Raw genomic sequence first — 57,332 nt, 5'->3', positions numbered from 1 at the left:
GGTTCGTACTGGTCTCGGACGCCGAGCGGCGCTACGACGAGGGGTCGGCGGAGATCCCCCCGATGCTGCGGTACCGCACGCCGATGGTGCAGGCGCGACGGCGCACCGCGCGGGCGCTGCGCACCCTGCGGGACACCCTCGACGAGGGCCCGCTGATCGACGGCCTGGTGGACGTGGGGCGGTGGCTGGAGGAGTTCCACCCGCGATCGCTGGTCGAGCTGGACTACGGCGGGCTCGTCCATGTCCTGGCGCCCGCCGCGCTGGACGGGGACCACTCGGCCGCCGACGTCGCCGAGGGCATCGAGGCCCTGCGGCACGGGGACGGGGCCACGGCCGGGGAGGCGTACGGGCGGCTGATGGAGCGCTGGCGGGCCGTGCGGGACCGTCGCTCGGCGAACTGAGGGCGGCCCGCCACCGGGAGGGCGGCCTCCGGGGCCAGGGCGGCGCCCACAGTGGGCCCTTCGGGAACCAGTGCACGAATTGTGACCTGCAGGACATGGTGAAGTCAGAACCTTTGGCCCATGGTTGACCTACCGCAGCTCCCCTTGGGGGACGTATGGCTCGATCCGGGCTTATGCCGTCAAGCGTGACGGACAGCACTTACAAGGACCTTGCGTCTTACGTCCCTCCTCATGCCAAAATAGGACAAGGAGCCCGGGGGAGGCTCCATCTGTCCACGTGAACCTACTTTTGGGCGGAACCTCACCTTCGCTCCCTTTGGGGGGTTTGGTGCCTCCTGATCGCCACTGTGACTGATCGTCACAGTGGCGTGACTGTCCGCTATGGCATGGTCCATCGGCTTCCGTCGCTGATGAACACCTGGGAGGGCAATTCCATCGGTTTGGCCGACGCGGCTGGACAGATGGTGTAGTTGTAGTGCCGAGGACAAGCCGTTCGTCCTATAACCGACTCGACTCGCGTCCGCCATTTCGGGCAACGCGGGTCAAGGTGCAGAATTTAGAGGAAAGAACCGAGAAGGTTCGGTTCTCCCGAGGAGGCCGCTCATGACCGCTCGCACCCCTGATGCCGAGCCGCTGCTGACCCCGGCTGAGGTCGCCACGATGTTCCGCGTCGACCCCAAGACGGTCACGCGGTGGGCGAAGGCCGGCAAGCTCACGTCGATCCGCACGCTCGGCGGGCACCGCCGCTACCGCGAAGCCGAGGTCCGCGCCCTGCTCGCGGGCATCCCGCAGCAGCGCAGCGAAGCCTGAACAATTGCATAACCGGACATGCCGGTAGGTCCCCCAACTTGCCGCGACGTCCGAACCACAGCTCCAAGCGACGCGGGTACTGCCCCAACAGGACCCACGCCCAAGCTCAGTAGAGGCACGCCAAGGGTGCGTCGTCGATCGCGCTGGACTCCGCCGGGTCCAGCGCGATCTTTTTTGTGTCCTCTGCGGGGTGTGCGGGCCGGTGTGTGAGCGGCCTTGTCGGAGTCTGGGGAGGGGTGTCGGATCTGCTGTGCGAGACCTCAGGAGACAGTACAATTGCACATATTAAATTGACCCATTGTAGGAGGCGCGTAAGATCCCCGGTCTGCGAAACTTATGCGGTGACACCCGTCACACGTCATGAGGCTTGTTGTGCTCATGGTGTTCTTGCTAGAGGAACACCACTGTGTGCAGGGGGCGTTGGGTGGGCCGTACGTCCAGGAGTGCCCAGGCGGGCGCCCCGCCAACCTCCCCCGATCCGGGTCGGGAGGGCCGGGGACGGTTCACGCGGTCGGGGCGTGCTCTTCCCCGGACGCCGTCTCGGCGTCCTCCTCGTCGCGCTGGGCGGGGTCCATGGCCAGGCGCAGCAGGTGGTGGCAGATCGCGCAGTGCCGGGTCAGATGGCGGTACCCGGAAGCGGCGGACAGATGGGCACGGAGCAGGGCACGGGTCTCGTGCCGAGTGGATGTCGCCATACGCCACCTCCCCAGAGGCCCGAGGGGGCGGGGCCCTGGGTTCTGGGGTACCGGCGGACGGTGACGCCGTCAAGACGGCCCGGGGCGCACGGACGGCCCCCGGCGGGCGCGTGGCGACCGGAGTGACCTCCCCGGGCCTCTCCGGGCGCCGAACTCCGCCGCCCACGCCGCCGGGAGACGTGCACAGGGCCCGCGCAGGGGACGGCTGCGGACTTGTCGTCGCGGTCCCGGGCAGTCGGGGATACGGCCGTGCCGTCGGCGGCGCGGTCCCCGCCCGGCGGCAGTGGACTTCCTTCCGGGCGGCAGCGGTCCTCTCCACGCGGTGGGAGCAGGCGCGTTGGCGGCGGGACCGGCGCATCGGCGAGACACGAAGAAGCCCCGCATCCGGTACGGATACGGGGCTTTACTGCGGTCCTGACGGGATTTGAACCCGCGGCCTCCACCTTGACAGGGTGGCGAGCACTCCAAACTGCTCCACAGGACCTGGGAGCCCGCTCGAAGATCCGGATCCCCGGCGCTTCGTGCGGTGCGCTGCGAGAAGAGACTGTACAGGAGGGTGAGCCCCGGGTCGAACTCACCGTCCGTACGCGACCCGTTACTGCGCCGCCGCGTCGATCGCCTTCACGATCCGCTTGTCCGAGACCGGGTACGCCGTGCCCAGCGCGTGCGCGAAGTAGCTGACACGCAGCTCCTCGATCATCCAGCGGATGTCCAGGACCGGCTGCGGGACCGGCCGGCCCTGCGGCAGCTGTTCGAGCAGCCATGCGTACTCGTCGCGCATCTCCTGGACCTTCGCCATACGCGTCGTGTCCCGCTGGACGTTCGTCGGCATCTGCTGCAGCCGGCGGTCCGCGGCGACCAGATAGCGCATCAGGTCGGGCAGGCGCCGGATGCCCGTCTCCGTGACGAAGCCGGGCTTCACGAGGGCGTCCAGCTGGGCCCGTACGTCCGCCAGGTTCGGCAGCAGCGCCGGGCTCCGTACGGCCTTCAGACGGCGCTCACAGGCCTGCCACGCGGCCAGCACCTGCTGCACCTGTCCGACCGTACGGACCGTCGTGTCGACGATCTCCGCCCGCACCCTGTCGTACAGCTTCCGGTACGACTCCTCGTCCCACGCGGGCCCGCCGAAGTCCCCGATCAGCTTGTCCGCGGCGGCCGTCGCGCAGTCGTCGAACAGGGCCTGGATCGAGCCGTGCGGGTTCGCGGACAGGCCGAGCTTCTGCTGGTTCGTCAGCTTCTCGGAGGCGAACTTCGCCGGGTTGACGGGGATGTTGCGCAGGATCAGCCGACGGGTGCCCTTCCACATCGCCTGCGCCTGCTCCTCCTCGGTGTCGAAGAGGCGCACGGAGACCGTGTCCCCGTCGTCGACCAGCGCCGGGTACGCCTTCACCGGCTGACCGGCCCGCCGGGTCTCGAAGACACGGGTGAGGGAGCCGATCGTCCAGTCCGTCAGGCCCGTGCGCTCCAGGGACTCCCCGCCCTGCCGCTCGGCCGTGGCCGCCGCGGCCTGGGAGAGGGCCTGGCGCGCCTTCGGCCTCAGCCGGAGCTTCAGCGCCTCGAGGTCCTTGTCCTCGGCCAGCTTGCGGCGCCGCTCATCGACGATCCGAAAGGTGATCTTCAGATGGTCGGGCACCCTGGACCAGTCGAAGTCGTCGGCCTCGAAGGGCACGCCGACCATCCGCTTCAGCTCGCGCGTCATCGTCGTGGCCAGCGGCTCCCCGGCGGACGGTGCCGAGGCGCCCCCCTGCTGGGGCGAGACCTTCTCCAGGAACGCCTTCGCGTAGTTCGGCGCAGGGACGTAGTTGCGCCGGATGGGCTTGGGCAGGGAGCGGATCAGCTCGGTGACCAGTTCCTCCCGCAGTCCCGGGATCTGCCAGTCGAAGCCCTCGTCCGTGACCTGGTTGAGGACCTGAAGCGGGATGTGGACGGTCACACCGTCCGCGTCCGCGCCCGGCTCGAACTGGTACGTGACCCGGAACTTCAGCCGGCCCTGGCGCCAGGAGTCCGGATAGTCGTCCTTGGTGACCGCGCCCGCCTTCTCGGTGATGAGCATCTCGCGCTCGAAGTCGAGGAAGTCGGGCTGTTCGTGCCGCTTGTGCTTCCACCAGGAGTCGAAGTGGGCGCCGGACACGACGTGGTCGGGCACTCGCTGGTCGTAGAAGTCGAACAGCGTCTCGTCGTCGACCAGGATGCCCCGGCGCCGGGCGCGGTGCTCCAGCTCCTCGACCTCGGTCAGAAGCCTGCGGTTGTCGGCGAAGAACTTGTGGTGCGTGCGCCAGTCGCCCTCGACCAGGGCGTTGCGGATGAACAGCTCGCGGCTCGCCTCGGGGTCGATCCGCCCGTAGTTCACCTTCCGCTGGGCGACGATCGGGACGCCGTACAGCGTGACCTTCTCGTACGCCATCACGGCCGCCTGGTCCTTCTCCCAGTGCGGTTCGCTGTACGTCCGTTTGAGCAGATGGCCGGCCAGCGGCTCGACCCACTCCGGCTCGATCTTCGCGTTGACCCGGGCCCACAGCCGGGAGGTCTCGACCAGCTCGGCCGACATCACGAAGCGCGGCGGCTTCTTGAACAGGGACGAGCCGGGGAAGATCGCGAACTTGGCGTTGCGGGCGCCGATGTACTCGTTGCGCCCGCCGTCCCTGCGGGTGCCGGGGGCGGAGTCCTTGGACTCCTTCACGTCCTTCAGCCCGATGTGCGAGAGCAGACCGGCCAGCAGCGAGATGTGGACGCGGTCGGCGGGGGCGTCCTGCTCGTTCAGATGGATGCCCATCTGCTTGGCGACCGTGCGCAGCTGGGTGTAGATGTCCTGCCATTCGCGGATGCGCAGGAAGTTCAGGTACTCCTGCTTGCACATCCGGCGGAACGACGACGAGCCGCGCTCCTTCTGCTGCTCGCGGATGTAGTGCCAGAGGTTGAGATAGGCGAGGAAGTCGCTCGTCTCGTCCTTGAACCGGGCGTGCTGCTGGTCGGCCTGGGCCTGCTTGTCGGCGGGGCGCTCCCGCGGGTCCTGGATGGACAGCGCCGCGGCGATGACCATGACCTCGCGGACACAGCCGTTCCGGTCCGCCTCCAGGACCATGCGCGCGAGGCGCGGGTCGACCGGCAGCTGGGCGAGCTTGCGGCCGGTGTCGGTGAGGCGCTTGCGCGGGTCCTTCTGTTCCGCGTCCAGCGCGCCCAGTTCCTGGAGGAGCTGGACGCCGTCGCGGATGTTGCGGTGGTCCGGCGGGTCGATGAAGGGGAACTTCTCGATGTCGCCGAGACCGGCCGCGGTCATCTGCAGGATGACGGAGGCCAGGTTCGTCCGGAGGATCTCGGCGTCCGTGAACTCGGGCCGGGTCTCGAAGTCCTCCTCGCTGTAGAGGCGGATGCAGATGCCGTCCGACGTACGGCCGCAGCGGCCCTTGCGCTGGTTGGCGCTGGCCTGGGAGACCGGCTCGATGGGCAGGCGCTGGACCTTGGTGCGGTGGCTGTAGCGCGAGATACGGGCGAAGCCGGGGTCGATGACGTACTTGATGCCCGGGACGGTCAGGGAGGTCTCGGCGACGTTCGTGGCCAGAACGATCCTGCGGCCCGTGTGCGGCTGGAAGACCCGGTGCTGCTCCGCGTGGGAGAGCCGGGCGTACAGCGGCAGGATCTCCGTGCTCTGCCAATCAGCGCCTCCGGCGCGGGGGTACTGCTTCTTGGTGAGGGCGTCCGCGGTGTCGCGGATCTCGCGCTCTCCGGAGAGGAAGACCAGGATGTCGCCCCGGCCCTCGCCCATCAGCTCCTCGACGGCGTCCGTGATCGCGGTGATCTGGTCGCGGTCGGCGTCGTCGGAGTCCTCTTCGAGGAGAGGGCGGTAGCGCACCTCCACGGGGTACGTACGACCGCTGACCTCGACGATCGGCGCGTCGCCGAAGTGCCGGGAGAAACGCTCGGGATCGATCGTGGCCGAGGTGATGACGACCTTGAGGTCCGGGCGCCGGGGCAGGAGCTGGGCGAGGTAGCCGAGCAGGAAGTCGATGTTGAGGGACCGCTCGTGGGCCTCGTCGATGATGATCGTGTCGTAGGCGCGCAGCTCGCGATCCGTCTGGATCTCGGCGAGCAGGATGCCGTCCGTCATGAGCTTGACGAAGGTGGCGTCCGGGTTCACCTGGTCGGTGAAGCGGACCTTCCAGCCGACCGCGTCACCGAGGGGCGTGTCCAGTTCCTCGGCCACCCGCTCGGCGACCGTCCGGGCGGCGATACGGCGGGGCTGGGTGTGGCCGATCATGCCACGGACGCCCCGGCCGAGTTCGAGACAGATCTTGGGGATCTGGGTGGTCTTTCCGGAGCCGGTCTCGCCGGCGACGATCACGACCTGGTGGTCGCGTATGGCCGCGGCGATCTCGTCCTTCTTCTGGCTGACCGGCAGCTGCTCGGGGTAGGTGACGGCGGGGACACGGGCGGCGCGCCCGGCCATCCGGTCCTCGGCCTTGGCGACCTCCGCCTCGATCTCGGTGAGCACGGCGGCCCGGGCCTCCGGCTTACGGATCTTGCGCGCGCCCTCGAGCCTGCGCCCGAGACGGTGCGCGTCGCGCAGGGACAGCTGGGCCAGACGGGGGGCGAGGGCGCCGAGGGCGGGGGCGGGATGCGTAGACATACGCCGTCCAGGATCTCACCTTGGCGAAATTCATGGCTAACGATTTGCGTCCGGCGATTCGCCGGGGGATGAGGACGCTCAGTCGGACGCTGCGGGGGAGGCCGGTGCGGTCGGTGCGGGGACGGCGGGGGTGTGCGGCGCGCTCGGTGCCGCCGGGGCGGCCGGGGGGTGGGCCGTTCGCTCCTGGGCCATGGACCTGGCAGTGTTGGAGACAGCCTTGATGCCCAGATACGCGGTGGTCATGCTGCTGACGGCGGTGAAGGCCGCGGTCAGGACGCCGACGATCACGGACTTGTCGCCGTCCAGGCGCCACACCCCGAAGATCGCGACTCCGGCGATCGCGAGATTGCTGATGATGACCGCGAGCAGACCGTAGCGAGCCCGGTCCTTCTCCAGCTCGACTTCCCCCATGGCCTTGGCCTGGCCAGCGCCCATGATCTCCCCCACCCGCACGGCTGCGTCGACGGCCAGAACGTAGCGCCTGAGCGGGAACATGCCAAGCATCGCCACGCCTCTTCGGCGTCGTCCCGCATCCGTCGCGGCCGACCGCACCGGAGGTCACACTGGTGTGACGGCTCACCACCCTCGGTGACCGATGACAGCGACGGGACGGTGTCGGATGCGCGGAGTGGCCTGGCTGCGGGGCGTGCTCGCAGCCCTGGTCGTACTGACCGCGTTCCCCGGCACCGTCCATGCGGGCACCGGCCGCGCGGCCCCGCCGGGCAGGACACCGGTCGTGCTGTTCCCCGCGTTCCAAAAGTTGGTACGCGCTGCGGCCGCGAGGGTGTCCCACTCGACGAGGGCCACGTCGCGGTCACTGAGGACGCGGACGTTGTCAGGGGTGTCGAGGGCGATGCCCGCCAGGAGGTCCGGGGCGAACGATTGCAGATGGGTGCAGATCCAATCAGGGTTCCAAGGTCCACGAGCAGGCCGTTTCTTCAGCGCAGCAGGCCAGCGACGTGGGACGGCCCCTCAAAGGATCTGCACCCATTGCAGATAGCTGAACTGCCCTCGTGCTTCCTCGGGTATCGATTCCTCGGCGACCAGCCGCAGGTACACGCTGCGCAGGGCGTCCGGGGCACTGCTGTGGTCGGTCCGGGCTGACAGGTCGCTCATACGCGATTCCTTGGGGTGTGCGGCCGCGCGGGGTGCCGGGCACATCTGGGGGGTGGTCCGTCGGCCGGCTCACAGATGGAGCAGCTCACCGATCAGATCACGCAGCCCCGCGCCGCCGCACCGTAATGCAGCGACGAGCAGGTGCGGGCGCCGGTGCGGCCGGGGCACCCTCTCCTGAAACCCGTTGGCGTACCGGTTGGCGTACCCGACATGAAAACACCCCATCCGGAAGACCCGGAGGGGGTGTTTGCCCAGATAGGGCGGTTGTGGCTGGGGCCGGGGTCGAACCGGCGACCTTCCGCTTTTCAGGCGGACGCTCGTACCAACTGAGCTACCCAGCCACGAGGTTTCACGTGAAACCTCAGCGGTCCTGACGGGATTTGAACCCGCGGCCTCCACCTTGACAGGGTGGCGAGCACTCCAAACTGCTCCACAGGACCAAGCTTTGTGTACGACAGTGTCGCACACGGTGTTGCGTGCCCCCAACGGGATTCGAACCCGTGCTACCGCCTTGAAAGGGCGGCGTCCTAGGCCGCTAGACGATGAGGGCTATCGGCCCGCCTGGGCGCTTCTCAGCGCGTCGGGGACGTGAGAAGCATATGGGATCGGGCGAGGGTTCGCCAAAACGGTTTAGGGGGCGCTCGGCGACAGTCGCGCGCCGGAGCGGTTCGGGCCCGCGGAGGAGCGGCTCGGGGCGGTGCCGGAGCGGCTGGGAGCGGGGCTGGAGCGGTCTGCGGGTGAGGTTTCCGGGGTGGCCGTGCCGGGGGACGGGGCGGCGCCCGGCGCGTTCTCCTTGGCCAGGTGGCGGGTCACCTCCGCCGTCGTCTCCCCCAGGCCGCCGAGCCTGATCTCGTCCCACGCCTGGAGGTGGCGGGTGTCGCGGTCCAGATAGAGGATCGAGGCCTCGATGGGCGCCGGGTACTGATGCTCGACCGCGCGCAGCCCGCTGCCGCCCGTGGAGCCCTCGATACGCAGCCGGGTGCCGTACCGCATGATCTCCATCCCCTCGTGGTGCAGATGGCCGGCCAGGACCATGGGCACCTCGCTGTCCGTCTGCCGGGCGGCCGTGGGCTCATGGGTGATCGCCACGTCGACCGGCGTCCCTGCGGCCTTCTGGTCGCGCAGGGCGGAGGCCAGGCGCGCGCCCGCCAGCTCCTCGGCGCGGTCACCGCCCGGCTCCACGGACCGGTCGGGGGTGAACTGCGGGTCGCCGATCCCCGCGAAGCGCACGCCCGCGACCGAGATCGCCCTGCCGTCGTCCAGGACGTGCACGTTCTTCATGTGCTCCAGGTAGTGCTGGGTGGTGCGCGAGTCGTGGTTGCCCCGGACCCAGACGTACGGGGCGCCCAGATCCGCGATCGGGTCCAGGAAGCCGTTCTCCGCCGCCGAGCCGTGGTCCATGGTGTCGCCCGAGTCGACGATCACGTTCACGTCGTACTGCCGCACCAGGGACGCGATGATCTTCCAGCTCGCCGGGTTGAGGTGGATGTCGGAGACGTGCAGGACCCGGATGGTCGTCGGGTCGGGCTCGTACGCCGGGAGGGTCGAGGTGACGTCGTACAGCTTGGTCACGTTCGTCACCAGGCGGGCCAACTCCTTCTGGTAGACGTCGAATTCCGTGACGATGCTCCGGGCGTTGCCGACCAGGGAGGGCGCCGAGGAGAGCAGACCGGAGAACTTCGGTTCGAGCACCGACTTGGGGTTCCAGGTGGCGTACGCCGTCGCGCCCGAGGCGGCGAGCAGCGTGAGCGCCAGACCGCCGGCCGCCAGGGCCCGGCGGGGGCGGCGGTAGACGACCAGGCCCAGCGCGCCGGCGCCGGCGACCACCGCCACACAGGAGCGGACGGCCAGGTCCAGCGTCCCGTGCTCGACATCCTGGGTGATCTCCTGCTGGAGCCCCGAGATCCGCTCCGGGTGGTCGACGAGGGCCTGCGCGCGGACCGGGTCGAGCTGGTCGACGTTGACGTCGAGACGGACGGGGGCCTCGTGGCTGTCCAGCCGCAGCGCGCCGAGCGGAGAGATATTGATCTTCGTGCCGCCGACCAGCGAGGGACGCAGGGTCATGGTGGTGTTCACGGGCCCGACCGGTACCCGTACGTCGCCCACGACCAGCAGGCCGAGCCAGGTGCCGAGGAGGACGACGGCGACCATGCCCAGCGCCCGGAGCCAGGGGTGCGGCTGGGGGACGAGTTCGGCGGCGGGGTGGGGGCGGAGCGAGCGGTAGTACCTGGCGAGGGTGCCGGGTGCCCTTCGTATGCGGTTCCGGACGGTGGCGGGCACACGGGGGACGAGACGGACTCGGACCATTGGTGCCGTATGCCCAGATCGCCGGGTCGATATGCGGGGCGTTCGACGCCTCACCTCCGAGGGTGTCGTACCGGACAATGGCCCTGTGCTGGAGATGACGCGCGAGGAGTTCGAGGAGCTGGTCGCCGAGGCGCTCGACCGTATCCCGCCCGAGCTGACGCGGCTGATGGACAACGTGGCGGTGTTCGTCGAGGACGAGCCGCCGGCCGACGATCCCGAGCTGCTCGGGCTGTACGAGGGCACTCCGCTGACCGACCGCGGGGAGTGGTACGCGGGCGTGCTGCCGGACCGGATCACGATCTACCGCGGACCGACCCTGCGGATGTGCGAGACGCGGGAGGACGTGGTCGCGGAGACCGAGGTGACGGTGGTGCACGAGATCGCGCACCACTTCGGGATCGGCGACGCCCGGTTGCATGCGCTGGGGTACGGCTGAGCCGGGGGCGCGCCCGAGGGGTGCGGCTGAGGCAGGGGGTACGCCCGCGTGAGTGCGGGGCGCGGGTCGCGGTGGAATGCCCGGATGCGGCCGGTATGCGGTCCCGTTCGTGCCTCTCTCGCCTCGCTTCGCTGTGACGTGTGACGCTCTCCGCGCGCGGCGCGTGTCCTCTTGCGGGTGACGGGAGTTGGGCAGGGGGACTTCTCTCTCCGCCCGGAGGTGGCTGCCCGTGCGCGCCTGTTACGTATCCGTCCGTCTGGCCGCCACGGCGATCGCCATCACCGCGGCCGCCGGCTGTGTGAGCGTGGGCGACGACGCGGGGAGCCCTACGCCGTCGCACTCGGCGGGCCGCCACGGCGCGGGCGCCCCGGACGGGGGGTCGGCGTGGGGCAAGGGCCGCGGCGGGGATCTGGGCGGCGCGGCGACCAAGGGCGGTGCGTCGAAGTCGGAGAAGTCCGGCAAGGACGCCTCCGGCTCGCCCTCCGCATCGGCGTCGGGGCGCGGCGTCGGGGCCAAGGATCCCAAGCCGAGCGGCGGGCAGTCGACGGGCCCCGGCGGCGGGGGCGCGGCGCCGTCCGGCCCGCCGGGCGGAGTGCCCACCCCCACCCTCAGTGTGGAGCCGTCGCCGACCAGCGAGCCCAATCCGCCGTCACCGACTCCGTCGACCGTGGATCCCTCCTCCTCGGCGCAGCAGTCCGCCCAGCTGCTGGTCCGTGAACGGGCCCTCGATGCCGGGGCGGCGCGGGTCTGACCGGGGCTCGCGTCCGCCCGGACGGCCGATGTGGTGAGGGTCACCCGGGGTGGGAGGGATTTGGTTTGCACTCGGTGGGTGCGGGTGCGTATGGTGGTAGATCGTTTGATCCCATTTGCCCGGCGCCTTAAAAGACGCGCCGCGTGTGGCGCGTACTCTCCCCTGCCGTGGCCGGACCGCATCGAGGCGGTCGAATGCGACTTCACGGATGTTTGGGCGCGTGCCGTGAACTCCGGAAGGTTCGCATTTCGCATGTCTGTTTCCACCACTGAGCACGTCGTCCTGTCCGAGGAGACCGAGGACAAGGACACCACTCCCGAGATCACCTTCGCGGATCTCGGTCTCCCCGAGGGCGTCGTCCGCAAGCTCGCGCAGAACGGCGTCACCGTCCCCTTCCCGATCCAGGCCGCGACCATCCCGGACGCCCTGGTCGGCAAGGACATCCTCGGCCGTGGCCGCACGGGCTCCGGCAAGACGCTGTCCTTCGGTCTGCCGACGCTCGCCACCCTGGCCGGGGGGCACACCGAGAAGAAGAAGCCGCGGGCGGTCATCCTCACCCCGACGCGTGAGCTGGCCATGCAGGTGGCCGACGCGCTCCAGCCCTACGGCGACGTCCTCGGCCTGAAGATGAAGGTCGTCTGCGGCGGCACCTCCATGGGCAACCAGATCTACGCCCTGGAGCGGGGCGTAGACATCCTGGTCGCCACCCCGGGCCGGCTGCGCGACATCATCAACCGCGGTGCCTGCTCCCTCGAGGACGTGCAGATCACCGTGCTCGACGAGGCCGACCAGATGTCCGACCTGGGCTTCCTGCCCGAGGTCACCGAGCTGCTCGACCAGGTGCCGGCCGGCGGCCAGCGCATGCTCTTCTCCGCCACCATGGAGAACGAGATCCAGACGCTCGTCGACCGCTACCTCGCCGACCCGGTGAGCCACGAGGTCGACGCCGCCCAGGGCGCCGTGACGACGATGTCGCACCACATCCTGATCGTGAAGCCCAAGGACAAGGCCCCGGTCACCGCCGCGATCGCCTCCCGCAAGGGCCGGACCATCATCTTCGTGCGCACGCAGCTCGGCGCCGACCGCGTGGCCGAGCAGCTGCGCGACGCCGGTGCGAAGGCGGACGCGCTGCACGGCGGCATGACCCAGGGCGCGCGCACCCGGACGCTGGCCGACTTCAAGGACGGGTACGTCAACGTGCTCGTCGCCACGGACGTCGCGGCCCGCGGCATCCACGTCGACGGCATCGACCTCGTGCTCAACGTGGACCCGGCCGGGGACCACAAGGACTACCTGCACCGCGCCGGCCGTACGGCGCGTGCCGGACGCACCGGCACGGTGGTCTCCCTCTCCCTGCCGCACCAGCGGCGCCAGATCTTCCGGCTGATGGAGGACGCGGGCGTCGACGCCTCGCGCCACATCATCCAGGGCGGGGACGCGTTCGACCCCGAGGTCGCCGAGATCACCGGCGCCCGCTCGATGACCGAGGTCCAGGCCGAGTCGGCCGGGAACGCGGCGCAGCAGGCCGAGCATGAAGTCACCCACCTCACCAAGCAGCTGGAACGTGCCACGCGGCGCGCGGCCGAGCTGCGCGAGGAGGCCGACCGACTGGTCGCCCGGGCCGCCCGTGAGCGCGGCGAGGACCCGGCGGCGGCGGTGGCCGCCGCCGCGGCGGACCGGCAGGACACCGTCTCCGCCGAGGCGTCGGAGGCCGTCGAGGCGCAGACCGCCGAGGTCTCCGTGCCGGAGCAGCCGACCGCCCAGGACGTCGAGCGGGTCCAGCAGGGCGAGCGCACGGAGCGTCCGGCGGGCTCGTCGTACGAGCGCCGTGACCGTCGTGACGAGCGGGGCGGCTTCGACCGTGACCGCCGTGACGACCGTGGCGGCTTCAACCGCGACCGCGACCGGGACCGTGGTTTCGACCGTCGTGACGGTGACCGTGGCGGCCGTTCCTTCGAGCGCCGTGACGACCGCGGTGGCTTCCGTCGGGACGGCGACCGTGACCGTCGCCCCTTCGACCGTGACCGCCGTGACGACCGTGGCGGCTTCAACCGCGACCGCGACCGGGACCGTGGTTTCGACCGTCGTGACGGTGACCGTGGCGGCCGTTCCTTCGAGCGCCGTGACGACCGCGGTGGCTTCCGTCGGGACGGCGACCGTGACCGTCGCCCCTTCGACCGTGACCGCCGTGACGACCGTGGCGGCCGTGACGACCGGGGTGGCCGTGACGACCGTGGCGGCCGTTCCTTCGAGCGCCGTGACGACCGTGGCGGTTTCCGCCGGGACGGTGGCGAGCGCCGTTCGTTCGACCGTCGCGACGAGCGCGGTGGACACCGTGGCAGCGACCGCCCGTTCAACCGTGACCGCCAGGGCGACCGCCCCGGCTTCCGCTCCGGCGGCCACGACCGCCCGTTCGGCCGTCGTGACGACCACCGCGGCACGGGCAGCTTCGGCCGTCGTGACGACAAGCCGCGCTGGAAGCGCAACGGCTGACGCCGACACAGGCAACCTGAGCGCCGTGCCCCCGCCCCGATCCGGGCGGGGGCACGGCGCTTCCCGCGTTCCGCGTCCACGATCCCCGGGCCGTTCCCGTACGTCCCGACGGCGATTCTTGGCCACAGCACCGAGCCTGTGGCGCATGTCATGCCCTCGTCCGGGGAAACGCTGGGTGCATGACAAATGACGTACGACCGACAGGGCCGTCCGACGAAGAGCGGCTGGCCCAGCTCGGTTACACCCAGGTGCTCGCCCGGCGGATGTCGGCGTTCTCCAACTACGCGGTCTCCTTCACGATCATCTCCGTCCTCTCCGGCTGTCTGACGCTCTATCTCTTCGGCATGAACACCGGCGGCCCCGCCGTGATCACCTGGGGATGGGTGGCCGTAGGACTGATGACCCTGTTCGTCGGCCTGTCGATGGCCGAGATCTGCTCGGCCTACCCGACCTCCGCGGGCCTGTACTTCTGGGCCCACCGGCTCGCGCCGCGCCGCTCGGCCGCCGCCTGGGCCTGGTTCACGGGCTGGTTCAACGTGCTGGGCCAGGTGGCGGTGACGGCGGGCATCGACTTCGGTGCCGCGTCCTTCCTCGGCGCCTACCTCAATCTCCAGTTCGCCTTCGAGGTCACGCCCGGCCGTACGGTCCTGCTCTTCGCGGCGATCCTGGTTCTGCACGGCCTGCTGAACACCTTCGGCGTGCGTATCGTCGCCCTGCTCAACAGCGTCAGCGTGTGGTGGCACGTGCTGGGGGTCGCAGTGATCGTCGGCGCGCTGGCGTTCGTGCCGGACCGCCACCAGTCGGCGTCCTTCGTGTTCACGCGGTTCGTGAACAACACGGGCTGGAGCAGCAGCGGCTACGTCGTCCTGCTGGGCCTGCTGATGGCCCAGTACACCTTCACCGGCTACGACGCCTCCGCCCATATGACGGAGGAGACGCACAACGCCTCCACGGCCGGCCCGAAGGGCATCGTCCGCTCCATCTGGACGTCCTGGGTGGCCGGCTTCGTCCTGCTGCTGGGCTTCACCTTCGCCATCCAGTCCTACGACAAGGAGCGCATGTCCCCGACCGGCGCGCCGCCTGCCCAGATCCTGCTGGACGCCCTCGGCGCGACCACCGGCAAGCTGCTGCTGCTCGTGGTGATCGGCGCGCAGCTGTTCTGCGGGATGGCCTCGGTGACGGCCAACAGCCGTATGATCTACGCCTTTTCGCGCGACGGCGCGCTGCCCCTCTCGCGGGTGTGGCACACGGTCAGCCCGCGCACCCGCACCCCGGTGGCGGCGGTGTGGCTGGCGGCGCTCGGGGCGCTGGTCCTGGGGCTGCCGTACCTGATCAACGTCGCGGCGTACGCGGCGGTCACCTCGATCGCAGTGATCGGCCTCTACATCGCCTACGTCATCCCGACCCTGCTGCGGGTGCGCAGGGGTGACTCCTTCGAGCGCGGGCCCTGGCATCTGGGCCGCTGGTCGCAGGCGATCGGGGTGGTGTCGGTGGTGTGGGTCGGGATCATCACGGTGCTCTTCATGCTCCCGCAGGTCTCCCCGGTCACCTGGGAGACGTTCAACTACGCGCCGGTCGCCGTCCTCGTCGTCCTCGGCTTCGCCGCGACCTGGTGGCTGGCCTCGGCCCGGCACTGGTTCCTCAACCCCCAGCACGAGCGCACCCTCGCCCGCGAGGCCGCCCGCGCCGGCTCCCCCGAACCGGTCGATCCGTAGCCCTTCCGGCACCCGCACGGCCCACTTCCGGCCCGCCTCCCCGATACCCGATCTACGAGACGGCCTCGTCCGGCTATGCTCGGGGAGGCAACACCGCCCGGGCCCTTAGCTCAATTGGCAGAGCAGTGGACTTTTAATCCATTGGTTGTGGGTTCGAGTCCCACAGGGCCTACGGCTGGTAGGCGGGGGATATGGCCTCCGACCTGCTACGCAGCGCCTGAGTCGGCTTCGGTCGGCTCGGGCGCTGCTTCGTTTTCAGGCCCGTGCGTGAGCGACGCGTGAGCGGATGTGCCCGTGGCCTGCGGAACGTGCTTGGGCCCGGCGGCGGTGGATACCCCGTAGGTATGGGGTCCAGCAGAGTGCCCCACGAGTGGGCCGTCTGCCGCGGATGTCTCCATGGGCCCGTTCGGCAGGCGGTGTGCTCGGCTCGGATGAGTCTGTCCGGCGCCACATTTCCGGTTGCCGGCGACGTACGGTGAAAGTACCGAGGGCGTCACGCACTCCGACTCTCCTGTCGGGTCGTCCTCGGCGAGAGACGAAAACCCGGGCCGCCCGAGCGGACGGTGCGGAGACGGGTCGGCATCATGGCCACCGCGATCACAGCAACTCCGCGACCCTTCCTGGTTATCGCGTTTCCCTGCCGAGGGGCGGCGTGACGGTCGTGCAGCGGCTGGACATCCACCGGCGTGACCGGGGAGAGCGGGCCCTCGTCACGCTCGTCGGCGCGATCGGACCCGCCACGGCTCCCCTGTTGCGGGCCGCGCTGGAGCAGTGCCTGCGCGACGGCGTGACCGGCATCGACGTCGATCTCGCCACCGTCGGCTTCTGTGACTCCCAGGGCCTGGACGTCTTCCTGACGGCGTCGCAACACGCAGACCGGGCTCATGCTTTCGTGCGGCTGCACCATCCGTGCGCGCAGATCACCCGACTTCTCGCCGTCACCGGCTCCGCCTCCCTGCTCAGTGAGGTGCCGGGTGCGTCTCCGTCGGCCGACGAGCAGCAGGGCGGCGGCGGCCTGGTCAGTGCACCTGTAGTGAAGGACGGGATCCGTCTCCGCCGCCTGAACCGCTGGCAGGCGGAGGACCTGAGCGAGGACATCGCCGACCTGGCCGTGGAACCCCTCGCGGGCTTGTCAGCGAGCGCGGACCGGGAGCGGGGCGACTTCTTGGGGCGGCTTGCCGTCAGCGCCCGACGGCCCGGCTTTGCGTTGCTGGTTGCCGAAACGACGGTGCTGGTGGGGTGCGCCTTCGGATTCCCGGTGGGTCCCGGTGCCCGCTCGGAGCGGGGGTTGCAGGAGAGCGTCCAGCGGCTCACCGGCTGTGCCCGGTTCCTGCTCCTCACCCAGGTCGTTGCGCATCATCACGCCCAGCGCCGAGACATCGGCCGCCGTCTGCAACAGCGTCTGCTGGCCGACCGGCACACCGCGCTCGGAGTCGCCCTGATCCGTCCGGCAGACCAGGCCGGCCAGGCCGCCTTCGAGTCCTGGGGCTGGCGAAATTGCGGAGAGATGGTGGGGCTGCCCGGTCTGGGCGCACCCTGCGTGCTGGTCCTCTTCCCGGAGAACGCGCCTGTACCGGCGCCTCCGGCCTTGGGCCCGGGCCGGGCGTAGCCTGGGAGACACCGAGAGCATATCGGGCGCACGATCTGGCGGCGCCGTTCCCGGCGAGTGACGAACGAGGGCAGCGCCTTCACTGCCCGGGACGGGATCGCACGATGGACTCCCTCACATCGCCCGCCGAAGGTTTGCCACCGGATGACGAGCACACGTACCGGATGCCGCTGGCGCGGTTGAGCCTCACCCCGGAATCCAGCCACGGCCCGCTCGACGGAGCATGGTGGCCGCGCTGTGACGTCCTGGAGCTGGAGTTGCCCGCCCTCGTGGGCTCGTTGGACCCCGGCCACGGTACGGTCACCCGCGTCACGGCGGGGACTGCCGCGTGGCCCGACGCCCCGGGAACGGTGTCGGCGCCCGACCACGTGATCGAGGTCCTCCTGAGCGAGGCCGCCGACGAAGCGCATGCCATCACCCTGGAGTGCGGCACCGTGGGGCGCTGGGAGCTGCTGGTCATCCCGCCCGACGAGCCGACGGGAACGGCCGGTCGGCTCCTGACGGCCGCCGCCGATCCCTGGAACACGCAGTCGGCTCAGCGCATCCTCGCCCGTGTCGAGGACGGCCTCGGCCAGGAGAGCGGCAGGCAGCGGAACGGCCCATGATGGACTGATGGGACCGGCAGCTCTTTCGTCGGCCACCGCCGCCGCCCGTGTCCGCGTGGATCACGTCGGGTGAGCGGATGACGGCCGAACCGCGCGCGGACCGCTCCGAGAGCTTCGGGGAAGCGCTCCTCGGGACGGTTCTCGATCGCGCACACGAGCTTCCGCCCCACCTCGTCGGCCCACTGGTCGCCGACATGATGGAGCGGCTGGGGGGCCGCCGTCCGCAGATCCTGCTGCAGGACTACGGCCAGCTGCTGCTCGTACCCCTGCCCGGTGAGGGCCTCGCGGGCGGGGACCCCCAGGTGATCGACGATTCCGCCGCGGGCCGCTGCTTTCTCGGTGCGCTGCCCGTCGAACTGCCCGAGGGCGACGGCGTACGTGTCCACCTGCCGCTGCTCGACGGCGGCGACCAGGTGGGCGTCATGGCCGTGACGCTGGACCGGGTCGACGACGACGACCGCCGCATGCTGCGCCGGCTCTCCGCTCTGGTGGCCGACCTGCTGGTGACCAAGCACGGATATTCCGACCTATTCTTCCGTACCCGACGCCGTGAACCGATGAGCGTGGCCGCCGAGATCCAGTGGGCGCTGCTGCCGCCCCTGGCCATGATCATGCCGCGCGTCGCCCTGGCCGGAGTCCTGGAGCCCGCGTACGACGTGGCGGGGGACAGCTTCGACTACGCGCTCAACGGTGACGTCCTCCACCTGGCCATGATCGACGCGATGGGTCACGGACTCGGCGCGGCCACGATGGCCACCGTGGCCATCGGCGCGTACCGCTACGCCCGCCGCCTGAGCACCGGCCTGACGGAGATCTACGCCTTCATGGACGACGCCGTGGCGAAGCAGTTCGGCGCCGACCACTTCGTCACCGCGCAGATGATGCGGCTGGACACGACGACGGGCCACCTGCAGTGGGTCAACGCCGGACACCCCGCACCGATACTCGTCCGCGACCACCGTGTCACGCGCCGACTGGTCGGCCCGACGACTCTCCCCGTGGGCCTTGGCGGTGCGGAGCCGGAGGTAAGTGCGCTGGGGTTGGAACGGGGAGACCGCGTCCTGTGCTTCACCGACGGGCTGATCGAGGAGCACGCGGCGGGCGAGGAGCAGTTCGGGGAGGAGCAGTTGATCGACTGGGTGAACGGGCTGGAGAGAACCGGCCGCGGGGTCCGGGCGGTGGCGCGTGCCCTGTCGCACACACTCAAGCGGGCGCGGGGCGGCCAGACCACGGACGATGCGACGCTGCTCCTGGTGGAGTGGCGCGGCTGACCCGACCGCAGGGTCTGTCCCGGTGCGGGGCGACTCATCAGCCCGACGCTGTCTGTCCGCCTCCCGTATCGATGAGGATCTGCTCCGCAGAGCTGACATTGCTGGCCAGGACGGCCTGAGCCATCGCCGCGTGAGCGGCCTCGGGTGTCGCCTCCGGTGGGATGACCAGCAGTGAGAAGTGATCCCTGTCGCCCCGGGTGATCAAGACGGTGTCATCACCCACTGGGAAGGAGTCCACGTGCACCACCCGGTCATCGATGACGATCCGCGTCGGGAGCCCCTCCCAGGCCGTGGCGTCCAGCCCGACCCGGCTCAGAGGGCCCAAGTGCTCGGCGAGGGCGCTCAGCAGCGCGGGCAACTCGGCTCCGATGTCCCGCGACCGTGGCCACCACGCACCGTCGAGGACGCCTTCGCGTGATGCCGTCGTCTCCAGCCGGAGCAATGCGCTCCCCGGTCGCACGGCATGGTGTACACCACTTGGCAGATGCCGGGAAGCATGGGATATGTCGGAGTCGGCCATGAGCGGACCACCCGTTCGGGATGCGTTGCGAACACGGGAATCGCCTCGCGCTCACCACGCTACTCCAGGTACCGCCCGGCGCCGGTACTTGTGAGATCGCCGTGGTGGAGAGACCTGCTTTGACACCAAGCGTGAGCGGGCGGGCAGAGGCTTCGCTCAGGCGACGGTCTCGTCGCCTGCCGGACGGGACCGGGGAATCAGCTTCGCCGCCTTCTCGGCGATCTCACGGTCCAGCTCGGGGAGCAGGCTCGTGTACGTGTCCGAGGTCAGCGTGATGGTGGAGTGCCGGAGCGTCTCCTTAACGGTGTGGATGTCGCCACCGCCTCCGTGCGTGAGCGTCGCGGCCACGTGGCGCAGGTCCCGCAGGGTGATGGGCGGCAGGTCGGTCGTGGCGAGGATGCGGCGGAAGGTCTCCGAGACCGTCTCCGGGTGGAGCCAGGAGCCGTCCTCCTTCGTGAAGACCTTGCCCGTGTCCTGCCAAGCTGCGCCCCACTTGGCCCGCTCCTTGTCCTGGCGGGCCTTGTGGTCGCGCAGGACGGCGATGTTCATGCTGTCGAGCGCGATCGTGTTCGCGCTGCCGTCCGTCTTCGGCTCGGACTCGTAGGGGTCCCAGCCGTCCACCACGATCTCCTTGGCAGGGGTGATGAGGGCGGCGTCGAGATCGATCTCGTGCCAGTCCTGGCCGACCGCCTCACCGCGCCGGAGGCCACGGGTGCCCATCAGGTGGAAGGCCGCGTACAGACGGTCGCCCTCTGCGGCGTCGAGGAAGGTGCCGAACTGCTGCGGGGTCCACACCATGACCGGGCCGGGGATCTCGCCCGTCTCGCGCCAGCGCCGGACGCGCTCCGCGGTCCAGAGGAGGGGCTTGGGGCGCCTACCGGACTCCAGCTCGACGTGGGAGGCCGGGTTGAAGGTGATGAGCTGCTGGGCGATCGCGGAGTTCAGCGCCGCGCGCAGGGTGCGGCGGATCGCCTGCCGGGTGGCCGGGCCGGTGATCTTCCGGAACGGCTTCATCTCGGCCAGCTTGGCCCGTTCGACCGCGAGGAGCTTCCGCTCGGCTCCCACGGGACGTCCGGGCTTGCTCGGCTTGCAGCGGGCGATCTGCTCGCGGCGGGCCTCGTTCTCGGCCGCGATCACCTCGTTCTCATCGGCGATCGTGTCGAACATCTCCACGAGGTGGCCGACGTTGAGCCGGTCGAGGCGTACATGGCCGATGTGCGGCTTCAGGTGAACGCGGATGTGGGAGGCGTAGCCGTTGAGCGTGGTCTTGCGGCGCTTCTTCGCGGCGAACCACTGGTCGAGCCACTCGCCGACGGTGAGGCTGCCACGGAGGGCCAGGCCCGCACGCAGACGGCGTTGGGTCTCCTCGATGGCCGGCAGTGGGGCCTTCTCGGCCGCGACCTCCGCCAGCATGGCGGCGAGGCGCTGGAGGCTGTCGGGGTCGTCCTTGTCCGCGAGGGCCAGCAGGGAGCGGACGTGGTCGAGTTCCGACTGGGCGTCCTTGAGGGACTCGTAGCCGGCGCGGCTGAAGGAGCGACGGGTGCCGTCCTCGCGGGGCGGCAGTTCCTGGCGTATGGAGTAGTAACCGTGCTTGCGGCCCTTGCGCTTGGGGCACGAGGCGCCGAGTTCCTTGCCGGTCTTCGGGTCGCGGCAGGAGCAACGGCGGTAGGTGGAGCCCTTCAAAGGCGTTCCTCCGGGGTGGTTTCGGTATCGGGTTCGGGCGGGTCGACATCGCCCAGTGCGGGTGGCAGATCAGGTGGGGTGGCCCCCTCCTCGCGGAGGTCGCGGCGGAGGTAGCGGAGCCTGTACTTGGCCGAGACGGCCTGATCGGCGTACTTGGCCTGCTGGCGCTCGGCTTCTTCCTTCTCGGCGCGGCTGGTGGCCGTCTTGGCCGCGAACCGGGCCTGTTCTTCCTCTTCGAGCGCGGCGAGAGCGGTGCGGACGAGACTGGCGTGAAGCTCGAAGTCGGGGACCAGGCCCGCGTCGTAGCCGGGTACGTCCTCTTCCCCGGTGAAGCGCCGTAGGGCGTCCCAGGTGGGCACGAGGTGCTGGAAGGGGAGTTCCTGGGTCTTTTCGACGTAGCCGACCGGGAAGATCAGGCAGACCGGGTACGTCTCCAGGGCGGCGGCCAGGACCATGACGTCCGCGAGGGGGAGGTTGGCCCGGCGGCCGGACTCCATGTTGGCGATCACGTTGCGCGGGATGGGATGTCCGAGCTGTTCGCACCGGTCCGCCAGGTCCTGTGCGCTCCACCCCATCTCCTTCCTTCTGCGCCGGACTTCGCCGGCGACGTTGGCCTTGATCCGGTCCGCCCACTCGGGGACGTCGTCCTCGTCACTTCCATCATCGAAGCCGCGTTGTGTCATAAAGACACATTAGCTTGGCCATCCTGGTTGGTAGACGCCTGGAGCCGGACGTGATGACTGCGTTCGCCGAGGGCTGCATGGAAAGGGGCGCACTGCATGCGCGACGACGCGATGGCCGGAGACTCGAAGGGCTCGAAGGGGATGAGTCGGGAGGAGGTACTCGCCCTCCCGGTGGCGGTTGACCTGGACACGAGCAATCGAGCGCTGGGGCTCGGCCGGAGCAAGGGCTATGAGCTGGCGAAGCGAGGCGCCTACCCGTGCAAGGTGCTGCGCCTGGGCAACGCCTACCGGGTGGTGACCGCGGACTTGTGGGAACTGCTGGGTCTGGCGGCGTGAAGGGGCGGCAGCGTAGCAGACGGTTCTGCGCTGAGCTGACACAGAATCGCTGGACTGTTGCCGGGGGTGGACGTACTGTCCGTGTTCCCTCGGGGCACCGAGCGAGTGTCCCGACTCGGGACACAGAGCGTGTTCAGTCTCTGAACGCAGCGAGCCTCCGGCGCGGCAACGCCGGAGGCTCGGGAATCCCCGTCGCCCGTCTCCAACGAACGATCCGCGCCGCTGGGCCTGCATGCCCGGCGGCGCAGAAGAGGAGCCACCTGGTGCAACCTGAGAACCCTGCGCCCTATTCCACCCCCGTATCCCCTGCCACCGCATGGCCGTCGGTCGCGGTGCCGGGCAAGCCCGACCAGGGCGAACCCGAGCACGCTGCGTCGGTCGCGGCGGCCAAGACCCGGGCGCCGGATCCGGAGCCGACCGTCGGCTCGGCGCTGCTGGACGAACTGCGTGAGCAGATAGCGAAGTTCGTGATCCTGCCCTCGCCGGAGGCGCTGGATGCGGTGACGCTGTGGGTGGCGGCGACGCATCTGCAGCCGGCCTGGCAGCACGCGCCGCGTCTGGCGGTGGTGGGGCCGGCGAAGCGGTGCGGCAAGTCGCGGCTGCTGGACGTACTGACCGAGACGGTCCACGAGCCGATGCTCACCATCAACACCACACCGGCTGCGGTGTTCCGGTCGATCACCGAGGAGCCGCCCACGCTCCTGGTGGACGAGGCGGACACCATCTTCGGCACGCCGAAGATGGCGGAGAAGAACGAGGAGATGCGCGGCCTGCTCAACGCCGGCCACCAACGCAACCGCTACGTCACGCGGGTGGTCGGCAACGACCACACCCCGCACCGGTTCGCCACCTTTGCCATGGCGGCCCTCGCGGGGATCGGTGACCTGCCCGACACGATCATGGACCGGGCTGTGGTGATCCGTATGCGCCGCCGGGCGGAGGGCGAGCGCGTCAAGCCCTTCCGCTCCCGACGCGACATCCCCGCTCTGCACGACCTGCGCGACCGGATCGCTGCATGGGCAAGGCCGCTGCTGGATGAGGCAGCGGACCTGGAGCCGGACATGCCGGTGGAGGACCGGGCCGCCGACACCTGGGAGTCGCTGGTCATCATCGCGGACCTGGCCGCCGGATCCTGGCCCCGTCGCGCCCGAGAAGCGTGCGCACGGATGGTCGCCGCAGAGGTCGAGGCAGAGGAGGACCGGCCCGGGGGAGCCCGAATCCTCGCCGACATCCGCAGGGTGTTCGTAGCCCAGCGCGAGCCCGACAGCCTTACCACGGACGAACTACTCCACCAGCTCCGGCAGGATGCCGAGAGCCCCTGGGCGGAGTGGGGACGCAATGGGCTGAACGCCAAGGACCTGGCAGCGATGCTCCGGGAGTTCGATATCAGGCCCGGCAACGTTCGCCTCCCCGATGGAACCCAGCGCAAGGGCTACATGCGCAACAAGTTCCTCGACCCCTGGCGGCGCTACTGCCCCACTGCCCACCCAGTGGACACCAAGCCTGCCACCCCCAGCGCAGACTGACCCCCGCATCCCCCGGTGGGCGTCCCTGCCGTACCTGCCGTGATCCCGCAGGTCAAAAGGCTGCAGGCAAGACGGCAACCGGCGACAAGACGGCAACACGATCATGGTGAACCGCTGCCGCCGGGAGGACGCAGCCCGGATCCGTCTTGCGCCGTCCCACGCGTCCTCGCCGTATCACCGCAGGTCACAGCCTCGCCGAGCGGGACGGCACAACGTGGCAGTGCCGTCCCGCCCGGCCGGGGACACGACGAGACGCCGCCGGCAGGCCGCCCGCCGTCAGGTCGCGCCGCACACGCGGAAGAGCCCAACGGCCGCCGGTACGGCACATCCACGCCCCTGCCGTACCGGCCCTGACCTGCGCTTGCAACGGCCAAGACGGCAAGACGGATCACACCGCCAAACCCCAGGAGCCCCCGCTTGACCCTTCCCACCCTCACAACGACACCCACTCGTCGGGGGCACCGCCCCGACGGAGGACGGCTGTCGATGACCAAGAAGGACATCGAGCGGTACACGCTCGGTGCGGCCGGAGTCGTCATCGTCGCCCTCACCATCAGCGGATTCTGGCTGTCGTACGCACACCTCGCCGAGGTCGCTGGTCAGCACGGGCTGCGCAGCTCCACCACCCGACGCTGGGCCTGGCCGGCGACCCTGGACGCCTTCATCGTCGCGGGCGAACTGCTCATGCTCCGCGCGGGCCTGCGCAGGGTGACCGACAGGTGGGCGATCGCCCTGACGGCCACCGGATCGGTCGGCTCCATCGCGCTCAACGTTGCCGGAGTCAACGGAACCGGCAGCGCAGGCACCGTTCCGCTGCTCGACTACGTGGTCGCCGCGGTCCCCCCGACCGCAGCCCTGCTGGCCTTCGGTGTCCTGATTCGGCAGATCCACCAGCTCGTCGACCAGCCTGCGGGCCATCCGGAACCCGCACCGGCTCCGGTGCCAGAACCACCGGCCACCGCCCCCGCCACGCTCGCCGAGCCACCGGCCGAGCCCGCCCAGCCGACCGTGCCACCGACCGCCGTTGCCGAGAACAGGCCGCGCGGTGGCCGTCCGCCCAGCGCCACGCTCGAGGAACTCGTGGAGATCGGCCGGATGGCCCTCGCCGAGCACGGCACGCTCACCCGGTCACTGCTCCGGAATGCCGTCAAGGCCAAGGGCCTGACGATCAGCAGCGAGCGGCAGACCGACGTGATGACCACCCTCCGGTCCGAAATCGAAGCCGCCGCCGAGACCGGTCCGGACAGCGGCTGACCGGAATCTCACGGGGTGACCGGAACCCTTCCGGTCACCCCGGCCAGTCGGCCACCGGTCTCACTCGCCACCCGCTTATCCACATCTGTGGACGAGGCGGCGACTGCCTCCCTCTGCCGCCCCCTCCTGCGGAATTGCCCGCCTTCCCCGCCCATCCCGGAGCACCGCCCGTGACGCACGATCCGCACCACCCCAAAGACACCCCCGACGAGCCGATACCGCTGACGAAGTCCCCTACGCTGATGAACCGTCTGCGGCGTGCGTTCGGACGGGGTGCCCCCGGCGGAGCCAGTAGTACCCCGAGTCCGACTCCAGGCCGGACTTCGGGGATCTCCGCCCCGGGGGTGGCGGAGACGGCCCAGCGCCAGGGGGCGCAGGACCAGGAGGCCGTGGCCGAGGGCGGCCCCGACCCGGACACACTCCATGCCGTCCAGCGCGAGATCCTCCGCCCCGTACGTCAAGACGCTGCCACCGCCGGCGAGCCCTCCGTGAAGAGTGTCCAGCCGACGATCCGCCGCTTCACCGGCGAAAAGCGTGATGCACGCGTCGGTCCCTTGCGTTTCCTCGATGCGGAGCGTGCCCGCCTCCAGGACGTAGCCGCCGAGCACGGCTACAAGGGCGACTCCGGGTTCGCCGCCGACGTGGTCATGGCCTTCATCACCGGACGGTTCACCGCCAACCTGCCCTTGTCCGAGGACCGCCGCCGCACCCACCACTTTCGCGCCCAGGTCCTGCGCCAGCTCAACCGGATCGGCGTCAACGTCAACCAGATCGCACGCGCCCTCAACAGCGACCACACCCCACCCAACCTCCGCCAGCACCTGACCGAACTCCAGCAACTGCTGGAGCTGATCGCCGAAGCCCTGCGCCAGCCCGCCGAGCCGGCCGAGCCGGAAAAAGAGGAACTGCCCGCGTGATCGCCGCCATCAAACCGGCCGGGTCCAGCACCCGCGGCCTGCTCGCCTACCTCTACGGGCCCGGCCGCCACGACGAACACCTCGACCCGCACATCGTGGCGGGGTTCGCCATGCTCGGCATGCCCGACCCCGGCCGCGATGAGAGTGCCACCCTCACCGAACTGGCCCGCTACCTCGACGAACCCGTGCGGCTGCGCAACAACGAGTTCGGAAAGAAGGTCACCGACCACGTCTGGCACTGCCCCGTCCGCGCCGCCCCCGAGGACCGCTACCTCTCCGACGCCGAGTGGGGTGACATCGCCCAGCGCATCATCGAGGCCGCCGGCATCGCCCAAGTCGGCGACGACCTGGCCTGCCGTTGGATCGCTGTACGCCACGCCGACGACCACATCCACATCCTCGCCACCACCGTCCGCGAGGACGGCCGCCGCCCCAAACTCCACGACAGCGGCCTGCGCGTCGGCGACACCTGCCGCGAGATCGAGAAGGACTACGGGCTCCGCCAGCTGAAGAAGGGTGACCGCACCGGCGCCCGCCGGCCCGCCCAGGGCGAGATGCACAAGGCCGAACGCCTCGGCTGGGAACAGACCAGCCCCGAGTGGCTCCAGGACCGCATCCGCGCCGCCATCCCCCACGTGACCAACGCCGAGGAACTCATCGCCTACCTTGAAGCTGGCGGCATCGAGGTCAAGGCCCGGCGCGGCCCGTCAGGAGACCTCCTCGGCTGCGCCGCCGGCCGCCCCGGCGACGTCAACGAGGCCGGCGAGCAGATCTACCACCCCGGAAGCAAAATCTCCCCCGACCTCTCCCTGCCCAAGATCAAGGCCCGCCTCGAATCCGGCCGGCCCGAAGAACACCCCACCGCCCGCCGCAACCACCCCAGCACCCCCTGGCAGCAGGCCACCGACGCCCTCGACACCCTCCACACCGGCCTCGCCGACGACACTCACGCCCAGGCCCACATCGCAGCCCTCGGCGAGCTGCTCGAAGCCACCGCCCAGAAGGCCCCCGACAACCTGCGCGGCGAACTCCAGGCCGCCTCCAAGGCGTTCGCCCGAGCCCAGCGCTCCCAGATCCGCGCCGAAGACCGCGCCGCCCACGCCCTGCGCAGCGCGGCACGCGACATCGTCCACACCGCCACCGGCCCCGACGGCAGCGCGCTGGCCGCCCTGCTCGCGGCTCTCGTCTGGGCCACCATCGTCGCCCGGCGCTGGCACGAAGCGAAGAACCACGCCCACCAGGCCGACGCTGCCCGCCAGGCCGTCCAGCACCTCCAGATAGCCGCAGATCGCGCCGTCGCCCCGATGCTCACCGATCTCGCAGCCCGACCGCCCAGGGAGGAAGCCCGCCATGTTCTTGTGAACGACGTACGGGCAGCCATCCCCCACCACGCCGAACGAATCCTCGCCGACCCGGCCTGGCCCGCGCTCGCCACCGTCCTCGCCGACGCCGAAGCCCGTGGTCACCAACCCCACCAGCTCCTCAAGCAGGCCGCCGCCCAACGCGAGCTGACCTCCGCCCGCCAGCCCGCCCGCGTCCTGATCACCCGCATCCAGCACACCGGCCGAAACCCGGCTCCCAACCGCCGTGCCGAAGCCGCCCGTCGGCGCTCGACCATCGCAGCTTCGACGCCCACTCAGCAGAATGGGAGCCCCCAGCTCTCGGTGGTGGTGGTGACCCTCGCCGAACAGCAGCATCGAAAGCGCCGGTAGGCGGCGTGCGGTTTCGCCGTGCGACCCGCGCCTCTGCGACTGAGAGTTGGTGCGTTCAAGCCAACGTCACACCGAACCGACCCCGGGCCCTTGACGACCCTCGCCCCCTTCGGAAGCGTCGCACGCAAGAACGCGCAACCGACTTGATCTGGGAGGGCATCGTGGACCTACAGTTCATCGGGATCGACCCCAACACCGGGGGCGAGGGGTCGCCGACGGTGTGGGTGGAAGAGGAGACGGCTGACCTGGTCCTCCAGGGCGTCAAGGCCGAGGAAGCGCTGGAGGCACTGGTCAGCGGTACGGAGTGGGTCGCCGGTCACGCGGTGGGGATCCCCGCCCACGAGACGGTGATCCGCATTCCGGCCCGCATGGTGCCGATTCTGAGGGAGGCGTGCGATGTCGCAGAGCGGCGTGCCGAGCTTCACTGAGCTGCTGGCCGGTACCCGCCGCAGCGCGGTGCATCTGGAGATGCGCGACGCGTACGGCGTCGGTGACGAGGCACAGGAGTTCGAGGAGTTCAAGCGCACCGGCCACGTCGATCTCGATCCGACGGCGCGGTGGTGGCCTGGCTGGCTGGGCATGGTGCGGGAGGCCGTCGGCCGTGGCGTGGTGATGCGTCGAGCCAGGATCGTCTCCGAGCCCGTGACGGACTACATCCGCTGGGAACACGCCGCCACCCCGCTGAACGTCGAGGCGGGTGAACTGGTGCGCTGGCTGCCCCGCCGTCGGGCCGTGGACATCGCCCTGCCGGGAGCCGACTTCTGGCTGTTCGACGACCGCCTGGTGCAGTTCAACATCTTCACCGGGGACGGCGATTGGGCCGATCCACCCAAGGAATTCAGCGAGGACCCCGCCGTGGTCAAGCTGTGCTCCGACGCTTTCGAGGCCGTGTGGGAGCGTGCCGTCGACCACGAGAAGTACGCCGTCTGACCCCCGCTCCGGCCCATGCCCGCCTCTCCCTCGTCCAGCGCTCAGGCCGCCCGTGAAGCGCTCGCCGTGCGCCTGACGCACCTTCGCAAGGACGCCGGCCTCACCGGGAAGGAACTCTCCGCCCGGTGCGGCTGGCACCCCGCGAAAACCACCCGCATCCAAAAAGCCGAGGTACAGCCCACCGACGTGGACATCCGCGCCTGGTGCGCTGCCTGTGGCGCCGCTGACCAGGCCGACGACCTGATCGCCACGGCCCGCGCCGTCGACTCGATGTACGTGGAGTGGCGCAGGAGCCACCGGATGGGCATGCGCAAGACCCAGGAGCACTTCTACGGCCTCTACGCGCAGACCGGCGTCACACGCGCGTACGTCTCCAACGTCGTACCCGGCTTCTTCCAGACCCCCGCGTACGCCACAGCCCTGATGGAAGCCATCACCGACTTCCAGGGAACCCCCAACGACGTCTCGGAGGCCGTCGCGGCCCGCGTCGCCCGGAGCCGGTTCCTGTACGAGGGCGGACACCGGTTCATCGTGCTCATGGAGGAGTGCGTCCTGCGCTACCGCGTGGGCGACGCCGAGACGATGGCCGGACAGCTGAGGCATCTCCTGGCCGTGATGCCGCTCCCTTCCGTCTCCCTGGGCGTCATCCCCTTCACCGTGCAGAGGACCATGTGGCCGCTGGAGGCGTTCTACCTCCATGACGGCACACGCAGCGTCGTGGAAACCCTCACGGCCGAGGTCAACGTGGTGCAACCGCGCGAACTTGCCGACTATCGCAAGGCGTTCGGTGAGCTGACGAAGATGGCTGTCCACGGCAACGCCGCCCGCGCTCTGATCAACGCGGCGATCGACTCCCTCGGATGACATTGCGCAATTCCCCGCAATTTCGTTGAGGCAAAACTCCGGCTCTCCGTACGGTCGTTGACGTCGCCGGGCAGGCCAGGCTCCCCTCGGCGGCAGTGGAGGAGAGTCCCGCTCGCACCCCCTGTTGCGGGTGGGACGTCCAGCCCCGAGGAGACGACCCCGTGAGCGTCATGACCAGACCCACCACAGTCGGACCGGCCGGTTACACCGAAACCCTCCCCTGCGCGCCCGAGATGGCCCGCCGTGCCCGGCGGCTCGTCTCGGCCGCGCTGAACACCTGGGGCATAGGCGAGATGGCCGATGCGGGCACACTGATCGTCTCCGAGCTGGTGGGCAACGCAGTCCGCCACACCCCGTGCCGTCTGATTCGGGTGTCCGTCCGACGCGTCACGAACGATCTCGTGCGGATCGGCGTCACCGACAAATCCCACGCCCTGCCGAAAATGGGTCCGGCCGCCGGCGGCGATGAAACCGGGCGTGGCCTCGTACTGATCGACGCGCTGTCACACCGCTGGGGCTATGACCGAAAGCGCTGGGGCAAAACCGTCTGGGCGGAGCTGGCGGTCCCGCCATGCTGACCTTGCGACTGCTGCCAGAAGACGAGCTGGCGGGCGTCGCCGATCCGGAGCGATGCGTGGAGCTGGCTCTACCCCGGCGCACGCAGGGCGGGATCACCGTCCGCACCCTGCGCCTGACACCCGCCGACCTCGTGCGGCTGCGCACGGAAGCCGATCTGGCGCTGGCAGATATCCGTACCGAAGTCATGCGCGCCGAGGCCGCGTGGCACGAACGACTCGCGCAGTGGCACGCCGACGGGCGAGCCGCCGTCGAGGCCACCCGGCCGGACACGGCGCTGCTCTCGCTCGTCCTGGAGGGCCTGCGGGCCTCTCTGTAGCACCCACAGACTCCGCCCGGTGTACCGAAGGACAGCCCCGGGCGGTACGGCGTCCCCTCGTCTCCCCCAGGTGGGCGGGCGCCGCTCCAGATCCGCTGGCTGCAACCGACACGGCGGATCTGCTCAAGACCTCTCGCTCTGACTGAGCGGGAGGAAGCCGAGAGAAACAGGAGTGCACGATGCCCGAGAACGTCGTCATGGAGCCCGCCGAGGACGGGCTGATCGTCTCCCGGAAGTCCATCGCCGCCGCCCGCTCCCGTGCGGAGCAGCCGTCCGACGGCGGCTCGACCGGCGTCTCCGACACCAACGACTGAGCGGAGCCGACAGAAGTGCCCGCCTTCTCGAAGGTGGTCGAACGCCTCGGTGGGGACTTCCCCACCGGGGCCTTCGGCCGCACCTACCGCATCTGGCGCAGCGTCGCCGACTTCTCCTCCGTCCTGACATGGGGCGACCTCAACACCGTCATCGGCCGGGGCCGCCTTGAACCGCCTCGCCTCCGCCTTCACCGCGACGGGGAACTCATCCCGTGGCAGCGCTACGCCACCGCCGTCACCACCCGCAGGAACGTGGTGTGGCAGCGCATCCAGCCCTCGCGGCTGCACGGCCAGCTCCTCGACGGTGCCTCACTGGTCCTGGACGCCGTGGATGAACTCCACCAGCCCGCCGAATGCCTGGCACAGGCCCTCGAAGCGGTCTTCCGGGGCCGCGTTCAGATCAACGTGTACGCCTCCTGGACCGCGACGGAGGGCTTCGGAACCCACTGGGACGATCACGACGTCATCGTGGTCCAACTCGAAGGAGCCAAGCGGTGGCGCCTGTACGGGCTGACCCGGACCAACCCCCTCCACCGTGACATCGAAGCCCCACAGCCTCCGGCAGACGAGCCCATCGAGGAGATCATCCTGCGCGCCGGCGACATGCTCTACCTGCCCCGGGGCTGGTGGCACGCGGTGGCGGCCACCGAGGGCCGATCCCTGCACCTGACGTGCGGACTCCAGACCACGACCGGCGCAGATCTGCTGGGCTGGCTCTCGGACCGGCTGCGGACCTCGGAAACCGTACGCGCGCACCTGCCCGTCTTCGCCCCGCCGCAGGAACAGGCCGCCTACCTCGAACTCCTCCGCAAGGAAGTCACGGACGCCCTCCACGACGGTGCGATCGCAGACTTCCTCACCGCCAGGGACGGCATAGAACCGGGCCGCCCCATGCCGTCACTGCCCTTCCTCGACGCCGTACCGGCGCGCGACGACCTGCATGTCCGGCTCACCACAGCCCGAGCCCAGCTCACCGACAACCATCAGGACCAGGTCGTGCTCCTCGCCGGCGGCGAAGAGTGGACGTTCGCCCCGCCCGTACGCGCTGTGCTGTCCCCGCTCCTCGACGGCGCCTCGGCGCCGCTGGGACACCTCGCGGAAACGAGCGGCCTCACGGTCGGACAAGTCGCCGGGCTCGTGACGGAACTGGTCCACGCAAACGTCGCGGTGGTGAGCGAGCCGTGAGCCCCGACCTCGCACTGGGAACGTACCGGTGCCGGGACATCCCGCAGGCGGCCGTCGCCGCGGTCGCCTGCGGGGCATCCTGGATCGACACCGCCCCCAACTACCACCACGGCCGTGCCCAGGCCGAGCTTCAGCCGGTGCTCGCCGGGAACCGGGACCTGCGTGTGTCGACGAAGGTCGGATTCTTCACCCCCGACATTGCGGCAGCCGCCAGCGACGCGGGCGTCGTCACACCGGCCGAAGCCGCTTCCGGCCACTGCCTCACACACCGCTACGTCGCCTGGCAGAGCCACCACAACCGCGCCGAGCTGGGCCGCGTGCCGGACATCGTCTTCGTCCACAACCCCGAACAAGCCGACCGCCCTCACGACGCCATCACCAGCGCCTTCACCGCCCTCGAAGCCGAGGCCCGCGCCGGACGGATCGGAGGCTACGGCGTCGCCACCTGGACCCGCTTCGACGGCGCGTTCAGCGTCGCCGACCTCCTCAAAATCGCCACCCACTGCGGAGGCCGCGGCCATCATCTGTCCGCCATCCAGCTCCCCGTCTCACTGGTCATGCTCAAACCGGTCGCCCAGGCCCTGGAGGGCACCGGCCCCCTGGCTGAGGCAACCGCAGCCGGCCTGGACACGTTCATTTCCGCCCCCCTGCATGGCGGAGAACTCCCCACCATGGTCACGGACGAACTCGCCCAACTCATCGACCCAGGCACCACCCCGGCCGAGGCCGCCCTGCGTGTCACCGCGTACACCCCAGGGGTGAATCACGTCCTCCTGGGGTCCGGGAACGCGCAACACTGGGAGGCCGCCCAGCGCGTCCTTGCTTTACCTCCGCTCCCGGACAAGACCCTGCACGAGGTGATCGATGTTCTCGGCGCCTGACGACGCCACCGCCCAGCGCATGCGTAACGCCAGGATCTCTGCGTGCACCGCTCTCGCCTTGACCGACCTCGCCGAGGAACCCATCTGGGGCTACGCCGGCCGGACCCTCTCCGGCGCCGTGACCAGCGCGCAAGGCACCGGCTGGCTCCGCGTCGTCGCGGAGCACCCCGACAAGGCGCACGGGAAACTCTGGGACGGCCCGAAGACCGCCCAGGAACTGCTTCCTCCCGCGATCCCCCGCCCTGTCCTCCACGACGTCCACGACTGGCAGGCCGCCGGCTGGGCGTACCGAGCCGAGCTGTATCAGCACACGGACGCCACCGTCATCTCCCGCTCACCGGTCCTCGAACACGACCCGGCCCTCCCCAAGACATGGTGGACGAAGCTGCGGACCGCACTCGACTGCCTTGCCGAAGTCCCCACCGAACGCATCGCCGTACGCGAGGAGTACATCCGCCGGGCCATCCCCGAATACACAGGCTGCGATATCGGTCAGATCGAGTGGTCCACAGCCCATGGCGATTTCCACTGGTCAAACCTCGCCGGTCCCGACCTCACCATCCTGGACTGGGAAGGCTGGGGACAAGCCCCGGTCGGCTTCGACGCCGCCCAGTTCTACCTCTACTCCCTCCACACCCCCGCCACGGCCGCCCGTGTCCGCCAGACCCTCGGCCACATCCTCGACACCCCAGCCGCACGCGTGGCAGAACTGACCATCTGCGCCCGGGTTCTCCAGGCTGCCGACCGCACGCCGTTCTACAAGGAACTTGCGGGCCCGGTGAAGGAGTACGTGGACGCGACATACGAGAGGACGAGGTGAGAGCGGTCGAATCCATGACCCTCCTCGTTGCCGCAGTCATCGTCCACGACAAGGCCACCAACCGCGTCGTCCTCCTCCAACGCAGCCAGAACGCCAAGTTCGCACAGGGCATGTGGGACCTCCCCGTCGGCAAAAGCGAACCCGGCGAGCCCATCACAGAGACCGCCGTACGCGAGCTGTACGAGGAAACCGGCCTAACCGTGAAGCCGCACTCCCTGAAGGTCGCCCACATCATCCACGGTGCCTGGGGTGTCGAAGCCCCCAATGGCTTCCTCACCGTCGTCTTCGCCGCCCACGAATGGACGGGCGAGCCCGAGAACCGAGAACCGAGCAAGCACACCCAGGTCTGCTGGGTCAGCGCTGAGGCTATCCCGGAGGCGTTCGTAGAAACCACGGCGAGCGCCCTCCGCCGATATCTCACGGGTGGTCCGGAGATCTCCCTTGACGGCTGGCGGTAGCTGCCCTGATCGGTCGTAAATCAGGGCAGATGCTGGCGCAGGTCGGCTCTCGACTGTGGCCACGTGCAGGCCGAAGGCTCCGTCCATCGATGCGACGGACGGGGCTTTGGCTTCGAGGCACGGTTCCGGTAGCCGATCGAGAGGGGCTTCACCTGGTGGCCGTGGTCGCCGCTGCAGCAGCGCTCACATCGGTACTGAACGTACTGGTCAGCGGGCCCTTTTGCGTGAGCGATGCGTGAGCGGACGGTGCGGCACGAGCCGACATGGGACAGACTGGCGATCATTCCGGATGTGCCCTGACCAGGTGTTACCGGACGTCGAAGCAGCGTCCGGGAACACCTGGCAAGCCTTGGCCAGGACTTTTAATCCATTGGTTGTGGGTTCGAGTCCCACAGGGCCTACAACTGCGGGAGAGGGGTCTACCCCCTCTGACCTGCTACGCGGCGCCCGGGTCGGCTTCGGTCGGCCCGGGCGCCGCGTCGTTCCCGGGCCTCGTGCCCGGCGGCTGCTACCGGGCCACGAGGCCGGCCAGCAGCAGTGCCAGCAGTGCCACGAGCGCTCCGGCGGCGATGAATCCGTAGTCCAGCAGGCGCCGTTCCCGGTTGTGGACGACGACGGTGGCCGGGTCGGCCGGGTCGTAGGTGATCAGCAAGGTGCCGCCGTCGCGCAACGGGCGCCGTCGCGTCGCCGGTACGGGGCTGACGATCTCCACCACGCGGCCGTCCTCCGTGGTGAACTGGAGCAGCGGGCGCGGCGGTGAGGGCTCGTCGTCACGAGCCCCCGGGCTGCGCTTCACCAGTGCCCAGGCCTTGGTGCCGGTCCGTTCGATCCTGCGGCTCTGGCGCAGACCGGCGATGCCGGCGAGCGCCAGAACGCCGCCGCCGCACGCGGCGAACACCGCCACGACGACCATGTCTCCCGTGCTCACCGGGCCGTGCCTCCACCGGGTTCGAAGCGGTAGCCCATGCGGGGCTCGGTGATGAGGTGGCGGGGGTGCGCCGGGTCGGGTTCGAGTTTGCGGCGCAGGGACGCGATATAGATCCGCAGGTGGTTCAGGTTCTCGTCGTGGCCCGGTCCCCAGATGTCATGCAGCAGTTGACGACGACGGGAGGGGACCGCCCGGCCGCTGCGTGCCGCTGCGGGGCACGGGGGCCGGGGGCGGTGTCGGCGGAAACCGGCTCATCCAGCAAAGCGCCGCGCGCCGGGGTCGGCGAGTCCCGTTAGCGGGGCCCTGACGCTCTCCCGCGTCACCTTGACGAAGCCTTGACGCACTGGGTTCCGGACATCGACACAAGTGTCCGGAACCGCCCGGCCGGGACGGCTGCCCCGAAGGCCGCGGACCCTGTCCGGGGCGTGTGGGTCAGCCCGCCGTCAGTTCCGTGAGGGGCAGGGTGTGCTGGGTGTGGATGACCTTCGCGCGCAGGTAGCGGACGTTCTGCGCGGTGGTGAAGACGCCCGTGGGGACGTGGTGGGTGACAGTCAGGCCCAGGCCGCGCAGCTGGGCGGCCTTGTCGGGGTTGTTGGACAGCAGGTCCAGGGTGTCGACGCCGAGGGCGCGCAGCATCTGCGCGGCGGTCGTGTAGTCGCGGGCGTCCTCCGGCAGGCCGAGCGCGGCGTTCGCCTCGTAGGTGTCCAGGCCCTGGTCCTGGAGGGCGTAGGCGTCGAGCTTGTTGTAGAGGCCGATGCCACGGCCTTCCTGACGGAGGTACAGCAGGACGCCGCCCCGGTCGGCGATGCGCTCCACCGCCTCGCGCAGCTGGGGTCCGCAGTCGCAGCGGGCCGAGCCGAAGACGTCGCCGGTCAGGCACTCGGAGTGCAGCCGCACCAGCGGCGCGCGGTCGGCGGCGGGCTCGCCCAGGACCACGGCGACATGCTCCTGGCCGTCGACGAGGCCGTGGAAGGTGACCAGGTCGGCGGTGACCGTGTAGCCGTCGCCGAAGCGGAGCGGGACCGTCACACGGGTGCGGACCGTGGCCGCGGGGACATCGGCGGTCGTGGGGAGATCGGCGGGGAGACGGGTCGGTTCGCTGCTGTCACTGGATGCGGTGGCGTCGTCGTGCGAGTCGCGCATGGCTGTCGTCCTTCTCCGGGCCGGCGGTTGCGGGTACGGAGGATGCGCCCCATGCTTCAGATTTGAAGCACAACCTCGGTCGGAGACTCTAACGCGCGCTCGCTTTAAACTTCAAGCAATTTTGGGGGGCATGTTCCGGTCGCCCGGATCACTCCGCCGCGCCGGACGAGCGCCGGCGCCACGGCAGTCCGTCGCACGCGGGCCGCTCCTCGCCGCCCTGGAGCGCCTCCGTGATCCGGGTGGAGATCGCTTCCAGCTGGGCCACCTGCTCGGGCGTGAGGTGGTCGAAGACGGCGGCGCGGACCGTCTCGACATGGCCCGGAGCCGAGCGCTCCAGGAGCGCCGTGCCCGCGTCCGTGAGGACCGCGATACTGCCGCGCCGGTCGGTGGGACAGCCCTCCCGGCGGACCGTGCCGTCCTTCTCCAGACGGGTGACGACGTAGGTCAGCCGACTCCGCGTGATCTTCAACGTCTCCGCGAGATCGGTCATCCGCATCTGGTGGCCCGGCGCGTCGGAGAGGTTGGCGAGGACGGAGTAGTACAGATGCGGCATGCCGGCGTCCTGCTGGAGCCGCCGGTCGATCACGTCCTCCAGGAGCCATGACGCGGCGAGGTACGCGCGCCAGGCGCGCAGTTCCTCGGGGGTGAGCCAGCGGGTCGTCATGGCTCCAGTGTAGTTATTGTTCAAAAGTTGAAACAAGATCCAGAGTTCCAGGCGGATCTGGACCTCCGGCCCCGCCCCGGCGCATCCTGGCCACGCGGCCGGGGCCTGACCCGGACCTCCCTGGCCCCCCGGCTCCTGCTCCGCCCTCGTCCGTCGCCCTTCGACCCCTGGAGTGCACCCCCATGGCCCAGCCCTACGTCCTGTTGTCCGCCGCCGTCTCCCTCGACGGCTTCCTGGACGACACCGGCCCCGAGCGGCTCCTGCTGTCCGGACCGGAGGACTTCGACCGGGTCGACGAGGTGCGGGCGGGCAGCGATGCGATCCTCGTCGGCGCGGGCACGCTGCGCACCGACAACCCGCGGCTGCTGGTCTACTCCGAGGAGCGGCGCGCGGCCCGGGTCCGCGCCGGGCGGCCGGAGTACCCGCTGAAGGTCGCGGTCAGCGCGTCCGGTGATCTCGACCCGGACGCCCTCTTCTGGCACACGGGGGGCGCGAAGGCGCTCTACACCACGGACAAGGGCGCGGAGCGGCTGAGCGGGCTGCTGCCGGCGGACGTGGACGTGGTCGCGCTCGGCCCCGACGTGGAGTGGCGCGCCGTGCTCGCTCACCTCGGTGACGTCAAGGGCGTGGGCCGGCTGATGGTCGAGGGCGGCGGGCAGGTGCACACCCAGCTGCTGCGGCAGGGCCTCGCGGACGAGCTGCAACTCGTCCTCGCGCCCCTGGTCGTGGGGCAGCCCGACGCGCCGCGGATGTTCGGGCCGGGGGCGTACCCGCCCGGACGGATGCGGCTGCTGGAGACGCGGCCGGTCGGGGACGTCGTGCTGATGCGCTACGCGCCCACCGCGCCCGGCACCGGCAGGTCGGCCTCCGCCGCCGACCGGCGCTGGCTGGAGACCGCGTGCGAGCTGGCGGCGCAGTGCCCGCCCTCCCGGACGGCCTTCAGCGTGGGTGCGGTGATCGTCGCGGCCGACGGCACGGAGCTGGCCCGGGGGCACTCCCGGGAGGGCGGGGACCCGGTGGTGCACGCGGAGGAGGCGGCCCTGGCGAAGCTGGACCCGGCGGATCCGCGACTGGCCACCGCGACGGTCTACAGCAGCCTGGAGCCGTGCGCCCGCCGCGCCTCCCGGCCCGCGCCGTGCGCCCGGCTGATCCTCGACGCCGGGGTGCGGCGGGTGGTCACGTCCTGGCGTGAACCGGACACGTTCGTGGCGGCGGCGGACGGCAACGGGCTGCTGACGTCGCAGGGGGTGGATGTGGTGGTACTGCCCGAGTACGAGGAGCGGGCCAAGGCCCCGAACGCCCATCTGCTGTCCCCGGACGAAGGCCGCTGACGGCCGGAGAACGGTGGTGAAGCCCCGCGGACGTAAACCTGTGTGCTTCGTGTCCTGCGCATGGCGTACACTGGAATCACCGACGCGGGGTGGAGCAGCTCGGTAGCTCGCTGGGCTCATAACCCAGAGGTCGCAGGTTCAAATCCTGTCCCCGCTACTGAAGGCCGAGGGCCGGAATCCGAAAGGGTTCCGGCCCTCGGTTTTTTCTGTTCTCTTCACCCACTTCTCCCCCTTCCCGGCCGGGGTCTCTCCTATCCCCGTCCACAGGGTGTGTACGCCGGTCGGCCCACAGCGGTCGCCCCTCGCCCGTCCTGCGTGAAGCCTGGACGGGTGGTTCAGCAAGGAGGCGCGTGGCGGATCGATGCGCCGTGCGACGAGCAGGGCAGCGGGTCAGGACCCGGAACTCCGTACGAGGGGAGCGGCATCCCTTACGACCGCACCAGCAGCGGCCCGGCCGTGCATCCTTCCCCGAAGGACAGCGAACCGCCCGACGATCGGGCCGACGGGCGATCCCACGACCGGCGCGACGACCGGCGCGACGGCCGACCCGACGCCCGATCCGAGGGCCGACCCGACGGCCGACCCCACGATCAGTCCGACAGCCGACTCCACGTCCGGTCCGAGGACGCCCGCTCGCCGGGCACCGGGCCCGACGACGCGGGGACGACGGAATCCCGCCCGCCGGGCACCGGCCCCGGGCACGTCCGTCCCCCGGAGCCCGGCCCGGCGGAGAGCCGGCGGAGTTCGTACGCGCGGGCGTTCCTGCGGGCCCTGCCCGCGCTGCTCATCGGCCTCGGCGTCTGCTGCGGCCGGCTGACCCCGTCCGTCTTCCCGTCCGTCCCCCTCTTCACCGCCGCGCCGCTCGTCGCCGCGCCCCTGCACTCGCTGCGCGGCACCGTCGTCACCGGTACCGCGGCCCTCGCCGCCGTGCTGGCCGTGCATCTCGGGCTCGGGGCGTCCGGCGCGGCCACCGAGGCGGTCACCACCGCCGCGGCCGCCGTGCCCGCCGTGCTGATCAATGTGCTCGTACGCCGCAACGACGCCCGCCTCGCCTCCGCCCGCCGGATCGCCGAGGCCGCCCAGCGCGCCGTGCTGCCCGAACCCCCCGCGCGGATCGGGGGGCTACGGATCGCCGCCCGGTACGAGGCGGCGCAGGCCGACGCCTACATCGGCGGCGACCTGTACGCCGTCCAGGACTCACCGCACGGTGTACGGCTCGTGGTCGGGGACGTGCGGGGCAAGGGGACGGGTGCCGTGGCCGCGGTCGCCGTGGTGATCGGCGCCTTCCGGGAGGCGGCCGAGCAGGAGGCCACGCTGGAGGCCGTCGCCCAGCGCCTGGAGCGGGCGCTGTCGCGCGAGGGCATCCGCCGGGACGGCCCGGACGCCGACGAGGAGTTCACCACCGCGGTCCTCGCGGAGATCCCGCACGGGGAGGAGGGCGTCGTCCGGATCGTCGACCGGGGGCACCCCGCCCCCCTGCTTCTGCTCCCGGACGGCACCCTGCGCGAACTGGAGGCCCGCGAGCCGGCGCTGCCGCTCGGCATGGGCGATCTGGCCCCTGGGTCCGACGGCGCGGAGAAGTGGGACTTCCCGCCCGGTTCGACGCTGCTCTTCTTCACGGACGGCGTCTCGGAGGCACGGGACGCGCGCGGCGAGTTCTACGACCCGGCCGACCGCCTCGCCGGGCGGGTCCTGCCCACCCCCGGCGCCGTGCTCGCCGCCGTGACGGAGGACGTCGCCCGCCACACCGGCGGCCAGGCGACGGACGACATGGCGCTGCTCGCCGTGCGCCGGTCCGAGCGCCGCTGAACCCGTCGAGGGCCAAACGCCGCTGCACGTCCGGGCGTTGTCACGGTGCGTGAGTGGGTGGTCCTCTTCCGATAACAACTGACGCACCGTCAGAACAGTTGGTGCGGGTGAGGTGCGGTCAACTCGCCCGTTTTACGCTGATCGTGTCGTTAAAGTCCTGGCCAGGAGCGTTAATGATCTGTCCGAACAGCTTGGAATCCAGGCCCGACGTCTATTAACGTTCGATAACGCAGCGCGGTCGTCCCAGCCGTCACCAGAGGCGGCTCCGTGCGCGTGTGCCGAATCCCGCAAGGGAGCCGGGGAACCACCACCTTGGGGTGAATCGAGCGGGTATCGCCGTGTCAAAACGGCTGGTATACGCGCGTAGGAGACCTTCCCCTCCGAACCCGTCAGCTAACCCGGTAGGCGAAACGGAAGGAAAGGAGTGCGCCCACGTGGCGTCCAACCGGCCTGCCGAGAGCACCTCGTTCGCCCCTGGCGGCACGCAGACCATCGGGTTTGCGCCCCGCCCCGACGAGGGCCCCTGGGAGGAGTGGAATCCCACTGAGGATTCCGTCCGCCCCGTTCGCGGTCGGCACCGCGTCACCAGGCAGCGCGGCGGCGGACTCGCCCGCAGCTCCACCGTTCTCGGCGTCGGCGTGATGGCCGCGGTCGGCGCGGGTGGCATGGCCACCGCGCAGACCGGCAAGCCGCCGGTGTCCATATCCCTCCCCGACCTCTCCTCGGTCACCCACTCGGCCAAGGAGCTCATCGGCGAGGACACCAGCGCCCCCGAGGGCTCCGCCACCGCCCTGAGCGACGCCGGCGTGAGCACCACCGACGCCGCCGCGGGCACCAAGGACGCGGGCGAGGCGCTGCGCAGCCGGATCATGCAGCAGGCCGAGTCCCAGCAGGACCGGATCGCCGCGGCGGCCACACAGGCCGCCCAGGACGCCGCCACGAAGAAGGCCGCCGCAGCGGCGGCCAAGGCCCAGGACACCGCCGAGAAGGCGGTGGCCGCGGAGGTCAAGAAGAAGGCCGAGGCCGCCCGACTGGCGGAACTGGCCAAGCAGTTCACGCTGCCGACCTCCTCGTACACCCTGACCTCGCGCTTCGGTGACGCCGGCGCCATGTGGTCCTCCGGCTACCACACCGGCCTCGACTTCGCCGCCCCCACGGGCACGCTCATCAAGGCCATCCACAGCGGCACCGTCACCCAGGCGGGCTGGGCGGGCTCGTACGGCTACCGCACGGTCCTCACCCTCGACGACGGCACCGAGCTGTGGTTCTGCCACCAGTCGTCGATCAGTGTCAGCGTCGGCCAGAAGGTCTCCACGGGCGACGTCATCGGCCGCGTGGGTGCGACCGGCAACGTCACCGGGCCGCATCTGCACCTGGAGGTCCACCCGGGCGGCGGCAGCGCGATCGACCCGATGGCGTGGCTGCAGAGCAAGGGCCTCAACCCCTGACATCCGGGCCCGCGCCCCTGTCCCCGGCGCGTGCCACCTCCTGAAATCCGGCGGTCCTGGCGACATCCCCCCGACGTCAGGGCTGCCGGTCAGGCATGTGTGCGCCCTTCCCGGCCCGGATTCAGCAGGCCGGAATTCACCCGTGTGGAACAGCTCCGACCGGAATAAGATCTTCCGGATCGAGCGCTGAAGTAGAGCATGACTTCCCTTCGCAAGCTCGGCTCCTCGGACCTCGAGGTCTTCCCCCTCTCCCTCGGCGGCAACGTCTTCGGCTGGACCGCCGACGAGGCGCAGTCCTTCGCCGTGCTCGACACCTACACGGCGGCCGGCGGCAACTTCGTCGACACGGCCGACGTCTACTCGGCGTGGGCACCCGGCAACAAGGGCGGCGAGTCCGAGACCGTCATCGGCAAGTGGATCGCGGCGCGCGGCAACCGCTCCGACGTGATCATCGCGACCAAGGTCAGCCAGCACCCCGAGTACAAGGGGCTGGGCGCCGCCAACATCAAGGCCGCGGCCGACGCGTCCCTGCGCCGCCTGGGCACCGACTACATCGACCTCTACTACACGCACTTCGACCAGCCCGAGGTGCCGGTTGAGGAGATCATCGGCGCGCTCGACGACCTGGTGAAGGCGGGCAAGGTGCGCGCCGTCGCCGCCTCCAACATCTCCGCCGAGCGCCTGCAGGCGTCCCTCGACTTCTCCGAGCGCGAGAACCTGGCCCGCTATGTGGCGCTCCAGCCGCACTACAACCTTGTCTCGCGGGACACCTACGAGGGCCCGCTGCAGGACGTCGCGGCCCGCGCGGGCCTGGCGGCCGTCCCGTACTACGCCCTCGCCTCCGGCTTCCTGACCGGCAAGTACCGGCCGGGCACGACCGTGGACTCGGCGCGCGCGCAGGGCGCGGGCAAGCACCTGGAGACCGAGCGCGGCCGACGGGTGCTCGCGGCGCTCGACGAGGTCGCGCAGGAGCGGGACGCGCAGATCCCGACGGTGGCCCTGGCCTGGCTCGCGGCCCAGCCGACGGTCGCGGCGCCGATCGCCTCCGCCCGCACGGTGGAGCAGCTGCCCGCGTTGCTGGCGGTGGCGGACCTGACCCTGACGGAGAAGGACCTGGCCAGGCTGACCGAGGCGTCCGCGTAATCACGGCATCCGGTGAGGGCTGTCCCCCCGGGGACAGCCCGCGGCTCCACGGCCGACAGCGTTTCTACGGCTGATAGGGGTTGTACGCGGGAGAGGCGGGATACGTGGGATACGCGGGATACGGCGTCGTCGGTCCGTATCGCGGCGCCGGGTACCACGGGACGTGTCCGTAGCCGTAGCCGGGCCAGACCGGCATCGGCGCCGTCGTGCGCGCCGCGTGCGCCAGCGCAGGCCGTGCCACCGCACGCCGCGCCCACAGCGCGGAGAGCAGCTCACCCTCCCGAGCGACGAAGTCGGCTCCCGCCCGGCCGCGGCGCCCCCGGTGCCGCAGGAACGCCAGTGACGTCGCGTACGCCTCGTACTCCGCGACCGAGCGCGCCGCCGCCTTCCCGAAGTGCTGCCGCGCGTACTGCCGGGCCAGCCGTCGCGCCCGCATGGAGCCGAGCACGAACGGTTCCGTCGGCCCCAGCCACCCGGTGGCCGCGTACGCCGGCAGCTCCTCCCGCACCGTCCGCAGCTCCCGCTGCCGTGTCCAGATCACCAGCCAGGTCAGCAGGGCGAACGCGGGCGCCATGAAGGACGCGTACACCGCGAAGAACCCGTACTCGCCGAACGACGAGGATCCGTTCCACATCGAGTGCATGCCCATGGCGAGCAGCAGCCCGGCCAGCGGCAGCAGGACACGGCGTGCCCGCCGCCGCTCCGCCGACATCGCCGCGACACCGAACCCGATGCCGGTGAGCACGGTGAACAGCGGATGCGCGAAGGGCGCCATCACCACCCGGACGAAGAAGGTCGCGGCGGTCACGGAGGCGAGGCCCCGCCCGCCGCTGAGCTGGTCCGTGCCGAAGGCGGTGCCCAGATAGAGGATGTTCTCGGTGAAGGCGAAGCCGGTCGCGGTGACCCCGGCTATCACCACCCCGTCCACGATCCCGGTGAAGTCGCGTCTGCGGAAGAGGAAGACCAGCAGCACGGCGGCCGCCTTCGCGGACTCCTCGACGATCGGCGCTATCAGGGTCGCGCCGAGCGTGTCGGCGCTGTGCGGGTCGGCGGTCGCGGTGGCTATCCACCGGGTCGCGAAGCTGTTCGCGACGATCGCGATGAGCGCGGCCGCGCAGGCTCCCCAGGCGAAGGCGAAGATCATGTTCCGCCAGGGCCCGGGTTCCACCCGGTCCAGCCAGCGGAACGCGGCGACCAGCAGCGGCACGGGCAGCACCGCGAGTCCCAGTCCGACCAGGAACCCCTCGGTGCCCGTCTGCTGCCGCACGAGGGCGAGGATGACGAGGCCGGAGAGCGCCAGGAGCGTGGCCGGCGCGCCGTAGCGCACCCACCGACGCTGCCACCAGTGCGGATGCCGGCCCTCGCCCGCGTTGCCGTCGGGACGCGTCGGATACGGGGGACAGATGGCCACGGCATCGACCCTAACGAGACAGGGGCGCCGCCCGCGACGGTGCCCGGCGGGCCCGCGGGGCGCTCAGTCGCCGGCGGAGGACTGGTCCCGGTGCTGTACGCGCCGGAACAGCAGGTCGTTCACGACATGACCCTTGTCCAGCCCCTGACCTTCGAAACGGGTCAGCGGACGGAATGCGGGACGTGGCGCGTAACCGCCCTCGGGCCGGGTGTTCTCGAAACCGGGGTGCGCGGTGAGCACCTCGAGCATCTGCTCCGCGTACGGCTCCCAGTCCGTCGCGCAGTGCACCAGCGCGCCCGGGCTGAGGCGGGCGGCGGCGAGCGTGAGGAACTCGGGCTGGATCAGCCGCCGCTTGTGGTGGCGCTTCTTGGGCCAGGGGTCGGGGAAGTAGACCCGCAGCCCGTCGAGCGCGTCGGGCGCGAGCATCTCGCGGAGCAGGATGATCGCGTCGCCGTTCGCGACCCGGAGGTTGGTCAGCCTGTTCCGCTCGGCGAGAGCCAGCAGATTGCCCTGGCCTGGGGTGTGCACGTCGACGGCGAGGATGTTGGTGTCCGGGTCGTCGGCGGCCATCCGCGCGGTGGCCTCGCCCATGCCGAAGCCGATCTCCAGCACCACGGGCCGCGTGTTCCCGAACAGCTCGGCCAGGTCCACGGTCCGCTGTCCGTCGATGTCCAGGCCCCACAGGGGCCACAGCCGCTGCAGGGCGTCCGCCTGCCCGGTGGTCACCCGGCTGCGTCGCGGCTGGAAGCTCCGGATCCGCCGCTCGAAGTGGGACCCCGCGGGATCGGCCATCGGCCCGCCGGGGAACCGTGGCTCCCCCTTGGCCCGGCTGCGGTCCGCGGCGGCTCCGGGGATGCGCTGAAGCCGACCGCCGAGGGCGGCCTCGGGGTCTTCGGGGGCGAAATTGAGAGAATCAGACACAGTGGCATCAATTTTAGGGGGAACGCGGCGACAGCTCGCCGGGCCCGGTGAGGGGGAGCCTGACACGGTCCGTCGAAGGGCGAGCCGCGGCCGCGCGCCCCGGTACGCGGGCGGCGGCTCAGTCCCGGTCCAGCACCGCCAGGGCCCGGCGCGCGACCTCCCGGCCGATCGGCAGCGAGGCGGTGGCCGCGGGCGACGGCGCGTTCAGCACATGCACCGCCCGGGCCGTCTCCCGGATCAGGAAGTCGTCCACCAGCGTCCCGTCCCGCAGCACGGCCTGCGCACGGACCCCCGCCGGAGCCCGGACGAGATCGTCCGCCCGCACCTGTGGCAGCAGTCTGCGTACGGCCTGCGTGAACGCCCCCTTCGACACCGACCGCCGCAGCTCGCCCGCCCCGTAGCGCCAGTGCCGCCGGGCTATCCGCCAGGACCCCGGCCAGGCCACCGTCTCGCCGACCTCCCGCGGTCGTACGACCCCCCAGCCGTATCCTTCGCGGGCCAGCGCCGGGACCGCGTTCGGTCCGATGTGGACCTCTCCGTCGATGCCCCGTGTGAGATGCACCCCGAGGAACGGGAACGCCGGATCCGGCACCGGATACACCAGCCCCCGCACCAGCTCGGGCCGGGCCAACGTGTAGTACTCACCCCGGAACGGCACGATCCGCATGCCCGGCTCGTCCCCGGTCAGCCGGGCCACCTCGTCGCAGTGCAGCCCGGCGCAGTTGACCAGCGCGCGTGCGCGCAGGACCGTCCCGTCGGCCGTGCGCACGGCGACGCCCAGTGCCGGGCGCCGGTCGATCCGTACGACCCGGGCCTCGTACCGGATCTCCGCCCCGGACGCCTCGCCCAGCTGCCGGGCGACCGCCACGAAGTCGCAGATTCCGGTCGTGCCCACGTGGATGGCCGCGACTCCGCGCACCTCCGGCTCGTACTCCGTGATCTGGGCCTGGCCCAGTTCCCTCACCGGTATGCCGTTCTCCCGGCCGCGCTGGACGAGTGCGTGCAGGCGGGGTAGCTCCTCGCGCTCCGTGGCGACGATCAGCTTTCCCGTGACGGAGTGCGCGATGCCGTACTCCGCGCAGAACTTGACCATCTCGGCGGCGCCCTCGACCGCGTACCGCGCTTTCAGGGAGCCGGGGCGGTAGTAGATCCCGCTGTGGATGACCCCGCTGTTGCGCCCCGTCTGATGGCGGGCCGGGCCCGCCTCCTTCTCCAGGACCGTCACCCGGGTGCCGGGGGCGGCACGCGTGATCGCATACGCCGTCGACAGGCCGACGATGCCGCCGCCGATCACCAGCACATCGCAGTCGTACGCGATCTTCCGCACCTGCTCCACCTCCCGGTTTCGATAGTGCACTGCGCCACTGACAATGCCCTCAAACCCAGGAGGAACCGAAGACCGCGCAGGTCACACGGCCGCGTCGGCCCCCGAAAAGGGGCGTGCCGGGACAACTGCATCCGTGCCCGGCCGACCCCGGCGGACCACCGCCCGAGCCCGCGGGCACCCACGCCCGCCCGCGGCCCCGAGCGGCGCCCCTACGCGGGCGCCATCAGCAGAGGCCGAGCCCGCTCCCGCAGCTCCGCCACACGCGGTTCGTCCCCGTACGGTTCCAGCCGGTGCAGCAGGTCCCGTACGTACTCGGTGGTGCGCGCCGACGATATGCGCCCGGCGACCTCGACCGCCCGCACGCCCTGCTCGCAGGCCGCGTCCAGGTTGCCCGACTCCAGCTCGGCGACCGCCGAGACGACCAGCCGCAGCCCGTGGGAGCGCACGAACTCCTCGGTGGGCTTGGACAGGGCCTGCTCGGTGAAGCGGCGGACCTGGCGCGGGGCCTTGAGGTCGCGGTAGCACTCGGCGGCGTCGGCCGCGAAGCGGTCGTAGGAGTAGAAGCCGAGCCAGGACGGGTCGTTGTCGCCGTCGCGGGCGCGTTCCAGCCAGCCCTCGGCGGCCTTCAGGGAGGCGCCGGCCGCCTGGGCGTCACCCGCGCGCGCGTGCGCCCGTGCCTCGACGAGACGGAAGAAGCTCATGGTGCGGGCCGTGGCCAGGCCGCGGTTGCGCTCCAGGGCGGCCTGCGCGAGGTCGACGCCCTCGTCGCCGAAGCCGCGGTAGGTCGCCTGGAGCGACATGGAGGCCAGGACGTATCCCCCGAGGGGGACGTCGGCGGCCGCGCGCGCGAGGCGCAGCGCCTGGATGTAGTAGCGCTGGGCGGCCTCCTGCTGTCCCGTGTCGAAGGCCATCCAGCCGGCCAGCCGCGTCAGTTCGGCGCTCGCCCCGAACAGCGCGCGGCCCACTTCGTCCGAGTAGGACCCGAGCAGCAGCGGCGCCGCCTCCACCCGGAGACACTCGGGCACCATGGAAGAACGCCAGTCGCCTCCCCCGTACTTGGAGTCCCAGCGCCTGGCGTCCTCCGCGGCCTCCCGGAGCTTCTGGACGTCGCTGTGGCCGACCTTCAGCGGTGATCCGGACCCGTCGCCGGAGCCGGGGTCACGGGCCACCGAGCTGTCGGCCGGGGTTATCAGCCAGCGGGAAGCAGGGGTCGCGTAAGCGCTCACTGCGAACGATCCGGCCAGCGACTGCCAGATGCCGCCGCTGCCGGCCCGGCGCCCGGCGAGGTCGAGGCGGTACAGCTCCGTCGCCGACTTCACCGCCTGTCCTACGTCCCGGGGGAAGGCGAGGCCCACTTCCGGTGCGGGATCCGCGTCCGCCAGACCGATCTCGTGGAGCGGTACGGGGCGGCCGAGCTTCTGGCCGATGGCCGCGGCGATGAGGTGCGGCGCGGCGCCCTGCGGCACCATGCCCTTCGACACCCAGCGCGCCACCGACGTCTTGTCGTAGCGAAGAGTCAACCCGCGTTGGGCGCCAAGGTCGTTGACGCGCCGCGCGAGTCCTGCGTTGCTGATTCCCGCGAGGGCGAGAACGGCGCCGAGCTTTTCGTTCGGCCCGCGTTGCTCCCTGGACATGCGCCACCCCTCGACACAGACGGCTGCCGCGGCGATGGCATAACCGCGCGGCATTCGTAAACCCAGCGTAGTTCGCCGCATCCCAAGCGTTAAGGGGCTTAAATCCGGATGGCGGGATTGTGGTCCGTACCTCAGTACGGAGTGTTGCGGCGTGCTCCTGGTGTGTGGCTGTGCGCCTGCCCGTGCGCTCTTCTCCGGCCAACGGGCGGCGGGGTTCCATGGGTCGTGCGTGGGTCGGCCCGCTGTACTGGATCCAGTGGGCTGGGGGACACCGCCGCCTCCATCCCCGCGGGCGGCGGACCGGTCCGGGAGGCGAACTCCGCCTCCCGGACTGTGCGTTGCGCCGGGCCTGTACGGAGCGTGCGCAAGCCTGCCCGTCTGCGGCCGATTTGGCCGAAAACCGACGGCGGTTCTCGCGGGTGATCAAGCCCCCGACCACCACACTTGAGGGCGCGAACGGGGTTTTCGGGGAGCGTACCGGGGGCGCATTCGCGTCGCCGGATTTTGTCGATGTTCTTGGGCGGAAAGGGAGTTCACCGGCCGGTCGCCGGGGTCCCGAGGGCGCATTCAGGGGCGCGCAAGACGCGGCGCACGCCCTCCGGCGCGCATTCTTCGTGGCAGCATGGGAGCCGTTCGTACGGTGCACTGGTTGTCCACAGCCTGTGGAGGCGTCGATGCGGTGGTTGGTGGGATGGAGCAGCACCGCCGCTGGAGCCGCCGGACCGGGATCGGCCGGAGCCACCGGATACGACGGCGAGACCCTGCACCCGGTGGGTGCCCAACTGCTGTGGGGCGACCCGGATCCGCTGTGGGCCGTCGGCGACTGGCGCCCCGACGAGGTGCGGGTCGTGAAGGCGGACGCCCAGACCCGCATCGCGGTCCTCGGTATCTGCGGGGCCTCCGACGAGGAACTGCGCGTCGGGCTGCTCGCCGCCCGGGGCGGGGCCCTGCGCCATCTGACCGCCTGGTCCGGCAGCTACACCGCCGTCGTCCAGGCCGGGCGCCGGATCACGGTGTGCGGTGATCTCGCGGGCGCGCGGCCCGTCTTCCACACCCCCTGGGCCGGCGGCACCGCGTACGCGACCGCCGCGCTCCCCCTCGCCGACCTCATCGAGGCCAATCTGGACTTCGGGCATCTGGCGGCCCTTCTCGCCGCCCCCGACGTACCGGCCGCGGTCCACGACTCGACCCCCTACGACGGCGTACGGCGCATCCCGCCCGGGCACGCGCTCATCCTGCGCGCGGGTGCCCGCGAGATCGCCGGCTACGACCCGGTCGCCTCCCTGGCGGTCGCCGCGCCCCCGGCGGACCCGGCCGACGCCGTGGACGCGGTGCGCGACGCCCTCGTCGTCGCCGTCCGCGCCCGTCTGTCGGCCCCCCGCCATGTGCCGGGCGTGGAGATCGACCCCGGGCCCGTCCCCGGAATGGGCCCGGCCGAGCGCCGCGCCGCGCGCGGGGTGCCCGTCCCCGGGATCGGCGCCGACCTCTCCGGAGGTCCGGCTTCCGGCACGCTGGCCCTGCTCGCGGCCGGTCTTCCCGGGATGCCCGGCACGATCCTCGGGCACGGCACCGGGGCCGGCGAACGCCTGCTCGCCGTCACCTTCAACGACCTCGCCGTGCGGGGCCGCGAGGCCGAGCTGGAGCGGGCCGGCGCCCTGGCGGCCAATCCCCGTCTGCACCACGTGGTGGTCACCGGCGGCGAGGAGGTCCTGCCCTACGCCGAGCTGGAGGGGCCGCTGACGGACGAGCCGGGCCCGTCCCTGGTGACGGCGTCCCGGCACCGCGCGCGACTGGCTGCGGGCAGCGCGGACCACTTCACCGGCTACGGCGCGCGCCAGGTCCTCGACGCCCACCCGGCCCGCCTCGCGGACCTGCTGATGGACCGCAAAAGACGCCATCTCGTCCGACCGGTCGCCGCGCTGGCGAAGGCGGACGGCTCGGTGATGGTCCCCGCCCGGGTGTACGCCGCGGCGCGCAAACTGTCCCGCACGCCGTACCGGACCGGCGTCGACGCGCTCGGCGACCGTCTGATGCAGCGGCGCTTCGACGAGCCCGGGGGCGCGGTGGGCGCCTCGCTCGCCGCCCTCACCTGGGCCAGACCCGGACCGGCGGCGCGCTGGCTGACCGGTGAGGCCCTGGCAGAAGTATCGGTTCGCCTGCAAGGAGCCGCAGGCCGGACGGGAGTCGGTCCCGGGCAGCGCCCGGGCGACCACCGCGCGCGTGCCGCGCTGGCACGACACGCGGCGGACGTACGGGTGCTGGAACAGGCCGCCGAGATCCGCTCCCAGCGGCTGCACTCGCCGTTCCTGGACAACCAGGTCGTCCGCGCCTGCCGGGCGCTGCCGGAGGCGCTGCGGGTCCAGCCCGGGGCGCGGGCGGCGATCCTGCGCACGGTCCTGGAGGGCGCGGGCGTCGGCGGGCTGCCGCCCGGCTGGGGCGCACCGTCGCACGCGACCTCGGCGGCCGCGTCCCGCGCCGGTCTCCGGGTGGCCGTGCACTCCCTGATGGCCCTGTTCGACACGCCCCTGCTGGCGGAGGCGGGCCTGGTCGAGGCCCGGGTCGTCCGCAAGGCCGTGCGCGCGGCGGTCGACGGCGCGCCCGTCCCGCTGGACGGCCTCGCGGACCTGGTCTCCCTGGAGCTGTGGCTGCGCCGTCTGCTCGCCCGCCGGGGCACCTGCTGGACGGGCACCCCCGCTCGGGCGCGCGCCGTACCGGCCGGCATCTCGACGCGGGGGCGGGCGCTCGGCGCGGGGGCGTGACGGCCCGACGCCGACGGCTCACGGCATCTTTCAGCGCCGCCGTTCACCGCCTGCGGGCCCGCCGTATCACCGCCCGCACCGCGAGCACCTCACGAACCGGCGGATCGCCCGCGCCCGGACGCCACGCCGGCCCCCGCTCGCGCACGGGAACGGGGAACGGCGGTCGTGTCCGCGTCGGAGGGGTCCGGAAGTCGGGACCCCGCCTGTCTCACATCGGGCGGGACCGCAGGCCCTCCAGAAGGATGTCGAGCAGCCGGGCCGAGGCCGCCGCCTGCTGTGCCGCGTCCGGCAGCGAGGGCGCCGCCGTGGCGATCACCAGCAGGACGTCCGAGACGGTGACGTCCGGCCGCAGCTCACCCGCCGCACGCGCCCGCTCCACGAGTTGTCCGACGACCTCCAGCAGCGTCGCCGTGCCCACGTCGTCCGGCTCCGGCGCGGACCGCTGTCCGACGAGCCGCAGCTCGGCTGTCGGCAGGGACCGCTGCTGCGGCAGCAGCGCCTCGCCCACGGGCGCCGTACCGGCCCCCTCGGGCTCTTCCTCGGCGACGCCGACCCGCAGCACCTGCGGCGGCAGCAGCCGCCCCGCGCCCGACGCCACCGACGTCCGCAGGAAGCGCGACAGCGCCGACCACGGCTCGTCCTCCTGGCCGAGCGCCGCCCTGGCCTGGTCGGTCAGCCGGGAGGTCTCCTCCTCGGCTATCCGCCGCACCAGCACGTCCTTGCTCGGGAAGCGCCGGTACACCGTGCCGACGCCGACCCGCGCGCGCCGCGCCACGTCCTCCATCGGCGCGCCGTAACCCAGCTCGCCGAAGACCTCGCGTGCCGCGCGCAGTACGTGTTCCAGGTTGCGCTGTGCGTCCACCCGCAGCGGTGCCGTACGCGCGCTGTCCTCGCGTGCGTTGCCCGCCGCGCCCACCGGGCCCGCCGGTGCGACGGCGGACGCGGCTGACCAATGAGAGTCCTGAATGTGCATAAGTGTTCCCCCGGTAATGACGTCTCCCCCCGGAGACTCTCCCCGCCATTGGAAGCCGGAGCGTACGGAACGAGCGCTGTTCGTGACCGGGCCCGCCCGTCGCGAGCCTGTCGAGCCCATCCCCGTTACACCCCGTCGACACACGAACATAGTTGAGAGGGGGTCAATTCAGAAGGGGCAGGTTCCGCACGGAGCGCCCCCCGATCGGAGTACGGGGCGGTTACGTCCCGATTGCGCCCCCTAGTTCCACCCGGCTCACACCCACTGACCTGCGGTCTTTCCCCGCACTCCGGTAATTCGGCCAACCCTGCCGGTACCGCCGTCCGGTCACACAATTTGCTGGGCCTGTGGACAAACTCGCGCGTCCGGTGCGTCATGGGATGGTGACGGCTGCATTCCACCGGGCGACGCCCACCGAACCCGCGAAGTGTGTGCGCATCCTCATCGTCGGCGGCGGCTACGTCGGCCTGTACACGGCCCTGCGCCTGCAGCGGAAACTGAAGGCGGAACTCGCCGGAGGCGCGGCGGAGATCGTGGTGGTCTCGCCCGATCCCTACATGACGTACCAGCCGTTCCTGCCCGAGGCGGCCGCCGGCGCCATCTCGCCGCGCCATGTGGTCGTCCCGCTGCGCCGGGTCCTGGACGGCTGCCGGGTGGTCGTCGGCGAGGTCACCGCCATCGACCACGCCAAGCGGACCGCCACCCTCGGCACACTCGCCACCGAGGAGAGCGGGTGGACCGAACAGATCTCCTACGACGAACTCGTCCTCGCCCCGGGCTCCGTCTCTCGCACCCTCCCGATCCCCGGCCTCGCCGACCACGGCATCGGTTTCAAAACCCTCGAAGAGGCCATCGGCCTGCGCAACCACGTCATCGAACAGATGGACATCGCCTCCTCCACCCGGGACCCCGCGATCCGTGACGCGGCCCTCACCTTCGTCTTCGTCGGCGGCGGATTCGCCGGCGTGGAGGCGCTCGGCGAGCTGGAGGACATGGCCCGCTACGCCACGCGCTACTACCACAACGTGGTGCCCGAGGACATGAAGTGGATCCTCGTGGAGGCCTCCGACCGCATCCTCCCGGAGGTCGGCGCGGAGATGGGCCGGTACACGGTCACCGAGCTGCGCCGCCGCAACATCGACGTACGCCTCGAGACCCGTCTGGAGTCCTGCGTCGACCGGGTGGCCGTCCTGTCCGACGGCGCACGCTTCCCGACCCGTACGGTCGTGTGGACCGCCGGGGTGAAGCCCCACCCGGTCCTCGCGGCCACGGACCTGCCGCTGAACGGCCGCGGGCGCCTGAAGTGCACCCCCGAGCTGAGCGTGGACGGCGTCACGCACGCGTGGGCCGCGGGGGACGCGGCCGCCGTCCCGGACGTCACCGCGGAGGAGCCGGACAAGGAGACCGCCCCCAACGCCCAGCACGCGGTGCGCCAGGCCAGGGTCCTCGGCGACAACATCGTGCGCTCACTGCGCGACCAGCCCCTGGAGACGTACGCCCACAAGTACGTCGGCTCGGTCGCCTCCCTGGGGCTGCACAAGGGCGTCGCACATGTCTACGGGCGCAAGCTGAAGGGCTACCCCGCGTGGTTCATGCACCGCACGTACCACCTGAGCCGGGTGCCCACCTTCAACCGCAAGGCCCGGGTGCTGGCCGAGTGGACCCTCGCGGGACTCTTCAAGAGGGAGATCGTCTCCCTCGGTTCACTCGAACATCCCCGTGCGGAGTTCGAACTCGCGGCCGGTGGAAAGCCTTCAAGGGACCCGAAGGGGTCGTCCTGACCGAATCCAGGAACTCCACCGAAAGGGCCGACGTCTGACGGATGTCGGCCCGGTCCGACAGACTGGTCCCCGACCGTGGGCGGGCCGGTTCTCGCCCTGACGAACCCAGCAGACCTTTCCCCCTGCGCCACCCCGGGGGCAGGCCCCCGGACCCGACCGGATCCGGAGCCGGCCGGCTACGACAACGACGAGGCAAGGAATCGGTGAACTTCACCCGCTGGAGCGCCCGGCTCCCCGGAACGCAGCGCCGCGCCGCAGCGCGGATCGAGCACACGGTCTCCCCGGACCGGCGGGGGGAAGGCTCCGTGCCCGCGGCCCGCGTCGAGCGGCTCACCGAGGACGCGCCGGCCATGCCCGCAGTCGACGAGCTGCCGGTGCGCGAGGTCCTCGACCGCATCCCGGCCCTCGTCGCCTTGGTGCACGGCCCGGACCACCGTGTCGCGTACGTCAACGACGCCTACGCGGCGGCCTTCGGCCCCCGGCCGCCCGGCGAACCCGCGCGCGAGGCACTCCCCGAGCTGGAGGAACTGGGCCTTCTCCCGCTCCTGGACCAGGTGCTGCGCAGCTCCAGGCCGCGCACGGTCAAGTCCCGCAAGGCGCCCGGCGGCCGGTCGTACACGTTCACGTGCACACCGGTGGACGTACCCGGCGACATCTCCCGGGGCGTGCTCGTGTTCGCCGCCGACGTCACCGACCACGCCGAGGCCGCCGAGCGGCTGCGCGCCAGCGAACGCGAGCAGCGCCGTACGGCGGTGACCCTTCAGCGCTCCCTGCTGCCCCAGGAGCTGGAGCAGCCCGACGACCTGCGCATCGCCGCCACCTACCAGCCCGGCGGCACGGAGGCCGCGGTCGGCGGCGACTGGTACGACGTCATCACCCTGGGCGGCGGCCGCACGGCCCTCGTCATCGGCGACGTGATGGGCCGGGGCGTCAGGGCCGCCGCGGTCATGGGCCAGCTCCGTACGGCCGTCCGCGCCTACGCGCGCCTCGACCTGCCGCCCCACGAGGTCCTCCAGCTTCTCGACGGTCTCGCCATGGAGATCGACGCCAACCAGATCGCGACCTGCGTCTACGCCGTCCACGACCCGAACGAGGGCCGGCTGGTGTACGCCTCCGCGGGCCACCTCCCGATCCTGGTCCGCGACGAGAACGGCCAGGTCCTGCGCGCCGACGAGCCGACCGGCCCGCCGCTCGGCACCGGTGGCTGGATGCATGCGTCGGGCTCGGTCCCGCTGGGACCCGGCTCCACCGCGGTCCTCTACACCGACGGCCTGGTCGAACGCAGGGACGCCGATCTGGACGAGGGCATCGCGGCCCTGGCGAGCGCCCTCGCGGGCGCGACGGGTACGCCCCAGGTGATCTGCGACCGGCTGCTGCGCTCGGCCGGAGTCACCGCGGGCCACGACGACGACGTCGCGGTCCTCGTCCTCCAGCACCCCGCGCGCACGGGCCCGGACGGCGAACTCTTCCGCAACGCCGCCCTGGAACTGCTCGGCGGGGTGGAGGCGGCACCCCGTGCGCGTGCCTTTGCCTCCGGCGTCCTTACCAGCTGGCGGTTCCCGACGGATCTGCACGACCTGGGGGTGCTGGCGGCCAGCGAGCTGGTCGCGAACTCGCTGCAGCACGGCACGCCGCCGATGCGGCTGCGCCTCAGACGCACGGACCGCCGGCTGATCATCGAGGTGACGGACGGGGACGACCAGCTGCCCCGCCGCCGCCGGGCGGAACCGGCGGACGAGGCGGGGCGGGGCATCGCGATCGTGGCGACGATCGCGACCAACTGGGGGTCGCGCCGCACGCCCGGTGGCGGGAAGGCGGTGTGGTGCGAGTTCGCGCTGCCGTGCGAGGGGTGAGCGGCGCGTGCGTTCAGGCGCGCGCCGACGCGGGCTCCGTCGACGGGCCTCCCTGCGCCACCACCAGGCTCCGCGCGCGCGAAGGCTGGTTCTGAGCGGGGGTGAGCCGCCGTCCGAGCCGGATCGCGAGGACCGTGATGCCCAGTGAGAACAGCAGGAACGTGACGACGTACGGCGCGGGCAGCGACGCGGCCAGCGGGCCGCCCACCGCCGGGCCGACCGCGAGGGCCAGCTGCTTCACCAGGGCGAAGGCCGAGTTGTACTGGCCCGCCATCCCGGAGGGCGCGAGGTCGGCCACCAGCGGCGCGAGCGTCGGGGACAGCATCGCCTCACCGAGACCGAACAACGCGTACGTCGACACGAACGCGGCGGCCGCCATGGCCTTGCTGCCGTGGCCCAGCCCGGCGTACCCGGCGACGGCCCAGGCGACGGCCCAGATGAGACCCACCGCTGCGATGACCCGCGACCGCCTGCGCCGCTCCACGAACTTCAGCACCGCGAACTGCGCGACCACGATCATCGCCGTGTTCGCGGCCAGCGCCGTGCCCAGCGTGGACGTCGAGATACCGGCGGCCTCGACGCCGAACGCGCTCAGGCCCGACTCGAACTGGCCGTAGCAGGCGAAGAACAGCACGAAGCCCAGCACGCACAGCTGCACCATGGCCCGGTTGCCCAGCAGCTGCTTCCAGCTCGCCCGGTCGCTCTGCGGAGCCCCGTCCTCGATCTGCGGCGCGTGCGGCACCCGTACCGTCGACATGAGGACGACGAGCAGCACGAAGATCGCGGCCTCGATCGAGAACAGCAGGGTGAAGGACCCGGCGCGGGAGGCGTCGACGAGATGGCCGCCGATCAGGCCGCCGACACCGAGCCCCAGGTTCTGCAGAAAGAACTGCAGGGCGAAGGCGCGCGACCGGGTCTGCGTCGTGGAGCAGTCCACGATCATCGTGGCGAGCGCCGGCTGCATCACGGCCTGACCGGCACCGAGCACCGCTGCCGACAGCAGCACGGTCACCGCGTTCTTCGCGAGCCCCAGGCTGAGCGATCCGACGGCGGCGGTGGCCAGGGCGGCGAGCAGCACCGGAAGGGGGCCGCGCCGGACGATGGCCCGTCCGGCGAGCGGCAGCACCACGAGCGCGGCCACGGCGAAGACGGCGAGCACGACGCCCGCCGTCGCGGCACCGAGATCCCGCACCTGCGCCACATAGACGTACAGATACGGGACGGTGAAGCCGAGGCCGAACGCGCTGAGTGCGTTGCCCACATGAATCCGGCGCATCGCTGCGCCCATCGCCCTGGTCACGTTCACCTGCCCTAGGAAGAGGGCCGCTCGGGAGGGGACCGGATGTCTTACCTCTGAAGCGGTTAACCCTGAAGACTTAGAAACTAAAGTTCGAAGCTAAACAGTACACCCCGAAGGACTTCAACGCCAAGCAAGTGCGTGCGATACTGCGGACATGGGCGACACACCCGGCGTCAGCGAGCCGACCCTCGACGAACAGATCGCCGCATACCAGCGCGAGTTCCGGGACCTGGACCCGCAGGTCGAGAAGATCGTCTCGGCGCTGTCCCGGCTGAACCGCCGGATGCACGTCGCCTACGGCCGGCAGACCGCCGCGCTCGGCATCAGCAACGCGGAGTGGGAGGTCCTCAAGGCCCTCGTGCTGGCCGGAGCCCCGTATCGCATGGGTCCGAGCGACCTGGCCAAGCGGCTCGGTCTGACGCCGGCCGCGATGACCCACCGCATCGACCGCATGGTGGGGGAGGGTCTGGTCACCCGGGAGCGTGACGAGGCCAACCGGGTCCGGGTGATCGTCGAGCTGACCGCCGAGGGCCGCGAGAAGTGGCTCGAAGCGATGCGCCTCGCCTCGGGCTTCGAGGAGGACCTGCTCCAGGACCTGTCGTCCGAGGAGCGCAACGTCCTCGGTGAGGCGCTGACCCGTCTGCTGCGCCGTGTGGAGCACGCCCAGCCGGACGCGGGCGGCCGTCTGAGCGACCTGGACTGACGCGGCGGAAGGTTTGCCGGCACGTCTCCCTGGGGAGGCTTGACAGTCCACACCTCGATCCGTAAAGTTCTTCGGGTTGCCACGGAGCCGTAACGGTTCTGCGGCAGCACCTCCGCCGCAGCAGCGGCACCAACCACTCAGCACGATCTCCCAACCGGGTGGAATTCGGCGTGCCCGAATTCAATTCGATTTGGGTACGGCGACTCCGATCCGACGCGATTGGGAATCGCCGGAGAGATCCGCTAAGGTTGGACACGTCGGAACGGCCCAAGGGTCGGGAGGACAACCCTGGTTGACTGGGGATCAGGACCCGAAGAGCTCGAAAAGAGCCCGACAGGATCTGATAAAGTCAACACCGCCGGAAGGCCGAAAGGCCGGAAAGCACCGAGGAAA

49 protein-coding genes, 6 tRNA genes, 1 pseudogene and 1 riboswitch (1 of these 57 running past the window's edge) are annotated in these 57,332 nt (G+C 71.0%); of the genes and pseudogenes, 34 read left to right on the top strand and 22 right to left on the bottom strand.

All coding sequences use genetic code 11. The features are described from left to right. Together ACFYX0_RS20275 and bldC are read left to right on the top strand one after the other, a co-directional pair. Positions 1 to 401, top strand: partial view of a hypothetical protein gene (locus ACFYX0_RS20275; protein WP_388971906.1) — the final stretch only. 442 nt of this gene lie to the left of the window's left edge; only the last 401 of its 843 coding nucleotides appear in the window; its start codon lies beyond the left edge, outside the window; the stop codon is at positions 399 to 401. A gap of 603 nt (positions 402 to 1,004) precedes the next feature. After that, a complete protein-coding gene (gene bldC, locus ACFYX0_RS20270; RefSeq protein WP_003949541.1) occupies positions 1,005 to 1,211 on the top strand; it encodes a developmental transcriptional regulator BldC in 207 nt (68 codons plus the stop codon). A gap of 503 nt (positions 1,212 to 1,714) precedes the next feature. Here bldC and ACFYX0_RS20265 read toward each other — a convergent pair. From ACFYX0_RS20265 to ACFYX0_RS20225, 9 genes are all read right to left on the bottom strand, one after another. After that, on the bottom strand, positions 1,715 to 1,906 hold the full coding sequence (locus tag ACFYX0_RS20265) for a DUF6274 family protein (protein WP_388971904.1): 192 nt from the start codon (positions 1,904 to 1,906) through the stop codon (positions 1,715 to 1,717). A 409-nt stretch (positions 1,907 to 2,315) separates the two neighbouring features. After that, a tRNA-Asp gene (locus ACFYX0_RS20260) sits at positions 2,316 to 2,390 on the bottom strand. A gap of 111 nt (positions 2,391 to 2,501) precedes the next feature. Further along, positions 2,502 to 6,530 (bottom strand): ATP-dependent RNA helicase HrpA, encoded by a 4,029-nt coding sequence (gene hrpA / locus ACFYX0_RS20255; RefSeq protein ID WP_388971902.1) that lies wholly within the window; start codon positions 6,528 to 6,530, stop codon positions 2,502 to 2,504. Positions 6,531 to 6,608: 78 nt separating this feature from the next. After that, positions 6,609 to 7,025, bottom strand: coding sequence for a hypothetical protein (locus ACFYX0_RS20250; RefSeq protein WP_388971900.1), 417 nt, complete (start codon positions 7,023 to 7,025; stop codon positions 6,609 to 6,611). Positions 7,026 to 7,502: 477 nt separating this feature from the next. Next, entirely contained in the window at positions 7,503 to 7,646 is a 144-nt protein-coding gene (locus ACFYX0_RS20245) for a hypothetical protein (protein ID WP_388971898.1), read from the bottom strand. A gap of 267 nt (positions 7,647 to 7,913) precedes the next feature. Then, a tRNA-Phe gene (locus tag ACFYX0_RS20240) sits at positions 7,914 to 7,987 on the bottom strand. 24 nt (positions 7,988 to 8,011) lie between these two features. Continuing rightward, positions 8,012 to 8,086: transfer RNA gene (locus tag ACFYX0_RS20235), tRNA-Asp, on the bottom strand. Positions 8,087 to 8,123: 37 nt separating this feature from the next. Next, positions 8,124 to 8,196: transfer RNA gene (locus ACFYX0_RS20230), tRNA-Glu, on the bottom strand. Positions 8,197 to 8,276: 80 nt separating this feature from the next. Next, the gene (locus ACFYX0_RS20225) at positions 8,277 to 9,953 is read right to left on the bottom strand and encodes a metallophosphoesterase (RefSeq protein WP_388971896.1); all 1,677 of its coding nucleotides are present in this window, start codon (positions 9,951 to 9,953) and stop codon (positions 8,277 to 8,279) included. A gap of 85 nt (positions 9,954 to 10,038) precedes the next feature. Between ACFYX0_RS20225 and ACFYX0_RS20220 the strand changes: the two genes are divergently transcribed. From ACFYX0_RS20220 to ACFYX0_RS20185, 8 genes are all read left to right on the top strand, one after another. After that, a complete protein-coding gene (locus tag ACFYX0_RS20220; RefSeq protein ID WP_311695876.1) occupies positions 10,039 to 10,389 on the top strand; it encodes a metallopeptidase family protein in 351 nt (116 codons plus the stop codon). Between the two features lie 229 nt (positions 10,390 to 10,618). After that, on the top strand, positions 10,619 to 11,140 hold the full coding sequence (locus ACFYX0_RS20215; RefSeq protein WP_388971894.1) for a hypothetical protein: 522 nt from the start codon (positions 10,619 to 10,621) through the stop codon (positions 11,138 to 11,140). A 252-nt stretch (positions 11,141 to 11,392) separates the two neighbouring features. After that, positions 11,393 to 13,633: a DEAD/DEAH box helicase gene (locus ACFYX0_RS20210; RefSeq protein ID WP_388971892.1), complete on the top strand. Its 2,241-nt coding sequence runs from the start codon at positions 11,393 to 11,395 to the stop codon at positions 13,631 to 13,633. A gap of 179 nt (positions 13,634 to 13,812) precedes the next feature. Further along, a complete protein-coding gene (locus ACFYX0_RS20205; RefSeq protein WP_388971890.1) occupies positions 13,813 to 15,348 on the top strand; it encodes an amino acid permease in 1,536 nt (511 codons plus the stop codon). A 99-nt stretch (positions 15,349 to 15,447) separates the two neighbouring features. Continuing rightward, positions 15,448 to 15,520 (top strand) — tRNA-Lys (locus ACFYX0_RS20200). A 480-nt stretch (positions 15,521 to 16,000) separates the two neighbouring features. Beyond that, positions 16,001 to 16,957, top strand: a complete 957-nt coding sequence (locus ACFYX0_RS20195; RefSeq protein ID WP_388971888.1) for an STAS domain-containing protein — start codon at positions 16,001 to 16,003, stop codon at positions 16,955 to 16,957. A gap of 104 nt (positions 16,958 to 17,061) precedes the next feature. Then, positions 17,062 to 17,562 (top strand): DUF5994 family protein, encoded by a 501-nt coding sequence (locus tag ACFYX0_RS20190; protein ID WP_388971886.1) that lies wholly within the window; start codon positions 17,062 to 17,064, stop codon positions 17,560 to 17,562. Between the two features lie 77 nt (positions 17,563 to 17,639). Next, positions 17,640 to 18,833: a PP2C family protein-serine/threonine phosphatase gene (locus tag ACFYX0_RS20185; RefSeq protein ID WP_388971884.1), complete on the top strand. Its 1,194-nt coding sequence runs from the start codon at positions 17,640 to 17,642 to the stop codon at positions 18,831 to 18,833. Between the two features lie 37 nt (positions 18,834 to 18,870). Here ACFYX0_RS20185 and ACFYX0_RS20180 read toward each other — a convergent pair whose 3' ends face one another. From ACFYX0_RS20180 to ACFYX0_RS20170, 3 genes are all read right to left on the bottom strand, one after another. Continuing rightward, entirely contained in the window at positions 18,871 to 19,353 is a 483-nt protein-coding gene (locus ACFYX0_RS20180; protein WP_388971882.1) for a DUF5994 family protein, read from the bottom strand. 156 nt (positions 19,354 to 19,509) lie between these two features. After that, complete coding sequence (gene xerC, locus ACFYX0_RS20175; RefSeq protein ID WP_388971880.1) at positions 19,510 to 21,036, bottom strand: tyrosine recombinase XerC; 1,527 nt, start codon at positions 21,034 to 21,036, stop codon at positions 19,510 to 19,512. Continuing rightward, positions 21,033 to 21,719: a helix-turn-helix domain-containing protein gene (locus ACFYX0_RS20170; protein ID WP_225099820.1), complete on the bottom strand. Its 687-nt coding sequence runs from the start codon at positions 21,717 to 21,719 to the stop codon at positions 21,033 to 21,035. The genes xerC and ACFYX0_RS20170 overlap by 4 nt, the downstream gene beginning before the upstream one ends. A gap of 96 nt (positions 21,720 to 21,815) precedes the next feature. Here ACFYX0_RS20170 and ACFYX0_RS20165 point away from each other — a divergent pair, with 96 nt between their 5' ends. The 15 genes from ACFYX0_RS20165 (at position 21,816) to ACFYX0_RS20095 (ending at position 33,811) form a co-directional block, all read left to right on the top strand. Beyond that, positions 21,816 to 22,055, top strand: a complete 240-nt coding sequence (locus ACFYX0_RS20165; protein ID WP_225099819.1) for a hypothetical protein — start codon at positions 21,816 to 21,818, stop codon at positions 22,053 to 22,055. A 263-nt stretch (positions 22,056 to 22,318) separates the two neighbouring features. Beyond that, a complete protein-coding gene (locus ACFYX0_RS20160; RefSeq protein WP_388971878.1) occupies positions 22,319 to 23,581 on the top strand; it encodes a DUF3631 domain-containing protein in 1,263 nt (420 codons plus the stop codon). Positions 23,582 to 24,067: 486 nt separating this feature from the next. Then, positions 24,068 to 24,835, top strand: coding sequence for a DUF2637 domain-containing protein (locus tag ACFYX0_RS20155; RefSeq protein WP_388971876.1), 768 nt, complete (start codon positions 24,068 to 24,070; stop codon positions 24,833 to 24,835). 344 nt (positions 24,836 to 25,179) lie between these two features. Further along, positions 25,180 to 25,752, top strand: a complete 573-nt coding sequence (locus ACFYX0_RS20150) for a MobC family plasmid mobilization relaxosome protein (protein WP_388971873.1) — start codon at positions 25,180 to 25,182, stop codon at positions 25,750 to 25,752. Further along, positions 25,749 to 27,464, top strand: coding sequence for a relaxase/mobilization nuclease domain-containing protein (locus ACFYX0_RS20145; RefSeq protein WP_388971871.1), 1,716 nt, complete (start codon positions 25,749 to 25,751; stop codon positions 27,462 to 27,464). The genes ACFYX0_RS20150 and ACFYX0_RS20145 overlap by 4 nt, the downstream gene beginning before the upstream one ends. Positions 27,465 to 27,625: 161 nt before the next feature. Then, a complete protein-coding gene (locus tag ACFYX0_RS20140; protein ID WP_388971869.1) occupies positions 27,626 to 27,892 on the top strand; it encodes a hypothetical protein in 267 nt (88 codons plus the stop codon). Next, positions 27,861 to 28,394 carry a DUF6879 family protein gene (locus ACFYX0_RS20135; RefSeq protein ID WP_388971867.1) on the top strand — a complete coding sequence of 178 codons (534 nt, stop codon included), beginning with the start codon at positions 27,861 to 27,863 and terminating at the stop codon, positions 28,392 to 28,394. The genes ACFYX0_RS20140 and ACFYX0_RS20135 overlap by 32 nt, the downstream gene beginning before the upstream one ends. A 15-nt stretch (positions 28,395 to 28,409) precedes the next feature. Then, positions 28,410 to 29,258, top strand: coding sequence for a helix-turn-helix transcriptional regulator (locus ACFYX0_RS20130; protein ID WP_225099813.1), 849 nt, complete (start codon positions 28,410 to 28,412; stop codon positions 29,256 to 29,258). A gap of 170 nt (positions 29,259 to 29,428) precedes the next feature. Next, entirely contained in the window at positions 29,429 to 29,836 is a 408-nt protein-coding gene (locus ACFYX0_RS20125) for an ATP-binding protein (protein WP_388972094.1), read from the top strand. After that, positions 29,830 to 30,153, top strand: a complete 324-nt coding sequence (locus ACFYX0_RS20120; protein WP_388971865.1) for a hypothetical protein — start codon at positions 29,830 to 29,832, stop codon at positions 30,151 to 30,153. Before ACFYX0_RS20125 ends, ACFYX0_RS20120 begins: the two co-directional genes overlap by 7 nt. A gap of 179 nt (positions 30,154 to 30,332) precedes the next feature. Next, positions 30,333 to 30,467, top strand: a complete 135-nt coding sequence (locus tag ACFYX0_RS20115; protein WP_263636687.1) for a hypothetical protein — start codon at positions 30,333 to 30,335, stop codon at positions 30,465 to 30,467. Positions 30,468 to 30,482: 15 nt separating this feature from the next. Further along, the gene (locus ACFYX0_RS20110; protein ID WP_388971863.1) at positions 30,483 to 31,652 is read left to right on the top strand and encodes a cupin domain-containing protein; all 1,170 of its coding nucleotides are present in this window, start codon (positions 30,483 to 30,485) and stop codon (positions 31,650 to 31,652) included. Continuing rightward, the gene (locus ACFYX0_RS20105; RefSeq protein ID WP_388971861.1) at positions 31,649 to 32,533 is read left to right on the top strand and encodes an aldo/keto reductase; all 885 of its coding nucleotides are present in this window, start codon (positions 31,649 to 31,651) and stop codon (positions 32,531 to 32,533) included. Before ACFYX0_RS20110 ends, ACFYX0_RS20105 begins: the two co-directional genes overlap by 4 nt. Continuing rightward, entirely contained in the window at positions 32,517 to 33,353 is an 837-nt protein-coding gene (locus tag ACFYX0_RS20100; RefSeq protein ID WP_225099809.1) for a hypothetical protein, read from the top strand. The genes ACFYX0_RS20105 and ACFYX0_RS20100 overlap by 17 nt, the downstream gene beginning before the upstream one ends. A 14-nt stretch (positions 33,354 to 33,367) precedes the next feature. Continuing rightward, a complete protein-coding gene (locus tag ACFYX0_RS20095; protein WP_158922444.1) occupies positions 33,368 to 33,811 on the top strand; it encodes an NUDIX domain-containing protein in 444 nt (147 codons plus the stop codon). A 508-nt stretch (positions 33,812 to 34,319) separates the two neighbouring features. Here the strand turns inward: ACFYX0_RS20095 and ACFYX0_RS20090 are convergent. The 4 genes and pseudogenes from ACFYX0_RS20090 to ACFYX0_RS20075 form a co-directional block, all read right to left on the bottom strand. Continuing rightward, complete coding sequence (locus tag ACFYX0_RS20090) at positions 34,320 to 34,739, bottom strand: DUF3592 domain-containing protein (protein WP_388971859.1); 420 nt, start codon at positions 34,737 to 34,739, stop codon at positions 34,320 to 34,322. Then, a pseudogene (locus ACFYX0_RS20085) lies at positions 34,736 to 34,939 on the bottom strand (winged helix-turn-helix domain-containing protein); the annotation flags it as partial. The gene ACFYX0_RS20090 and the pseudogene ACFYX0_RS20085, both read right to left, overlap by 4 nt. 232 nt (positions 34,940 to 35,171) lie before the next feature. Next, positions 35,172 to 35,882 (bottom strand): GTP cyclohydrolase II, encoded by a 711-nt coding sequence (gene ribA / locus ACFYX0_RS20080; protein WP_388971857.1) that lies wholly within the window; start codon positions 35,880 to 35,882, stop codon positions 35,172 to 35,174. A gap of 148 nt (positions 35,883 to 36,030) precedes the next feature. Then, positions 36,031 to 36,546, bottom strand: coding sequence for a MarR family winged helix-turn-helix transcriptional regulator (locus ACFYX0_RS20075; RefSeq protein ID WP_388971855.1), 516 nt, complete (start codon positions 36,544 to 36,546; stop codon positions 36,031 to 36,033). A 182-nt stretch (positions 36,547 to 36,728) separates the two neighbouring features. On the opposite strand from ACFYX0_RS20075, the gene ACFYX0_RS20070 reads away from it, so the two are divergent. The 5 genes from ACFYX0_RS20070 (at position 36,729) to ACFYX0_RS20050 (ending at position 42,277) form a co-directional block, all read left to right on the top strand. Then, on the top strand, positions 36,729 to 37,877 hold the full coding sequence (locus tag ACFYX0_RS20070; RefSeq protein ID WP_388971853.1) for a dihydrofolate reductase family protein: 1,149 nt from the start codon (positions 36,729 to 36,731) through the stop codon (positions 37,875 to 37,877). Between the two features lie 83 nt (positions 37,878 to 37,960). Continuing rightward, positions 37,961 to 38,034 (top strand) — tRNA-Met (locus ACFYX0_RS20065). A gap of 173 nt (positions 38,035 to 38,207) precedes the next feature. Then, a complete protein-coding gene (locus ACFYX0_RS20060) occupies positions 38,208 to 39,686 on the top strand; it encodes a PP2C family protein-serine/threonine phosphatase (RefSeq protein WP_388971851.1) in 1,479 nt (492 codons plus the stop codon). A gap of 266 nt (positions 39,687 to 39,952) precedes the next feature. Beyond that, positions 39,953 to 40,109, top strand: a riboswitch (cyclic di-AMP (ydaO/yuaA leader). 11 nt (positions 40,110 to 40,120) lie between these two features. Next, complete coding sequence (locus ACFYX0_RS20055) at positions 40,121 to 41,134, top strand: M23 family metallopeptidase (protein WP_388971849.1); 1,014 nt, start codon at positions 40,121 to 40,123, stop codon at positions 41,132 to 41,134. A 198-nt stretch (positions 41,135 to 41,332) separates the two neighbouring features. After that, entirely contained in the window at positions 41,333 to 42,277 is a 945-nt protein-coding gene (locus ACFYX0_RS20050) for an aldo/keto reductase (protein WP_388971847.1), read from the top strand. A gap of 64 nt (positions 42,278 to 42,341) precedes the next feature. Here ACFYX0_RS20050 and ACFYX0_RS20045 read toward each other — a convergent pair whose 3' ends face one another. The 4 genes from ACFYX0_RS20045 to ACFYX0_RS20030 all read right to left on the bottom strand — a co-directional run bounded on the left by ACFYX0_RS20045 (position 42,342) and on the right by ACFYX0_RS20030 (position 47,570). Beyond that, complete coding sequence (locus ACFYX0_RS20045) at positions 42,342 to 43,688, bottom strand: PrsW family intramembrane metalloprotease (RefSeq protein WP_388971845.1); 1,347 nt, start codon at positions 43,686 to 43,688, stop codon at positions 42,342 to 42,344. A gap of 63 nt (positions 43,689 to 43,751) precedes the next feature. Further along, the gene (gene trmB, locus ACFYX0_RS20040) at positions 43,752 to 44,609 is read right to left on the bottom strand and encodes a tRNA (guanosine(46)-N7)-methyltransferase TrmB (protein WP_388971843.1); all 858 of its coding nucleotides are present in this window, start codon (positions 44,607 to 44,609) and stop codon (positions 43,752 to 43,754) included. Between the two features lie 118 nt (positions 44,610 to 44,727). Next, positions 44,728 to 45,945 carry an L-2-hydroxyglutarate oxidase gene (gene lhgO, locus ACFYX0_RS20035; protein WP_388972090.1) on the bottom strand — a complete coding sequence of 406 codons (1,218 nt, stop codon included), beginning with the start codon at positions 45,943 to 45,945 and terminating at the stop codon, positions 44,728 to 44,730. 200 nt (positions 45,946 to 46,145) lie between these two features. Continuing rightward, positions 46,146 to 47,570 (bottom strand): MFS transporter, encoded by a 1,425-nt coding sequence (locus ACFYX0_RS20030; protein WP_311695898.1) that lies wholly within the window; start codon positions 47,568 to 47,570, stop codon positions 46,146 to 46,148. Positions 47,571 to 48,244: 674 nt separating this feature from the next. On the opposite strand from ACFYX0_RS20030, the gene ACFYX0_RS20025 reads away from it, so the two are divergent. Continuing rightward, on the top strand, positions 48,245 to 50,329 hold the full coding sequence (locus tag ACFYX0_RS20025; RefSeq protein ID WP_388971841.1) for an asparagine synthase-related protein: 2,085 nt from the start codon (positions 48,245 to 48,247) through the stop codon (positions 50,327 to 50,329). Between the two features lie 208 nt (positions 50,330 to 50,537). Here ACFYX0_RS20025 and ACFYX0_RS20020 read toward each other — a convergent pair whose 3' ends face one another. Beyond that, complete coding sequence (locus tag ACFYX0_RS20020; protein ID WP_388971839.1) at positions 50,538 to 51,302, bottom strand: TetR/AcrR family transcriptional regulator; 765 nt, start codon at positions 51,300 to 51,302, stop codon at positions 50,538 to 50,540. Between the two features lie 380 nt (positions 51,303 to 51,682). Here ACFYX0_RS20020 and ACFYX0_RS20015 point away from each other — a divergent pair, with 380 nt between their 5' ends. Next, complete coding sequence (locus tag ACFYX0_RS20015) at positions 51,683 to 53,083, top strand: NAD(P)/FAD-dependent oxidoreductase (RefSeq protein ID WP_388971837.1); 1,401 nt, start codon at positions 51,683 to 51,685, stop codon at positions 53,081 to 53,083. A gap of 203 nt (positions 53,084 to 53,286) precedes the next feature. After that, positions 53,287 to 54,936, top strand: coding sequence for a SpoIIE family protein phosphatase (locus ACFYX0_RS20010; protein ID WP_355917900.1), 1,650 nt, complete (start codon positions 53,287 to 53,289; stop codon positions 54,934 to 54,936). A 13-nt stretch (positions 54,937 to 54,949) separates the two neighbouring features. Here ACFYX0_RS20010 and ACFYX0_RS20005 read toward each other — a convergent pair whose 3' ends face one another. Then, entirely contained in the window at positions 54,950 to 56,224 is a 1,275-nt protein-coding gene (locus tag ACFYX0_RS20005) for an MFS transporter (protein WP_388972088.1), read from the bottom strand. 166 nt (positions 56,225 to 56,390) lie between these two features. On the opposite strand from ACFYX0_RS20005, the gene ACFYX0_RS20000 reads away from it, so the two are divergent. Then, the gene (locus ACFYX0_RS20000; RefSeq protein WP_388971835.1) at positions 56,391 to 56,939 is read left to right on the top strand and encodes a MarR family winged helix-turn-helix transcriptional regulator; all 549 of its coding nucleotides are present in this window, start codon (positions 56,391 to 56,393) and stop codon (positions 56,937 to 56,939) included. Positions 56,940 to 57,332 lie beyond the last annotated feature (393 nt).

This window comes from Streptomyces sp. NPDC002573, from assembly GCF_042889625.1.
GTDB lineage: Bacteria > Actinomycetota > Actinomycetes > Streptomycetales > Streptomycetaceae > Streptomyces > Streptomyces gibsoniae.
Note: the sequence above shows the minus strand (reverse complement) of the source record. Positions and strands in the feature narration are given on the sequence as shown.

Bases quoted from the DNA above. Each gene is read 5' to 3' on its own strand.
- ACFYX0_RS20075 (WP_388971855.1), bottom strand. From the start codon at position 36,546: ATGACGACCCGCTGGCTCACCCCCGAGGAACTGCGCGCCTGGCGCGCG.
- ACFYX0_RS20070 (WP_388971853.1), top strand. From the start codon at position 36,729: ATGGCCCAGCCCTACGTCCTGTTGTCCGCCGCCGTCTCCCTCGACGGC.
- ACFYX0_RS20030 (WP_311695898.1), bottom strand. From the start codon at position 47,570: ATGTCCAGGGAGCAACGCGGGCCGAACGAAAAGCTCGGCGCCGTTCTC.
- ACFYX0_RS20205 (WP_388971890.1), top strand. From the start codon at position 13,813: ATGACAAATGACGTACGACCGACAGGGCCGTCCGACGAAGAGCGGCTG.
- ACFYX0_RS20125 (WP_388972094.1), top strand. From the start codon at position 29,429: ATGACCAGACCCACCACAGTCGGACCGGCCGGTTACACCGAAACCCTC.
- ACFYX0_RS20000 (WP_388971835.1), top strand. From the start codon at position 56,391: ATGGGCGACACACCCGGCGTCAGCGAGCCGACCCTCGACGAACAGATC.
- ACFYX0_RS20185 (WP_388971884.1), top strand. From the start codon at position 17,640: ATGACGGCCGAACCGCGCGCGGACCGCTCCGAGAGCTTCGGGGAAGCG.
- ACFYX0_RS20265 (WP_388971904.1), bottom strand. From the start codon at position 1,906: ATGGCGACATCCACTCGGCACGAGACCCGTGCCCTGCTCCGTGCCCAT.
- ribA (WP_388971857.1), bottom strand. From the start codon at position 35,882: ATGCGCGACTCGCACGACGACGCCACCGCATCCAGTGACAGCAGCGAA.
- ACFYX0_RS20115 (WP_263636687.1), top strand. From the start codon at position 30,333: ATGCCCGAGAACGTCGTCATGGAGCCCGCCGAGGACGGGCTGATCGTC.
- ACFYX0_RS20050 (WP_388971847.1), top strand. From the start codon at position 41,333: ATGACTTCCCTTCGCAAGCTCGGCTCCTCGGACCTCGAGGTCTTCCCC.
- ACFYX0_RS20155 (WP_388971876.1), top strand. From the start codon at position 24,068: ATGACCAAGAAGGACATCGAGCGGTACACGCTCGGTGCGGCCGGAGTC.
- hrpA (WP_388971902.1), bottom strand. From the start codon at position 6,530: ATGTCTACGCATCCCGCCCCCGCCCTCGGCGCCCTCGCCCCCCGTCTG.
- ACFYX0_RS20170 (WP_225099820.1), bottom strand. From the start codon at position 21,719: ATGACACAACGCGGCTTCGATGATGGAAGTGACGAGGACGACGTCCCC.
- ACFYX0_RS20250 (WP_388971900.1), bottom strand. From the start codon at position 7,025: ATGTTCCCGCTCAGGCGCTACGTTCTGGCCGTCGACGCAGCCGTGCGG.
- ACFYX0_RS20020 (WP_388971839.1), bottom strand. From the start codon at position 51,302: ATGCACATTCAGGACTCTCATTGGTCAGCCGCGTCCGCCGTCGCACCG.
- ACFYX0_RS20135 (WP_388971867.1), top strand. From the start codon at position 27,861: ATGTCGCAGAGCGGCGTGCCGAGCTTCACTGAGCTGCTGGCCGGTACC.
- ACFYX0_RS20210 (WP_388971892.1), top strand. From the start codon at position 11,393: ATGTCTGTTTCCACCACTGAGCACGTCGTCCTGTCCGAGGAGACCGAG.
- ACFYX0_RS20180 (WP_388971882.1), bottom strand. From the start codon at position 19,353: ATGGCCGACTCCGACATATCCCATGCTTCCCGGCATCTGCCAAGTGGT.
- bldC (WP_003949541.1), top strand. From the start codon at position 1,005: ATGACCGCTCGCACCCCTGATGCCGAGCCGCTGCTGACCCCGGCTGAG.
- ACFYX0_RS20095 (WP_158922444.1), top strand. From the start codon at position 33,368: ATGACCCTCCTCGTTGCCGCAGTCATCGTCCACGACAAGGCCACCAAC.
- ACFYX0_RS20225 (WP_388971896.1), bottom strand. From the start codon at position 9,953: ATGGTCCGAGTCCGTCTCGTCCCCCGTGTGCCCGCCACCGTCCGGAAC.
- ACFYX0_RS20130 (WP_225099813.1), top strand. From the start codon at position 28,410: ATGCCCGCCTCTCCCTCGTCCAGCGCTCAGGCCGCCCGTGAAGCGCTC.
- ACFYX0_RS20005 (WP_388972088.1), bottom strand. From the start codon at position 56,224: ATGGGCGCAGCGATGCGCCGGATTCATGTGGGCAACGCACTCAGCGCG.
- ACFYX0_RS20120 (WP_388971865.1), top strand. From the start codon at position 29,830: ATGCTGACCTTGCGACTGCTGCCAGAAGACGAGCTGGCGGGCGTCGCC.
- ACFYX0_RS20190 (WP_388971886.1), top strand. From the start codon at position 17,062: ATGGACTCCCTCACATCGCCCGCCGAAGGTTTGCCACCGGATGACGAG.
- ACFYX0_RS20245 (WP_388971898.1), bottom strand. From the start codon at position 7,646: ATGAGCGACCTGTCAGCCCGGACCGACCACAGCAGTGCCCCGGACGCC.
- ACFYX0_RS20165 (WP_225099819.1), top strand. From the start codon at position 21,816: ATGCGCGACGACGCGATGGCCGGAGACTCGAAGGGCTCGAAGGGGATG.
- ACFYX0_RS20100 (WP_225099809.1), top strand. From the start codon at position 32,517: ATGTTCTCGGCGCCTGACGACGCCACCGCCCAGCGCATGCGTAACGCC.
- ACFYX0_RS20025 (WP_388971841.1), top strand. From the start codon at position 48,245: ATGCGGTGGTTGGTGGGATGGAGCAGCACCGCCGCTGGAGCCGCCGGA.
- ACFYX0_RS20015 (WP_388971837.1), top strand. From the start codon at position 51,683: ATGGTGACGGCTGCATTCCACCGGGCGACGCCCACCGAACCCGCGAAG.